General features: G+C 60.1%; 49 protein-coding genes and 1 pseudogene (2 of these 50 running past the window's edge). 32 read left to right on the top strand and 18 right to left on the bottom strand.

Annotated features, from left to right (window positions below):
• The 9 genes from QF010_RS01745 to QF010_RS01785 form a co-directional block, all read right to left on the bottom strand.
• Nucleotides 1–255, bottom strand: partial view of an SDR family oxidoreductase gene (locus QF010_RS01745; RefSeq protein WP_429509660.1) — the 5' portion only. The gene continues 534 nt to the left of window position 1, outside the view; the window shows 255 of its 789 coding nt (coding positions 1–255); the start codon lies at nt 253–255; the stop codon falls past the left edge of the window.
• A 60-nt stretch (nt 256–315) separates the two neighbouring features.
• Entirely contained in the window at nt 316–1,863 is a 1,548-nt protein-coding gene (locus tag QF010_RS01750) for an amino acid ABC transporter permease/ATP-binding protein (RefSeq protein WP_429532430.1), read from the bottom strand.
• A gap of 64 nt (nt 1,864–1,927) precedes the next feature.
• Complete coding sequence (locus QF010_RS01755; protein WP_429509662.1) at nt 1,928–2,722, bottom strand: ABC transporter substrate-binding protein; 795 nt, start codon at nt 2,720–2,722, stop codon at nt 1,928–1,930.
• A gap of 44 nt (nt 2,723–2,766) precedes the next feature.
• Nucleotides 2,767–3,837, bottom strand: coding sequence for an isopenicillin N synthase family dioxygenase (locus tag QF010_RS01760; RefSeq protein WP_429532431.1), 1,071 nt, complete (start codon nt 3,835–3,837; stop codon nt 2,767–2,769).
• A 14-nt stretch (nt 3,838–3,851) separates the two neighbouring features.
• Nucleotides 3,852–4,703, bottom strand: coding sequence for a sugar phosphate isomerase/epimerase family protein (locus QF010_RS01765; RefSeq protein WP_033062116.1), 852 nt, complete (start codon nt 4,701–4,703; stop codon nt 3,852–3,854).
• Nucleotides 4,704–5,185: 482 nt separating this feature from the next.
• On the bottom strand, nt 5,186–8,206 hold the full coding sequence (locus QF010_RS01770; protein ID WP_429532432.1) for an EAL domain-containing protein: 3,021 nt from the start codon (nt 8,204–8,206) through the stop codon (nt 5,186–5,188).
• Nucleotides 8,194–9,213 carry a substrate-binding domain-containing protein gene (locus QF010_RS01775; RefSeq protein WP_033062216.1) on the bottom strand — a complete coding sequence of 340 codons (1,020 nt, stop codon included), beginning with the start codon at nt 9,211–9,213 and terminating at the stop codon, nt 8,194–8,196. Before QF010_RS01775 ends, QF010_RS01770 begins: the two co-directional genes overlap by 13 nt.
• Nucleotides 9,214–9,841: 628 nt before the next feature.
• Nucleotides 9,842–10,645, bottom strand: coding sequence for a putative hydro-lyase (locus QF010_RS01780; RefSeq protein ID WP_429532433.1), 804 nt, complete (start codon nt 10,643–10,645; stop codon nt 9,842–9,844).
• A 91-nt stretch (nt 10,646–10,736) separates the two neighbouring features.
• A complete protein-coding gene (locus QF010_RS01785) occupies nt 10,737–11,684 on the bottom strand; it encodes a LysR family transcriptional regulator (protein WP_429532434.1) in 948 nt (315 codons plus the stop codon).
• A gap of 266 nt (nt 11,685–11,950) precedes the next feature.
• Between QF010_RS01785 and QF010_RS01790 the strand changes: the two genes are divergently transcribed.
• Nucleotides 11,951–13,213 (top strand): OprD family porin, encoded by a 1,263-nt coding sequence (locus QF010_RS01790; RefSeq protein ID WP_429532435.1) that lies wholly within the window; start codon nt 11,951–11,953, stop codon nt 13,211–13,213.
• A 136-nt stretch (nt 13,214–13,349) separates the two neighbouring features.
• On the top strand, nt 13,350–13,565 hold the full coding sequence (locus QF010_RS01795) for a TOBE domain-containing protein (RefSeq protein ID WP_008145745.1): 216 nt from the start codon (nt 13,350–13,352) through the stop codon (nt 13,563–13,565).
• 34 nt (nt 13,566–13,599) lie between these two features.
• On the opposite strand, the gene QF010_RS01800 is transcribed toward QF010_RS01795, so the two are convergent.
• The gene (locus tag QF010_RS01800; protein ID WP_033062119.1) at nt 13,600–14,469 is read right to left on the bottom strand and encodes a LysR substrate-binding domain-containing protein; all 870 of its coding nucleotides are present in this window, start codon (nt 14,467–14,469) and stop codon (nt 13,600–13,602) included.
• A 252-nt stretch (nt 14,470–14,721) separates the two neighbouring features.
• On the opposite strand from QF010_RS01800, the gene QF010_RS01805 reads away from it, so the two are divergent.
• The 10 genes and pseudogenes from QF010_RS01805 (at nt 14,722) to metC (ending at nt 25,166) form a co-directional block, all read left to right on the top strand.
• Complete coding sequence (locus tag QF010_RS01805) at nt 14,722–15,564, top strand: transporter substrate-binding domain-containing protein (RefSeq protein ID WP_033062120.1); 843 nt, start codon at nt 14,722–14,724, stop codon at nt 15,562–15,564.
• A gap of 71 nt (nt 15,565–15,635) precedes the next feature.
• Complete coding sequence (locus tag QF010_RS01810) at nt 15,636–16,478, top strand: transporter substrate-binding domain-containing protein (protein ID WP_429532436.1); 843 nt, start codon at nt 15,636–15,638, stop codon at nt 16,476–16,478.
• Nucleotides 16,475–17,899 (top strand): FAD-binding oxidoreductase, encoded by a 1,425-nt coding sequence (locus QF010_RS01815; protein WP_033062122.1) that lies wholly within the window; start codon nt 16,475–16,477, stop codon nt 17,897–17,899. Before QF010_RS01810 ends, QF010_RS01815 begins: the two co-directional genes overlap by 4 nt.
• Nucleotides 17,896–19,107: an aminotransferase class I/II-fold pyridoxal phosphate-dependent enzyme gene (locus QF010_RS01820; RefSeq protein ID WP_429532437.1), complete on the top strand. Its 1,212-nt coding sequence runs from the start codon at nt 17,896–17,898 to the stop codon at nt 19,105–19,107. The genes QF010_RS01815 and QF010_RS01820 overlap by 4 nt, the downstream gene beginning before the upstream one ends.
• Nucleotides 19,104–19,838 (top strand): amino acid ABC transporter permease, encoded by a 735-nt coding sequence (locus QF010_RS01825; protein WP_033062125.1) that lies wholly within the window; start codon nt 19,104–19,106, stop codon nt 19,836–19,838. The genes QF010_RS01820 and QF010_RS01825 overlap by 4 nt, the downstream gene beginning before the upstream one ends.
• Entirely contained in the window at nt 19,828–20,616 is a 789-nt protein-coding gene (locus QF010_RS01830) for an amino acid ABC transporter permease (RefSeq protein ID WP_033062126.1), read from the top strand. The genes QF010_RS01825 and QF010_RS01830 overlap by 11 nt, the downstream gene beginning before the upstream one ends.
• Nucleotides 20,603–21,439, top strand: a complete 837-nt coding sequence (locus QF010_RS01835; RefSeq protein WP_429509667.1) for an amino acid ABC transporter ATP-binding protein — start codon at nt 20,603–20,605, stop codon at nt 21,437–21,439. Before QF010_RS01830 ends, QF010_RS01835 begins: the two co-directional genes overlap by 14 nt.
• Before the next feature lie 17 nt (nt 21,440–21,456).
• On the top strand, nt 21,457–22,053 hold the full coding sequence (locus QF010_RS01840; protein WP_033062128.1) for a cysteine dioxygenase family protein: 597 nt from the start codon (nt 21,457–21,459) through the stop codon (nt 22,051–22,053).
• Nucleotides 22,050–22,322 (top strand): annotated as a pseudogene (locus QF010_RS01845) (glutathione S-transferase N-terminal domain-containing protein); the annotation flags it as partial. The gene QF010_RS01840 and the pseudogene QF010_RS01845, both read left to right, overlap by 4 nt.
• A 90-nt stretch (nt 22,323–22,412) precedes the next feature.
• On the top strand, nt 22,413–25,166 hold the full coding sequence (gene metC / locus QF010_RS01850; protein WP_429509668.1) for a cystathionine beta-lyase: 2,754 nt from the start codon (nt 22,413–22,415) through the stop codon (nt 25,164–25,166).
• A gap of 108 nt (nt 25,167–25,274) precedes the next feature.
• Here metC and cuyB read toward each other — a convergent pair whose 3' ends face one another.
• Together cuyB and QF010_RS01860 are read right to left on the bottom strand one after the other, a co-directional pair.
• On the bottom strand, nt 25,275–26,756 hold the full coding sequence (gene cuyB / locus QF010_RS01855) for a cysteate racemase (RefSeq protein ID WP_429532466.1): 1,482 nt from the start codon (nt 26,754–26,756) through the stop codon (nt 25,275–25,277).
• A 10-nt stretch (nt 26,757–26,766) separates the two neighbouring features.
• Complete coding sequence (locus QF010_RS01860) at nt 26,767–28,056, bottom strand: dicarboxylate/amino acid:cation symporter (protein WP_429532438.1); 1,290 nt, start codon at nt 28,054–28,056, stop codon at nt 26,767–26,769.
• Between the two features lie 229 nt (nt 28,057–28,285).
• Here QF010_RS01860 and QF010_RS01865 point away from each other — a divergent pair, with 229 nt between their 5' ends.
• On the top strand, nt 28,286–29,215 hold the full coding sequence (locus tag QF010_RS01865) for a LysR substrate-binding domain-containing protein (RefSeq protein WP_056743971.1): 930 nt from the start codon (nt 28,286–28,288) through the stop codon (nt 29,213–29,215).
• Between the two features lie 85 nt (nt 29,216–29,300).
• Here QF010_RS01865 and QF010_RS01870 read toward each other — a convergent pair whose 3' ends face one another.
• Nucleotides 29,301–29,633 (bottom strand): winged helix-turn-helix transcriptional regulator, encoded by a 333-nt coding sequence (locus QF010_RS01870; protein ID WP_269434514.1) that lies wholly within the window; start codon nt 29,631–29,633, stop codon nt 29,301–29,303.
• 180 nt (nt 29,634–29,813) lie between these two features.
• Between QF010_RS01870 and QF010_RS01875 the strand changes: the two genes are divergently transcribed.
• Entirely contained in the window at nt 29,814–30,557 is a 744-nt protein-coding gene (locus tag QF010_RS01875) for an SDR family NAD(P)-dependent oxidoreductase (RefSeq protein WP_033062135.1), read from the top strand.
• 73 nt (nt 30,558–30,630) lie between these two features.
• On the opposite strand, the gene QF010_RS01880 is transcribed toward QF010_RS01875, so the two are convergent.
• Together QF010_RS01880 and QF010_RS01885 are read right to left on the bottom strand one after the other, a co-directional pair.
• Complete coding sequence (locus tag QF010_RS01880; RefSeq protein WP_429532439.1) at nt 30,631–31,830, bottom strand: MFS transporter; 1,200 nt, start codon at nt 31,828–31,830, stop codon at nt 30,631–30,633.
• 85 nt (nt 31,831–31,915) lie between these two features.
• Nucleotides 31,916–32,938 carry an alpha/beta hydrolase gene (locus tag QF010_RS01885; RefSeq protein ID WP_429532440.1) on the bottom strand — a complete coding sequence of 341 codons (1,023 nt, stop codon included), beginning with the start codon at nt 32,936–32,938 and terminating at the stop codon, nt 31,916–31,918.
• Nucleotides 32,939–33,107: 169 nt separating this feature from the next.
• Between QF010_RS01885 and QF010_RS01890 the strand changes: the two genes are divergently transcribed.
• Together QF010_RS01890 and QF010_RS01895 are read left to right on the top strand one after the other, a co-directional pair.
• On the top strand, nt 33,108–34,043 hold the full coding sequence (locus QF010_RS01890) for an AraC family transcriptional regulator (protein WP_429532441.1): 936 nt from the start codon (nt 33,108–33,110) through the stop codon (nt 34,041–34,043).
• Between the two features lie 200 nt (nt 34,044–34,243).
• Entirely contained in the window at nt 34,244–35,470 is a 1,227-nt protein-coding gene (locus QF010_RS01895; protein ID WP_429532442.1) for an RtcB family protein, read from the top strand.
• 82 nt (nt 35,471–35,552) lie between these two features.
• Here QF010_RS01895 and QF010_RS01900 read toward each other — a convergent pair whose 3' ends face one another.
• Together QF010_RS01900 and QF010_RS01905 are read right to left on the bottom strand one after the other, a co-directional pair.
• Nucleotides 35,553–36,266 carry a cupin domain-containing protein gene (locus QF010_RS01900; protein WP_033062138.1) on the bottom strand — a complete coding sequence of 238 codons (714 nt, stop codon included), beginning with the start codon at nt 36,264–36,266 and terminating at the stop codon, nt 35,553–35,555.
• A gap of 39 nt (nt 36,267–36,305) precedes the next feature.
• Complete coding sequence (locus QF010_RS01905) at nt 36,306–37,163, bottom strand: GNAT family N-acetyltransferase (RefSeq protein ID WP_429509673.1); 858 nt, start codon at nt 37,161–37,163, stop codon at nt 36,306–36,308.
• 242 nt (nt 37,164–37,405) lie between these two features.
• Between QF010_RS01905 and QF010_RS01910 the strand changes: the two genes are divergently transcribed.
• From QF010_RS01910 to QF010_RS01970, 13 genes are all read left to right on the top strand, one after another.
• Complete coding sequence (locus QF010_RS01910; protein ID WP_429532443.1) at nt 37,406–38,878, top strand: aldehyde dehydrogenase family protein; 1,473 nt, start codon at nt 37,406–37,408, stop codon at nt 38,876–38,878.
• Between the two features lie 534 nt (nt 38,879–39,412).
• Nucleotides 39,413–40,081, top strand: coding sequence for a haloacid dehalogenase type II (locus QF010_RS01915; protein WP_033062141.1), 669 nt, complete (start codon nt 39,413–39,415; stop codon nt 40,079–40,081).
• A gap of 57 nt (nt 40,082–40,138) precedes the next feature.
• Nucleotides 40,139–41,413 (top strand): NAD(P)/FAD-dependent oxidoreductase, encoded by a 1,275-nt coding sequence (locus tag QF010_RS01920; RefSeq protein WP_429532444.1) that lies wholly within the window; start codon nt 40,139–40,141, stop codon nt 41,411–41,413.
• An 83-nt stretch (nt 41,414–41,496) separates the two neighbouring features.
• On the top strand, nt 41,497–43,134 hold the full coding sequence (locus QF010_RS01925; protein ID WP_429532445.1) for an ABC transporter substrate-binding protein: 1,638 nt from the start codon (nt 41,497–41,499) through the stop codon (nt 43,132–43,134).
• Between the two features lie 45 nt (nt 43,135–43,179).
• Nucleotides 43,180–44,136, top strand: a complete 957-nt coding sequence (locus tag QF010_RS01930) for an ABC transporter permease (RefSeq protein WP_033062145.1) — start codon at nt 43,180–43,182, stop codon at nt 44,134–44,136.
• A complete protein-coding gene (locus QF010_RS01935; RefSeq protein WP_033062146.1) occupies nt 44,133–45,008 on the top strand; it encodes an ABC transporter permease in 876 nt (291 codons plus the stop codon). Before QF010_RS01930 ends, QF010_RS01935 begins: the two co-directional genes overlap by 4 nt.
• Before the next feature lies 1 nt (nt 45,009).
• Nucleotides 45,010–46,851, top strand: coding sequence for an ABC transporter ATP-binding protein (locus QF010_RS01940; RefSeq protein WP_429532446.1), 1,842 nt, complete (start codon nt 45,010–45,012; stop codon nt 46,849–46,851).
• Complete coding sequence (locus tag QF010_RS01945; RefSeq protein WP_033062149.1) at nt 46,848–47,156, top strand: (2Fe-2S)-binding protein; 309 nt, start codon at nt 46,848–46,850, stop codon at nt 47,154–47,156. Before QF010_RS01940 ends, QF010_RS01945 begins: the two co-directional genes overlap by 4 nt.
• On the top strand, nt 47,138–48,529 hold the full coding sequence (locus QF010_RS01950) for an FAD/NAD(P)-dependent oxidoreductase (protein ID WP_429532447.1): 1,392 nt from the start codon (nt 47,138–47,140) through the stop codon (nt 48,527–48,529). The genes QF010_RS01945 and QF010_RS01950 overlap by 19 nt, the downstream gene beginning before the upstream one ends.
• On the top strand, nt 48,526–49,680 hold the full coding sequence (locus QF010_RS01955; protein WP_429509679.1) for an NAD(P)/FAD-dependent oxidoreductase: 1,155 nt from the start codon (nt 48,526–48,528) through the stop codon (nt 49,678–49,680). Before QF010_RS01950 ends, QF010_RS01955 begins: the two co-directional genes overlap by 4 nt.
• A complete protein-coding gene (gene argE / locus QF010_RS01960; protein ID WP_429532448.1) occupies nt 49,677–50,834 on the top strand; it encodes an acetylornithine deacetylase in 1,158 nt (385 codons plus the stop codon). Before QF010_RS01955 ends, argE begins: the two co-directional genes overlap by 4 nt.
• Before the next feature lie 324 nt (nt 50,835–51,158).
• Complete coding sequence (locus QF010_RS01965) at nt 51,159–52,616, top strand: NAD-dependent succinate-semialdehyde dehydrogenase (protein ID WP_429532449.1); 1,458 nt, start codon at nt 51,159–51,161, stop codon at nt 52,614–52,616.
• A gap of 25 nt (nt 52,617–52,641) precedes the next feature.
• Nucleotides 52,642–53,721, top strand: coding sequence for a tartrate dehydrogenase (locus tag QF010_RS01970; protein ID WP_429532450.1), 1,080 nt, complete (start codon nt 52,642–52,644; stop codon nt 53,719–53,721).
• Between the two features lie 226 nt (nt 53,722–53,947).
• On the opposite strand, the gene QF010_RS01975 is transcribed toward QF010_RS01970, so the two are convergent.
• On the bottom strand, nt 53,948–54,874 hold the full coding sequence (locus tag QF010_RS01975) for a 2-hydroxyacid dehydrogenase (protein ID WP_429532451.1): 927 nt from the start codon (nt 54,872–54,874) through the stop codon (nt 53,948–53,950).
• 272 nt (nt 54,875–55,146) lie between these two features.
• On the opposite strand from QF010_RS01975, the gene gabT reads away from it, so the two are divergent.
• From gabT to QF010_RS01990, 3 genes are all read left to right on the top strand, one after another.
• Nucleotides 55,147–56,439 carry a 4-aminobutyrate--2-oxoglutarate transaminase gene (gene gabT / locus QF010_RS01980; protein WP_429532452.1) on the top strand — a complete coding sequence of 431 codons (1,293 nt, stop codon included), beginning with the start codon at nt 55,147–55,149 and terminating at the stop codon, nt 56,437–56,439.
• A 95-nt stretch (nt 56,440–56,534) separates the two neighbouring features.
• Nucleotides 56,535–57,191, top strand: coding sequence for an HAD family hydrolase (locus tag QF010_RS01985; protein WP_033062157.1), 657 nt, complete (start codon nt 56,535–56,537; stop codon nt 57,189–57,191).
• A 45-nt stretch (nt 57,192–57,236) separates the two neighbouring features.
• Nucleotides 57,237–57,671: the 5' portion of an Lrp/AsnC family transcriptional regulator gene (locus tag QF010_RS01990; protein ID WP_008055821.1), read on the top strand. 54 nt of this gene lie beyond the right edge of the window; only the first 435 of its 489 coding nucleotides appear in the window; it begins with the start codon at nt 57,237–57,239; its stop codon lies off the right edge, out of view.

Here is a 57,671-nt window from a genome sequence, read left to right on the forward strand (position 1 = left end):
AATATCGAAATGCTCATGGGCCATGAGGGCTGCTGCGCGACCCTCAGGCGTTGAAATGTCTCCGGCTACGGCGATGACAGTCACTTCAGGATTGATCGCTCTGAGCTGACGGGCTGTTTCATTCAGCGTCTGTTCGCCTCGCGCGGTGATCACCACGTTCACGCCTTCGCTGACGAGTGCCTGTGCGCAGGCTTTACCCAGGCCTTTGCTGGCCGCGCATACCAGCGCCCAGCGTCCTGCTATTCCGAGATTCATGCGTGTTTTCCTGAAAGAAGGAAGCTCATAGAGAGTGCTTGCCTACTGCAGCACCCATGCTCACGCATGGTTCGCAGTGATAGGCAGGTTTGGCGATCGAGTACTGATGCCCATGAAGCGCCGCACTCTCTCTCCTTCGGCATCGCAGCGTATGGTTTCTGGTGCAGCATCCAGCTGGATATTACCGTTCTCCATGAAGACGACCCTGTCGGAAATCGACATGGCAAAGTCCATTTCGTGGGTGACGATAATCATGGTCATGCCTTCGCTGGCAAGGTCGCGTATGACGTTCAGTACATCGCCCACCAGCTCTGGATCGAGCGCTGACGTAGGCTCGTCGAACAGCATGATGTCCGGCTCCATGGCCAAGGCACGAGCGATCGCCACGCGCTGTTGCTGTCCGCCGGAGAGCTGGTGCGGGTACTTGTGGGCATGGGCGAGCAGGCCGACTTTGTCCAGCAGCGCATAAGCACGGTGTTCGCTCAGCTCGCCCGGGATGCCGTGGTAACGCGGCGCCAACGTGACGTTGTCGAGAATGGTGCGGTGCGGGAACAGATTGAAGCTCTGGAACACCATGCCAATGTGTCGCACACCTTTGCGCAGGCGGGCGCTGTTGGGCTTGTCCGACGCTTCGATGAATTTTTCGCCGAACAACAGAATGTCGCCTGTATCGATGCTTTCCAGGCCGTTGACCGTGCGGATCAGCGAAGTTTTGCCGGAGCCGGATGGGCCAATGATCGAGATCACCTGGCCGTATTCGACATTCAGATCGATACCCATCAGCACTTGGTGCGTGCCATAGCTCTTCTGGATGTTCTTCAGTTGCAGGATGGGCGTCGTGTTGCTGGCCGCGGCTTTACGCGCAATGTCGGGTAAGGCTTCGGCACAGGCCTTGAGCTTGGCCACGGCAGCGGCGTCGAGTGTATGCGGCTTGCGGAAATTCAGGTCCAGGTAGCGTTCCAGACGCTGCAGGAAAAAGCCGAACACGGTGACGATCAGCACGTAATACACGCCCACCGCCGCCAGGGTTTCCATGACCAGGAAGTTGGTGGCGTAGAGGCGTTGGCCAACCGTGAGGATTTCGGTCAGGGAGATGACCGAGACCAGCGACGTCAGCTTGACCACCGTGATGTATTCATTGATCAGCGTCGGCAGCGAGATACGGAAAGCCTGGGGGATCACGATCAAGCGCTGCATGCCGAACAGGCCGACACCCAGCGCGCGGCCGGCTTCCTTCTGGCCCTTGGCCACGGAGATCAGGCCACCACGGTGGATCTCCGCCATGTAAGCCGCTTCCGTGACCACCAGGGCCAGCAAGCCAGAGTAGAAGGGGTTGGACAGAATCGGTCCGCTACCGGGAAACAATTGCGGCAAGTTGTAGACAAAGACCACCAGCACCAGCAACGGGATGCTGCGGAAGAACCAGATGTAGACCGCCGCGGGAATGCGCATTAAAGGCGACTGGGACAGCTTGGCCGTGGCCAGGCCAAAGCCCAGCAGCATGCCGAGGAACCAGGCCAGGGCACTGAGTTGGACCACCGTGACGCAGGCCTTCCAGAAGTCCGGCAGGGAGAACAGGGAGATGAAATACGACCAATCGAATTGCATAGGGCACCTCGATCTGCCGCCCCGGTGCAGGGGCGGCAGATGACCAGACTACAAGGACACGTTCTTAGTGGGCAGTCGGTTCTTCCAAGCCATATTTCTTAAGAATAGCGGCGTACTCACCGCTCTTTTTGGTCTCCTCGAAGGCTTTTTGCACGGCCTGGTAGGTTTCGTCGTTACCTTTCTTGACGAAGATACCCAGGGTTTGCTGATAGATCGGGTGTTCGGTGGTGATCACGACCCGGCCATTGGTTTTTTCCGCGATCATTTTTGCAGCGCCAGCGATTTCAACCTGGGCCTGGATGTTTTTGGACAACAGGGCCTGGGTCACTTCGGGTGCGGAGGGGTACTCGCTGACGGTGATGGCGCCTTTGTTGTTCGGCACGCAGTAGTCATCGGAGAGTTTCTTGAACTCCTTGACCCAGGTGGTGCCCTGTTCCAGGCCCAGTTTCAAGCCGCACAGGTCTTCCGGTTTTTTCGCATTGATCTCGCTGCCCTTGGGCACCATGACCGCGGCACCGGTGTTGGCATAGGCGATGGTTTGGGCCTGAGTCTGGCGCTCCGGTGTGATGTACATGCCGGAAATGACCGCGTCGTATTTGGCGGAGTTCAGGCCCAGGATCAGGCTCGGGAACTTGGTGTCGACGAACTCCACCTTGGCGTTCATGTGCTTGGCCAGGGCCGCTGCCAGTTCGGGATCCGAACCCACCACGTTTTTGTCTTTGTCATAGGACTCGAAGGGTGGGTAGGTGATTTCCATGCCGACCTTGAACGTGTCTGATGCGGCCATGCTCAACGAGGCACCGAGCATACCGGCTGCCAATACAGCCAAGCTCAACAGGTTTTTTTTATTGTTTTTCATTTTTACTGACTCCGGCGTAGGTAAGGGGAAACTGAAAACTTCAATCAGGACGGTTGAGCCTGATTTTTCAAATGTCCGAAACTGGCGGGCTTGCGTGCCTTGCCTGGCAGTTGAACGTCCCCATTGGCCACCCTCTGCCGCAGATACTGATAGGTCTGCAGTGCCTGGCCATACATGTGTTCGCCGATCGTGATTTCTTCGTAGTCGTTACCTCCCTGGGCGAACCCGGGCAACGGTTTGATCTGGGTGTGATAGTCGCAGGCATAAAACAGCGGAAAGGAATAACGCTCCTCCTTCACGCTCCGCACCCGGTGCGCCGTGGCAACGAATGCGCCTGCCGTCATCACTTCCAGCATGTCGCCGATGTTGACCACAAAGGCATCGGCAAGCGGTGGTGCATCGATCCATTCTCCGAGGTTGTTCATCACCTCAAGGCCTGGTTTGTCGGCCAGGAGGATGGTGAAGCACTCATAATCAGTATGGGCGCCAAGACCCGGTGCGTCATGGGCGGCACCGTCGAAGGGATAGTGGATCAGGCGCAGCTTGGACGGCGGGCGGGTGACCAGGCTGTCGAAGTAGTTTTCTTCCAGGCCCAGGGTCAGGGCAAAGCCGCCGAACAAACGCCGGCCCAAGGCGAAGATCGCTTCATAGTAGGCCTGCACCGACGCCTTGAAATCCGGCAGCTGCGGCCAGTCGTTGGGCCCCAGCAACGGGGTGTTGGCCAGCACCAGCGGGTCATCGGCCGGGACTTCGAAGCCGACGTCGAAGGCTTCCTTGTGGTCCGGCTTGCCTTTGGAATAGACCTCTTCGCCTTCGGGTACAAAGCCCTTGTGAGTTTGCGAGGTGCCGATGTAATGCCGCATCTTGGTGTCGAAGGGTTGGTCGAAAAAGTCCTTGGCCGCCTTGCGCAGGTTGGCGATCAGTTGCGGGTCGATACCGTGATGGGTGATATAGAGGAACCCGACCTCGCTGGCGGCGCGCCCCAATTGTTCGGCCACGGCCAAGCGTTGTTCCAGTTCGACGCTGAACAGACCGGCGATGTCGACCACCGGGATGCTATTGAAGTTGGCTTTGTGTGTGTCAGTGCTGGCGCTGTTGTTTTTATTGTCAGGCATGACGCATCGGCTCCCTAAGGATGGCTTGAGTGGTGGAAACGCTCGAAGTGTTCGCGCTCGGTCTGGCCCATCCACACGTTCAATGACCACAGGTCGGCGACCGGGACATTGGTGAAGGGCAAATGATGCAGGTAGCCGTCGGCGCCGAATTCCGGGGTCAGGGTGCTGACCTGGTAACCGCGGGCTTGCTGCGAGCGCCAGATGCTTTCCCAGTGCTGCTGATGGAAAGCCAGTTCTTTTGCATATTCGGGAGCCGCCGGGTGCGGAACCTGCGGGCCCTGGTCGTAACCGACCCGTGCCTGGATGTGGTGAACCCGCTCGATGAAAGCGCTCAGATCATCGGCCGGGTCATTCAACAGACGCTCGCAGGTCACGACCCAATGGCTGATGTCACTGGTGAACAACAGATCGGGCAGTTGCCGGATCAACTCCAGGGTCACCCAAGGGTTGAACAGCGAACGCGAGCGGTGGGTTTCGAAACTGCAGACCTGACCGTGCTTGCGCGCCAGTTCCAGTGCCTGACCGAAGAACTCCACTTGTTGTGGCAAGGACCAGCGATCATTGCCCGCCAGCACGTTGACGAAACGTGGGCCGAGCTCGGCGGCCCAGGCGAGTTTCTGATCGAGGTCATTGAGGTGAACGGCAGGGGTCGCCGACTGCTCCGGCAGCACATCGTATGCCGTGAAGACGGTGCTGATATAACCCAGGCGATTGGCTTGGAGAAAGGCCGCGAACTCAGCCCGTTCACGGGCGTCCAGTGGCAGACGCGCTTCCATTCCATCAAAGCCCGCCTGCAGCAGCTCTTCAAGCGCCTGGGCCTTGCTGGCGGTGTAACCCCACAGCGTGCGGAAAATTTCCAGCTTCATCGGCAATCCTCAAAAATTCTCGGGCCTGTTGCAAAAGCACTTCGACAAAGCCAGTCGGCGATCAAGGGCCAGCAATGGCAGAGGATTTTTGAGCCGGGTCTCTGCCTGATGGGGCCCACTAAGCGCTGCCGAGGCTGGTTCGCTGTGGAGCCGATGTTAGGCGTAGGCGGCGGGGTGGAAGAATCTGAAAACTCAAATGAATACTTCAGACTTTCGTCAACAAATAGCTAGCTATTCATCGCGCTTTTCAAGAGGGATTTTATGGGCGAGTAGGTGTCTACGCTGGCTATTAGCGAGGAGTGCCACTGTTACGGCATCGTTTTGAAGAGTCCCAAGCGAGAGCGGGGCGCTGATGGTCTGCTTCTGGGTCGATTGCCGTCTGTGGCGAAGGGCAGCAATCGACCAAAAACGATCATTGGAAACCGACACCGGCAACGTCGCGATGTTGCTGTTGAAAGGTTAGGGATGGGCCCTGCGCAGTATTAATGCCCGGGCATCGGACTGCTCGGGCGTTTTACATCGCGTTTTCGCCTTGCCGGGTCAGGGCCCGCCATACGGCTCGGTTGAGGCAACCGGGGCGTACGCAGTAACAGGCTGATTTCATCGCAGCTGACCGCTTTGCTGAAAAGGTGGCCCTGAATTTCATCGCAGCCGTTTTCACGCAGGAAGGTTTGCTGCTCTTCGGTTTCGACACCTTCGGCAATGACCTTGAGGTTCAGTTTGTGCCCCAACGAAATCACCGCGGTGGCGATGGCTTTGTCGTTCTCGTTGTCGGGCAGATCGCGCACGAAAGACTGGTCGATCTTGAGTCTCGCGATCGGGAAGCTTTTCAATGCGGCGAGGCTGGAGTAGCCGGTGCCGAAGTCGTCGATCGAGAGACTGATCCCCATTGATTGCAGTTCCTTCATTTTGCTGATGGCTTGCTGAAGGTCTTGCATGATCAGGCTTTCGGTCAGTTCCAGCTCAAGGTACTTGGGGTCAAGTCCGGTTTCTTGCAAGGCATGCCTCACCCGGTCGATCAGGTCCCTTTCGATGAACTGGCGTGCTGAAATATTCACCGACATCGTGATCGGCGGCCAGCCTGCATCCTGCCAGTCCTTGTTCTGTCTGCACGCGGTATGAATCACCCAGTCGCCGATGGGCACGATCAGCCCGGTCTCTTCGGCCTGCGGAATGAATTTGATTGGAGACACCATGCCGAGCTCGGGGTGCTGCCAGCGAATCAGTGCCTCTACGCCGATAATCTGACCTGACTGCAAATCCACCTGTGGCTGGTACAGCAGCAGGAACTCGTCATGGTTGAGTGCGTTTCGAAGCCCGTCTTGCATGGCGAGCTTGCCCTGAACCTTGTTATTCATCTCGCTCTTATAGAACTGGTAGCTGTTGCGACCCAGCTCCTTGGCCCGGTACATGGCGGCGTCCGCGTTGCTGAGCAACGTGTCGGTATCGCTGCCGTCGGCAGGGTAGGTGGCCAATCCCATGCTGCAGGTGACGTGGAGTGTATGTCCGCTGAGCTGAATCGGCCGCAGGATGGCTTCCTGGATTTTGTGCAGGGCTGGAGTAACGCCGTCGACGTCTGAGGGCTGGTCGAACAGGATGATCACAAACTCGTCGCCACCCAGTCGCACGACGGTGTCGGTGCGGCGTACACACTCCAGCATGCGCTGGGCGACGGTTTTCAGCAGTTCGTCTCCAGCACTGTGCCCAAGGCTGTCATTCACCAGTTTGAATTTGTCCAGATCGAGAAACACCACCGTCACCAGGCGGTTGTAGCGCTGAGCATAAAGTATTGCCTGCTTGAGACGGTCTTCGAGCAGTGTGCGATTCGGCAGCCCGGTCAGTGCGTCATGATCGCCCATATAGCGAATGCGCTTTTCGGTAAGCTGGCGTTCTATCGCAATGCCGGCAAGCGGCGTCGCCATGTTGATCAGTCGCGTCTCGGTCACGCTTGGGCTGCGTACGGTGTTGGAATACAAGGCAAACGTACCCAATACCTTTCGCTCATGGGACAGAATCGGCGTCGACCAGCAGGCGCGAAATCCATAGGGCGCAGCGGCTGCACGGTACGCCTCCCACAGCGGATCCAGCTCGATATCCGTGACGATGACCGGTTCTCGTCGATACACCGCGGTGCCGCATGAACCGACGTTCGGACCGATCGCAATCCCGTCAATGAGCTGGTTATAGGCTTTCGGCAAACTGGGGGCCGCCCCGTGCAGCAGGTGCTTGCCATCCTCATCCAGCACCAGGATGGACACCATCATCCCCTCCAGCTGGGACTCCACCAGGTGAGCCAGGCTGTCCAGGACTTCTGCTAGCTCGGTGCTTCTGGCGATCAGCTCCAGGACATGACCTTGTCCGGCACGGATGACGGCTTCTTGCTCTAATCGGCTGTTTTGCAGGGCGAGCCGCTCTGTGGCGATACTCAATTGGACCGTTCTTTTTTCCAGTTGAAGTCGGTCCTTGAGGAATTGATTCACCGCGCGAGCCATGTTGCCGATCTCGTCCTTCCCATGCTCCGCCATCATCAAATGCGTTTTGTCAGTGTGTTCCTGGCGCAATTGCCGGCTTATTTCATTCAGGCGCACGAGCACATGACGGCCCATGAAGACCCGGGTCACGAACCAGGCGAACACCAGGCTGGCGCCCAACATGATCAGCACCCATTGCTGGCTACGATTTGAGGCCTCGACCAGGCGCTGCAAGGCTTCGCGATAGTCTTCGGTGTAAGCACTGGATTGCGCACGTGCCACCGCGACCAGAACCCCGGCCTCATTCTTCAGTTCCTCGTTGAAGCGCTGTATGACGTTGTGCTGATTGATGAGCCTCAGGCGCAGGGAGAAGAGATCGGGCGTCTGCACATCAGCGTCGGGTAACTGGCCTGCGGTGCGTGACAGGTGCTCATAGCGGATCTGCAGCCGTTGCACGGCAGCACTGTCAACTGCCTGCGGCAGATCGAAAAGCAACACCGCCAGTTCCAGGCTGGCCGGGGTCTGAGTCGCGGTTAACCGGGTGGTGTGATCCTCCATGGCTTGCTCGAAGGTGACCTCGGTTTGCAGCAGGCTTTCTCGCAGCTGCGCAACGATGGTGGCGGTATTGTGGAACATCTGACTCGACTGATGCATGTCGAGTATCGCCACGCCACTGTTCGAGGCAGTCAGCTGCTGCACCAGTTGATCAAGGGCTTCAAGCTGTTCGACGGTCGCCGCATAGCTTGACCGCAGGGTGTCGGGGGAGCGGGTTGTCAGAAGCTGATCGGTCTGGCGTTCGATCAGCAAGGTACGCTGCAGCATGTCTTGCCCGTCCTGCATGCGGACCAGTCGTTCATCCGTCAGCTGGCGGGTGGCGCTGTTTGACGTGCGTAAGGCGTAGACCGCCGTTGCACCACTCGCCAGGATCAGCAGCGCCAGCGTCAGGAACGCCAGTGTGAACTGTGCGCGTAGCGATTGCGGCAATAGCCGGCGTCCGAGCCGGGAAGTAACGTCCACTGTCAGGGATTCCATTGGTGGCGATAGATGTCTCGATAGCCATTGTCAGGGTCGTACTGGAATTTCTTCCCGCCGTCGAAGGCGATATTGTCGGCATTGACCAGGTGGATCGGCGCGACGAAGCCGCTCACCGGCTGACCTGCAAACAGTCGGTTCAATTCATCCATCACTTGCCAGCCATGCAGGTTGAGCGGCTCGGCGACGGTGACGGTCTGGTAGGTTTTTGCCTGGATGCGCAAGAAAGCCGAAGCGCTGCCATCACCGGCAGACAACAGGCTGATACCGTCGCTGGGTATTGCGGCGTTGGTCAATGAGGCAATCGAGTAGTCGAAATAGATATCGTTGATGGCCAGCGTGTGGGTCCAGCGCTTGCCATAGCGCTGAAGCAGCTCCTTGGTGATCGCCGGCATTTTCTCGCCACTTTCGGAGATTGCGACATCGCGCACTTCCAGCAACGTACATTCCTGACAGGCCCGAATGACGTCTTCCATGGCCTTGGCTTTCGCCATGGCGATGCTGTACTTGGAATCGGTCAGGATGACCACGCCGGCCTGTCCGTTTGACTGTGCCACTGCCGCCATGGCCGTGAGGCGAGCCACTTCGAGCGGGTCGGTCGTGACGTTCATGGCCACCGGTGTGCCATCAATCGGCCCGGGTCGTGCCCCGGCGTGCCAACCAACCACCGGCACATCTCTTTTGGCGAAGAGGATCAGCGCCGCATTGTTCTCAAGGGCATCGGAGCCGCACAGGATGAGGCCGTCGGGTTTCGCTGCCAGGGCATCGGAAAAGGCCTTCGCACGCCCGGCCGATGATCCCGCGCCATCGAATATCTTCAGCGTCCAGCCCATCGCCTTGGCAGCCTCGCGAGCGCCCTGGGCGACACCGACAATTCCTCCGTTACGCAAATCTTCTGCGACAAAGGCGATGCTCTTGCCCCGCAGGGCTTGCGGGCCGGATTCAGGGCCGCTCCAGCGAACGGCTTCGAGGGTGGCCCTGGATACGATTTCCTGCGCTTGAATCACCGTAACCGTGGCGTTTTCGACACCCGCTGCGGTTGGCAGGTTCTGGCTGAATCCGGGAGTTGCCGTGAGAAGACAGAAAACCGTAATTGAAGCCATCCAGGGCAGCCCGGGCCTGATCAGGCAGGTTCGCTCACCGCCTGTGATGCCGGGTCTGGAGCCGATAACGCGATCATAGTCTGGCATGGCGTCCCTTTTTGCCAAGAGTGCAGCGTTCACTGTCCGAAAGGATAGTCGGTTCTGCTGTCATCCGGTCTTTTGTGGGTAATGTGCGCGAACTTTAGTCCTGAGCATTCAGGAAATGGGGCAGGGTCCATGGCACAAAACAAGGGACGAAGGCCAATTGCATCGTTGACTACATTGGGTGGTTTTACAAGGCTTCGACTGCTGCATCAGTTGATAGGCGCCAGAGCTGCGGAGCCATCTCAGCCGCAACGCAAAACCTGTAGCAGCTGGCGAAGCCTGCGTTCGGCTGCGTAGCAGTCGTGAAATCAGGCAGTGCGGTGTTTCAGTTAAACCTCGTACACAGGTTTTACGGCTGCTGCGCAGCCGAACGCAGCCTCGCAAGCTCGACAGCTGCTACGGAGGGTGTCGTTCCTTGACTGATTGGCATTACGGCACACCCACGCCTTTACAAAGCGCTGTTGTACAAATCCGTCACCAGCATGCAACCGGGCGCATGGGTGATGCACAGTGGCGGGCGTGAGGCTTGCACCACCGATTGAGGCGTCACACCGCACGCCCAGAACACCGGTATTTCGTCAGCTTCAATGGGGACGGCGTCGCCATAGTCCGGGGTGTCGAGCGCGTGGATGCCGATCAGCGACGGATCACCGATGTGCACGGGCGCGCCGTGGACGTTAGGCATGCGTGCGGTGATTTGAATGGCCTGGATGGCGTCAGCCGCTTTCATCGGCCGCATGCTCACCACCAGCTTGCCACCGAGGCGAGCGGTGGGGCGCGTGTCGATGTCGGTCTGGTACATGGCGACATTGCGCCCCAGATCGATGTGCTTGAGGGGGATGCCGGCATCCAGCAGCGGTTGTTCGAAGGAGAACGAGCAGCCGATGGCGAACGCCACCAGGTCATCCTGCCAAAGGTGCTCGATATCCAGCGGTTCTTCGCTCAGTTCGCCATGGCGATAGACCCTGTATCGGGGCACGTCGTGGCGAACATCAATGGCTGTCCCGAGATTGCGGAAGTACGGATCGCCCGGTTCGGTAATGTCAAGCAACGGGCAGGCTTGACGGTTGAGGGTGCAATACCTGAGGAACTCATTGGCCCAGTCACTGTGCAGAATCACGATATTGGCTTGCACCCGGCCTTGGCCCAGGCCGCTGGTGTGACCCTGATAGTGCCCGGCGGCGATGCTTTGGCGCAGGGCGAGAGGGGTGCTGCGCTGCAGTTGTTCGAAGGACAGGGCGGGTTGATTCATCATGGCTTCTCGGCAGGTTCGTTGAGCCTTTTTAGAAAACCGCGGTGATGCCGTCCAACAAGGAATGTTGTTGCCCCCAGACAACTAAAAGTTATTCAAGGGGGGGACGGCTGTCGAGGCCCGGCGCCGCCACCATGAGTAACGGACCGACATCCGCAGCGTATTGGCAGACCACCTGGCGGCTCATCTCGACGATGTTCTCGATCAGTTCCAGCCCGACCCCGGCGCGCCACGAGGCCACGACATCCAGTTGCGGCAAGCGACTGCCGGGATCCAGCTGGATCAGCTCGCCGCTGGCCAGCGGTTTGGCCACCAGTGCCGCCGGTAAGGCGCCGATACCGAAGCCGTCACGAATCAGCCGGGTCATGGCCGACACCGAGTTGACGCAACTGACGCGCGGTGCGCCGATGCCATGGGCGTGCAACAGGTTGAGTACATCCTGATGCGGTCGTGAGTGTTTGACGAAGGTGATGATGCGCTCGCCGGCCATCTCGGTGAGCGAGGCGTAAGGACGGGCATAGATCGAGTTGCTGGCGGCGATCCAGTGCATGGGGTAGTGCGCCAGTTCGAGGTTGCGCACGCTTTCGTGGCGGATCAGGTCCGTCTGGAAAACGATGTCCAGATAGCCCTTTTGCAATTGCTCGCAGAGATTGCGCGCGGCGTCGGCAGTGATCTCGATTTCCACGGCAGGGAAGGTCTGCATCAAGGTCGACATCAGCGGGCTGAGCCAGGTGTGAATCACCGTATCCATCACACCGATGCGCACCAATCCCTGTTGCGGACTGGTGTTGTCCAACGAGTGTTTCAGCGCACGCTGAACCTCGAGCATCTGCTCGGCGTAGTCGAGCACCTTGAGGCCTTCGGGCGTCAGCGACACCCCGCGTGAATCGCGCACGAACAATCGCAGACCCAATTCGTCTTCCAGCGCGGCGATCCGGCTGGAGATCGCGGCCTGAGTGCTGAACATTTTCTCGGCGGTCAGGCTGAAGCTTTGCAGGCGGGCGACCCAGACGAAGGTTTCGAGGAATTTGAGGTTCATGGCGGTTCCCTTGGCGCTTGTGGCTCTTGTAATGAAGGGGCGGGTTGCAATTGTTACTCCAGAGTCCGCCATTGCGGGCATCAAATTTTCTTATGCATAACCTCGCCTTTTTCCCGTTTGACGCCGTTCTGCCCCGGCACGAAGAATCCGCCCCACGACGCAGGTCACTGCGTCCGCCCCCCACGACAACGCCTTCACAAAAAAACAATGAGGCGTGTCCGTCATCTTCGCTTGCTGCCGCAGGAACCTCTTCCATGGGAAAAATCATGTCTGTCCACGCGCCTTCAAAAGCGGCTCGCACCCGCCCATTCAACGGGTGCGCCCCGGTTGGCACATTGCTCGGCCTGAGTCTGCTCTGTGCACCGACCGCTCAGGCGGATTTCGTCGCGGACAGTAAAGGCAGCCTGGAAGCGCGCAACTTCTACTTCAATCGCGATTTTCGCCAGGACGGTTCGCGCGACAAGGCCGAGGAATGGACGCAGGGTTTTCTGTTGCGGATGGAGTCGGGTTACACCGCAGGCACATTGGGTTTCGGCCTGGATGTTTTGGGCATGGCCGGTTTCAAGCTGGACTCCGGTGGCGGGACGGCGGGGACTAATCTGTTGCCACCGGATTTGTCCGGCGGCTCACAGGATCGCTATGGCGAGTTAGGCCTGACAGCGAAAATGCGCGTGTCCAACAGCACCCTGAAATTCGGGACGTTGCAGATCAAGGACCCGGTGGTGAATTCCAACGACACCCGCCTGTTGCCGAGCACGTTCAAGGGCGGCCTGGTGAATGTGCAGGAAATCGATCGTTTGAAGCTCACGGCCGGTCAACTCACGCAGATCAACTTTGTCGACTCCACTGACTATCAGGACATGACCGCCAACCGCATCGGCGGCCAAAGCGACAAGTTTCAGTTTGCCGGGGCGGACTATCAGTTCCTGCCGAACCTGACCGCGCAATACCGTTATGGCCAGCTGGAAAACATCTACCAGCAAAATTACCTCGGGTTTGTGCACGCGCTGGACCTGGGCTCCGGCCAGTCACTCAAGAGCGACGTACGCTATGCGCGCAGTACCGAAGACGGCAATTTTCGTGATATCGACAACCAGGCCTTTGGTGCGCTGTTCACCTATAGCCTGGGGGGCCATGCGCTGGGTTTCGGCTATCAGCGCATGAGCGGCGACGATCCGTTTCCGTATATCGGGCGCAGCGATCCGTACCTGGTCAACTTCGTGCAGATCGGTGACTTCGCCAACATCGACGAACACTCCTGGCAGGCACGCTACGACTACAACTTTGCTGCACTCGGCGTGCCGGGATTGACCTTCATGACCCGCTACATCTCTGGCGACAATGTGCAACGCACTGCGCCGGGCGAAGGCAAGGAATGGGAGCGCAACACCGACATCGCTTACGTGGTGCAGGACGGTTCGTTGAAAGGGCTCGGCCTCAAATGGCGCAATGCATCAGTGCGCTCGAACTTCGGTAATGACCTGGATGAGAATCGCCTGATCGTCAGCTATACCCTGGCGCTGTGGTAGATGCATCGCGGACTTTATATTCGATCAAGGAATAAGCAAATCGATATTTATTCCTTTTAATATTATTCTGGGGCGTGCATTTTGAAGGCCTGCACATCCGTGCGGATGTATTCGACATCAGACAGGAAGCCTCATCATGACCATCAAAGCGATCAACGTCCGCAACCAGTTCAAGGGTGTCATCAAGGAAATTGTGACCGGCGAAGTGGTCTCCGAAATCGATGTGCAAACCGCCTCCGGCATCGTCACCTCGGTGATCACCACCCGTTCAGTGCGCGATCTTGAACTGAAAGTGGGGAGCGAGGTGATTGCCTTCGTCAAATCCACCGAAGTCTCGATCGCCAAGCTCTGAAATGGCCAGGATTTGAATCGCGGAGCCGCTCACATCAAGAAAAGGACAACCCCTGGCTGGCGCGAATCAAGTCATAGGCCTTGCGGGCAATCAAATTCGCGGTGTTGGGCCTGATCCACAGGTAGTAGGTCACGTCCGGCATTCGCGGCAATCCGTCATTTTCACCCAGCACGCGCATGTCTGGACCGAGCATTTCCATGCTTCGGGGGGTGACACCCAAACCAGCACGCGTCGCTGCCTTGATGCCAATCAGATTCGACGCCAGGTACGCCTGGCGCCAACTGATATTGGCGCGTTCCAGTGCCTCCAGGGCATAGCGCCGGTAGATGCTCGGTTCATCCACGAGGATCAGTGGCAACGGCTCGCCGGGGTTGTGAATGTACTGCGCCGAGCAGATCCACCACACCGGCGAAGTGCGTAAGGCGAAGCCTTCCAGGCTCGGGTCCTGGCGGGTGGAGATCACCATGTCGACCTTGCCCCGGTGCAGATCGTCCATCAGAAACGGGCTGCGCCCGACATCGATCTCCAGACGCAAGCGCGGTGCCGAGCGGGCGATGTGGCTGAGGATCGGCGGCAGGATGGTGTCCGCGATGTCATGGGGCGAACCGATGCGCAACACGCCGCTCAAGCTGCTTTCACGCAGGGAGTTCAACGCCTCGTCGTTGAGCGACAGCATCTGCCGGGCATGACGCAGCAACTGCAAGCCGGGTTCGGTGAGTTGCTTTTGTCGTCCGCGCTTTTCGAACAGGCTCACCCCCACTTGTTGTTCCAGGCGTTGCATGTGTTGGGTGACCGACGATTGCGTGCGGGCCAGTTGCGCGCCGGCCTCGGCAAAACTGTGGTGATCAACCACGGCAATGAAGGTGCGCAGCAATTCGAGATCGAGGGTAGGTGAGGTCGGCATGGCCATTTCCGGGGCTGCTTTTATATCAAGGCTGAAAACATAAACATTACGATTATTTATGTGTTTTTGCTGGTTTTTTCTTTGGCTGATCTTTGGTGCCAGTAAATACGGGCTTTATTGGGGTGCGCTCTCGGTGAGAACACGAGAAGTTATAACGATATTAGATATTTGAATTTCCGTTACTTCAACGCGGTACCTAGGATGCCTCCACATCAGGTCGGGGGACGCCGATCAATCATCAGGGGAAGAACCATGTCGCAAAAGTGCTCAGCCGTTAAAAAATTGTTGCCTGTAATGCTGGGCGCCTTGATCTCGCTGGGTGCCAGCACCGGCGTCCGGGCTGATGCAACCCTGGACAAGATCGAGCAAAGGCATGTGCTGGTGGTCGGCGTATTGCTGTCCGGCGGCCCGTTTGGCGGGATTGATCCAGCGAGCCAAAAGCCGCGCGGTTTGAATGTCGATCTCGCCCAGGAGCTGGGACGGCAACTGAACGCCGAAGTGCAGTTGGTGCCGGTACTGCCCGCCAACCGCGTGCAGTTCTTGCAGCAGGGCAAAGTCGATTTGCTGATTGCCAACATGGAGTGGACCGCCGAACGCGGCGAGATCCTCGGGTTTGTACCGACGCCGTTCTACCGCGTGGGCGGAACCGCAGCGGTGCTGAAGGACAGCAAGATCACTCGTTGGGAAGACCTGAAAAACCAACCGGTCTGCACCTCCCAGGGCAGCAGTTACATCAAGCCGCTGACCGAGTTGGGCGTCGAGATCAAAGCCTTCAAGAGCTCTTCGGAATCGTTGCTGGCGTTGCGCGGCAACAACTGCGTCGCGGCGGTGCATGACGCCACGCTGATCAATCCGCTGCTCGCCGGCACCGCCGAATGGCAGGGCTATCGCGCGCTTACGCCGGAACTCAACCCCGCGCCGTCGGTGATCTGGACCCGTCCCGGAGAAAGCGATACCCAGGCCAGGCTCGATCCGATCGTCAAGGAACTGCACCGCAGCGGCTGGTTGATTGAGGCCCAGACCCGCAACCACATCACGCCCGCGTCGCCCGCTCTGGTGGAACTGCAGAAACAGTTCCAGGCCAACGGCGCCTGACCCCCGGTTCTCCACCTCATCGTTTTCAACAGACCGTCCTTTTGCCGGGCGGTCGTTCAAGGTAGTCGTGCATGAACCGATATTTTTCCGCTAAAGCCCTGTGCTTCGCCTGGTGCGCTGCTTTGGGTGCGAACTTGGCCCAGGCCGATGCCACGCTGGACAAGATCGAGCAACGCCACGCCATCAGCGTCGGGGTGATTCTCAGTGGTCCGCCATTCGGCACCATCGACCCGAAGACCGGCGAACACCTGGGCTACAACGTCGAACTGGCCAAGGGCATCGCCAAGGCTTTGGGCGTCGAAGCGAAGACCGTTTCGGTGCTGGCGCCCAACCGCGTGCAGTTCCTGCAACAGGGCAAGGTCGACATTCTGATCGCCAATATGCAGTTCACCGAAGAGCGCGGCGAGATTCTCGACTACGTGCCCACGCCGTATGAAGAGGTTGGCGGCGCGGCGTTGATTCGCAAAGGCGCTGGCGTGACCCAGTGGGCCGATCTCAAGGGCAAGCCAGTGTGCGTGTCCCAGGGCAGCAACTTCATCAAGCCCTTGCAGGAAACCTACGGCGCCGAGATCAAGGCGTTCCGCAGCCAATCCGAATCGTTGTTGTCGCTGCGCGGCAATGGCTGCGTGGCGGCGGTGCATGTCAGTCCGACCATGCACGCGTTGTTGAGCGATGCCGAGTGGGCTGAGTATGAAATCCCGCTGCCGGGTGATTTGATCCCGTCGAACTCGGTGATCTGGCTGCGCAAAGGCGAGCACGATACCCAGGCAAAACTGGATGCGATCGTGTGTGACTGGCATCGCAGCGGCTGGCTGATCGAATTGGGCGAGCGCACCGGCATGACGCCGTCCAAGGCATTGCGTGATCTGCATGAGCAGTACCGCAACGCCGAGCCGCTGGCGGTGCAGCCATGAGTCAGACGTTGTTCGTGGCCTTGCAGCAATTGCTCGGCGCCAGCCATGTGCAGAGCAGCGAAGAGGCCGCGCCCTACCTGACTGACAAACAGGGCCGTTACGTCGGGCAGGTCATCGCCGCCGTGCATCCGGCGAACACCGAGGAAGTCGCGGCCGTGGTTCGCGCTTGCGTGGCCAGCGATACGCCGGTGGTGGTGCAGGGCGGCAACACCGGGCTGATGGGCGGCGCGACCCCGGATGACAGTGGTCGCGCGGTGTTGCTGTTGCTCGATCGGCTGAATCGTGTGCGGACGGTGGACACCGACAACGACACCCTGACCGTCGAAGCGGGCTGCATTCTGCAAACCGTCCAGGACGTTGCCCGTGATGCCGGCCGGTTGTTTCCCCTGAGTCTGGGCGCCGAAGGCAGTTGCACCATCGGTGGCAATCTGGGCACCAATGCTGGTGGCACCGCCGTGTTGCGCTATGGCAACACCCGCGAGCTGACCCTGGGTCTGGAAGTGGTCACCGCCGAGGGCGAAATCTGGAATGGCCTGCGCGGCTTGCGCAAGGACAACACCGGCTACGACTTGCGTGACCTGTATATCGGCAGCGAAGGCACGCTCGGCATCATCACCGCCGCGACCCTGAAACTCTTCCCGCTGCCCAAGGCGCAGGCGACGGCACTCCTGGCCTTCGACTCCCTGGCCCAGGCGGTGCAATTGCTGTCCCATGCCCGCGCCGGTTTCGGTGCCAGTCTCACGGCGTTCGAACTGCTCAGTGCCGACTGCCTCGCGCTGCTGCGTGAGCAGTTTGCGGACGGTCCGCGACCTTTTCTCGGCGCCAGGCAGCCTTGGTTTGCCCTGTTGGAACTGTCCGACAACCACAGCGAAGCCCATGCCCGCCAAGCCTTTGAAGAAGTGCTGGGGGAGGCCTTCGAGCGCGAGTTGCTGGCCGATGCGTTGATCGCCGAAAGCCTGGCACAGAGCGAAGCCCTGTGGCTGTTACGGGAGAACATGAGCGAGGCGCAGAAGCGCGCCGGTCGCAACATGAAGCACGACATTTCAGTGCCGATTTCCCAGGTCGTGGCGTTTGTCGCCCACACCGATGCGTTGTTGCAGGCGAGCTTTCCCGGTGTCCGTCACTTCACTTTCGGCCATTTGGGCGACGGTAACCTGCACTACAACGTTGCTCATCCGCTTGATTCGACGGTCGAGGCGCATATGGCTCACTACGCGGCGCTCAGCTTGCTGGTTCATGACAGCGCCCACGCCCACGGCGGTTCGATCAGCGCCGAGCACGGCATCGGCCAGCGCAAACGGGACATGCTCGGGCGTTACAAAAGTCCGGTGGAACTCGACCTGATGCGCCGCATCAAGCAGGCGCTGGACCCGAAAAACCTGCTCAATCCAGGTAAGGTCGTGGAGGTGGTTCCGTCATGACACTTCGCCTGTCCAAACGCGTTCAGCGCGTCTCGCTGTCGGCCAATGCCGCCGCGAAATCCCAAGCCACGGCGTTGCGTGATGCCGGTCGCGACATCCTCGACCTGACCACCGGCGAGCCGGATTTTGATACCCCCGAACACATCAAACAGGCGGCTTATGCCGCCATCGTCGCCGGTGCCACCAAGTACACCCCGACGCCGGGCGTAAAAGCTTTGCGCGTCGCGGTGCAACGCAAGCTCCAGCAGGAAAACCATCTGGACTATCCGTTGGAATCGATCGTGATTGCCAACGGGGCAAAGCAAATCATCTTCAATGCCTTCGCCGCGACCCTCGACGACGGCGATGAAGTGCTGGTGCCGACGCCGTACTGGCCGTCGTTCCCGGACAGCGTGCGCTTCAATGGTGGCGAGCCGGTGTTCATCGAGTGCGCGCTGGCGCAGGGCTGCAAGCTCACCGCAGAACAGCTGGAGCAACACATCGGCGAGCGGACTCGCTGGCTGATTCTCAACGGTCCCGGTAACCCCAGCGGCGCGGTGTACAGCGCGGCCGAATTGCAAGCCTTGGCCGAGGTGCTGCGTCGCCACTCGCAGGTGCTGATTCTGCTGGATGAACTCTACGAACATATTCGCTTTGACGGTCTGCCAGCGCAGAGCCTGCTCAACGTCGCGCCGGACTTGCAGTCGCGCTGCCTGCTGGTGGGCGGTGTGTCGAAGACGTATGCCATGACTGGCTGGCGCATCGGTTTCGGTGCCGGGCCGCAAGTGCTGACCAATGCCATGGCGGTCGTGCAATCGCAATCAACATCCGGCGCTTCTTCGGTGGGGCAAGCCGCCGCGTTGGCGGCCTTCGAGGGTGGCCTGGATTTCTTGCCGGAACAGGTGGCGGCCTATCAGCAACGCCGGGATTTACTGGTGAGCGCCTTTCGCACAGTGGACGGCCTTGAAGTGCTCGAACCTCAAGGCGGTTTTTTCGTGTTTATTCGCTGTGCCGGATTGCTGGGGCGTTATCGTCCTGACGGCGTATGCCTGAACAGCGACGCCGATGTCGTGGCGTATTTGCTGGAGCAGGGCGTGGCGGGTGTGGCGGGCAGCGCTTATGGCTTGTCGCCGTGGTTTCGCCTGTCCATCGCCACGGCGACCGAGAGCGTTGCTGAAGCCGGACGTCGCATCGCTCACGCCTTCGGGCAATTGCGGGGCGAACCATGAGTCATTGGCTGGAGTTTTTCGTCCACTGGACCGCCGGGTTGGGTCTGAACTACGGTTTTCTGCTGGACGCCTACCAGCGCGGAACCCTGGAGCAGGGCGCGCTGACCACGGTGCTGCTTTGCCTGTTCACCATTGTCGGCAGCCTGCTGGCGGGTGTCGCGTTGGCGGCCATGCTGACCTCTGGAAAATCCTGGCTGGCGAAACCGGCACGCGTATTTGTCGAGGTCACCCGCAACACGCCGACACTAGTGCAGCTGTATTGCGCCTTCCTGGTGCTGAACATGCTGCTGACTCAAGCCGTCGGCGCGGCCAACCCGCTGACGCCGTTCGCCTGGGTGGTGATCGTGATCTCGTTGCACAAGGGCGCGTTCCATGCCGAAGCCTTGCGCGCCGGCATCGAGGCGGTGCCGACCGTGACGCTGGAGGCGGCCAGTTCGCTGGCGTTCAGCAGCCGTCAGTTGCTGTGGAATGTACAACTGCCATTGGCCCTGCGCTTTGCCCTTCCGTCGCTGATCAACAACCTGATCGACCTGGTGAAAATGACGGCCGTGGCCTCGGCCATTGCCGTGGGGGACATCACCTACGCGGCGATCATGATCTGGACCCAAAGCGACAACGTGCTGGAGCTGATGATTCTGATCCTGAGCTTTTTCGGCCTGCTGAGTTTTATCGTCAATTGCGTGGGGCGCTACCTTGAAGCGCACCTGAGGATGCCCGGCTATGGCCATTGAAACGACCGTCAGCGCACCGCTGGCCTGGCCTCGGCGGCATGTCGGCAAGTTGATTTTGTTGGTTTGCGCCGTACTGTGGCTGGTGTATGTCGCCCCGGAAAGTCCGGTGTTCAAGGCCTTGCTGCAATGGTCGCCGGCACTGGCCGTGGGCTTTGGCCAGAACATTCTGATCAGCCTCGTCGCCATCGGCCTGGGGTCGTTGCTGGGGCTGTTGGTCGGCGCGTTGGCGCTGTCACCCCTGCGACTGCTGCGTTTGCCGGCACGGATCTGGGTGCAGATTTTTCGCAATGCGCCCTGGCTGGTGCTGATCTATTTCACTACCTACGTGTTCCCGTTCGAGATACGAATCGGCAGTGCTTATGTCTCGTTTCCGGACTGGGTCAAGGTCACCCTAGGCCTGGCGCTGCCGGCGAGTGCCAACGTCGCGGAAATCTTCCGTGGCGCCATTGCCTCGATCCCCAGCACCCAATGGGAAGCCGCACGTTCCCTGGCATTCACTCGTGGGCAGATTTTCCGTTCGATCATCCTGCCGCAGTGCTTCAAACGCATGTTGCCGCCGTGGATGAACCTGTATGCGGTGATCACCATGGGCACTGCGCTGGCGTCCCTGGTGGGTGTGCATGACGTGATCGACACCGCGCAAATCGCCAGCAACACCGTGAACATGACCGGTTTCACCGTGGTGATTTACCTGAGCCTGTTGGTGCTGTTCTTCGCCTATTGCTACCCGATTTCTCGACTCACCCAACGCCTGGAGCGACGTTATGCCTTTTACTGAAACCGTCGCCGAGCCCTTGGTCAGCCTGCGCGACCTGCACCTGTCGTTTGGCAATAACCCGGTGCTCAAAGGCATCGACCTCGACGTGCACCGTGGTCAGGCCGTGTCGATCATCGGCCCGTCCGGCTCCGGCAAATCAACCATCCTGCGTTGCATCACCGGCCTGTTGCAGCCCCAGCGCGGCAGCATCCGTGTCGGCGCGACCGAGGTTCACACCCTGGCCCAGGAAGCGCAGCGCATCGAGTTGCGCAAGCGTGTGGGTTTTGTGTTCCAGCAATACAACCTGTTCCCGCATTTGTCGGTGTTGGAGAACCTGGTGATTGCCCCGCGCAAGGTGCTGGGGCGTAACCGGATCGACGCCGAGAAAGACGCCCGCGCCTTGTTGGCCAAGGTGCGTATGGAACACAAGGCCGATGCCTATCCGGGCCAGCTCTCGGGCGGTCAGCAGCAACGGGTGGCGATTGCCCGCGCCCTGGCGATGCGTCCCGAACTGATTCTGTTTGATGAGGTGACCTCCGCCCTCGATCCGGAAACCGTCGGCGAGGTGCTGACGGTGATTCGCGAGCTGACCGAAGAGGGCATGACCTGCGTGCTGGTCACCCACGAAATGCGTTTCGCCGAAGAAATCAGCGACATCGTCTACTTCACCGAGAACGGCGTGATCGTCGAGCACGGCAGCGCCGCCCAGATCTTTCAGCACCCCACCAGCGAGCGCACCCAGGAGTTTTTGCGTCACGCCCTGGGTGATCCGGGACGCCGGCCGCCCATCGCCAATGATCCGTACCTGTTGACCAACCTGAGCCGCTACAGCCTGTCCGTCTAATACTGAGGAGCCTGTTCATGAGTACTGTTAACCGTGCCGCCGTCATCGAGGATTTCCTGAAGAAAATCCGCGTCATCCATCAACGGGGCGTCGACCGCGCCGCACTGGTGGAAATCGTGTCCTTGCTTGAAGTCCTGGCCGAGCGCCGTGATCTGTTCAATTTCGACGAGTTCCCCGCGCCGGTACCGGGGCAGGGCAGTACCGCGTTCCGCTACCGTCTCAATGACGACGGCGACACGCCGACGCTGTACCTGAACTCGTTGTTGCCGGGCAAAAGCACGATCCCGCATAACCATGAAACCTGGGCGATCATCAGTGCCATCGAAGGCCAGGAAATCAACTACGTCTACCGTCGTGATGACGAAGGTCGCGAGCCTGGTTTCACCACCTTGCACCTGGAAAAGGAAGTGATCGTGCAACCCGGCACCTCCATCTCGTTTCTCGGCGAAGACCTGCACGGCATTCGTGTCGAAGGCGAGCAGGCAACCCTGCATTTCCACCTGTACGGTTTGCCGCTGGAGTCCCTCAACGGCCGCTACGGCGTGGAAGCCGACGGGCGCATCCTCAATTACAACGCCTCGCAAATGGCGCCGTCGATCAAGGCCTACGCATGATCGTTCTGTATTACTGGCCGACTGGCAATGGCTTGAAGATTGGCATCCTGCTTGAAGAGCTGGAGCTTGAGTACCGTCTGCTGCCAGTCAACATCCGTGCAGGTGAGCAGAAGCAGGTAGCGTTCCAGCGCATCAGCGCCAATGGGCGGATTCCGGCGATTGTCGACCATGCGCCGCAAGGCTTAAGCGAGCCGCTGAACCTGTTCGAGTCCGGCGCCATCCTCAATTACCTGGCCGACAAGGCCGGGCGTTTCCTGCCGGCGACCGGCCATTCAGCGTGCGTATGCGAAGGGCCGTGAAATCGCCGCCAACGAGCGCTCTCTGGTACTTCAATAACTCTTTTTCCAAACGGGACTCTTATGAGCCAGACCGTAACTCCAGGGCAACTCCAGCAGTGGCTGCTCGACGGGCAGGAAATCGCCCTGTTTGACGTGCGCGAGCACGGCCAGTATGGCGAAGCGCACCTGTTTTTCGGGGTGAATTTGCCCTATAGCCGTCTGGAGCTGGAGGTCCGGCGTCTTGCGCCGAATCCTCTGGTTCGGCTGGTGATCTATGACCAGGACGGCGGGGATGTCTCGGCGCGTTCCGCTCGGCGTTTGCAGGCGCTCGGGTATGGCCAGGTGCATGTGCTCGATGGCGGTGCCGATGGTTGGCAGGCTGCCGGTTTCCAGCTGTTTGCCGGGGTGCACGTGCCTTCCAAGGCCTTCGGTGAATTGGTCGAAGAGGCCAGCCATACCCCGCATGTCACCGCGCAGCAACTGGCCGAATGGCAAGCCCGGGGCGAGCCGCTGGTGGTGCTCGACGGTCGGCCGTTCGATGAGTACCGCAAGATGACCATACCCGGTTCGGTGTGCTGCCCGAATGGCGAGCTGGGGTATCGCGTCCACGATCTGGTGCCGGACGACAGCACGCCGATCGTGGTCAATTGTGCCGGCAGGACCCGCAGCATTATCGGTGCCCAGACGTTGATCAATCTGGGGTTGAAGAATCCGGTCTACGCATTGGAAAACGGAACCCAGGGTTGGTATCTGGAGGATTTTCAGCTGGAGCATGGCAGCACCCGACGTTACGCCGAGGAGGTGTCCCCTGACACCTTGCCGGGGCAGCGACTCGCTGCTGCGCAACTGGCGGAGCGGGCCGGTGTGAAGACCGTTGAGGCTGCGCAGGTTGAACAATGGGCCGAGGAGGCCGGTCGCAGCCTGTTTTTGTGCGATGTGCGCACCGCCGAGGAGTTTGCCGCGGGCAGCCTGTCGGGTGCGCAACACACACCGGGCGGGCAGTTGATTCAATCCACCGATCTGTATGTCGGTGTGCGTCAGGCGCGGTTGGTGCTGTTCGACAGTGATGGTGTGCGGGCACCGATTGTTGCCAGTTGGTTGCGGCAATTGGGGCATGAGGCCTATGTGCTGGCAGGCGGGGTGAGCAGTGATCTGGTGCTGCCCGCGCTTGAGGTGATCGCTCACGAGGCTGTGCCATTGATCACGGCGCGAGCCTTGGCCGATTCGCTGCAGGATGACGCGGTCGCACTGATTGACCTGCGGCCGAGCATGACTTATCGCAAGGGCCATATCGCCGGCTCACGCTGGTCGATTCGCTCGTTGCTGGCGTCTGAAGTGGCCGGTGAGCAACGGCCACTGGTGTTGGTCGCCGATGATCCTTTGCTGGCTGCTTTCGCGGCGCAGGAGCTACCGGAAAATCAGCGCCTACAAGTCCGGCTGCTGGACGGCGCGATCGATGCCTGGCGTGCAGAGGGGTTCGCGGTGCAGGAAAATCCGACCGTGCCTTCCGATCAGCAGTGCATCGATTTTCTGTTTTTCACCCATGACCGTCACGCCGGCAATAAGGACGCGGCGCGTCAGTACCTGGCCTGGGAAATCGGTTTGCTGGCGCAGATGAGTGACGACGAAATCGCCAGTCTCAAGCCGCTGCGCGACACAGGGTCCCGTGATGCCCGGGTGCGTACGCGTCTGGTCCATTCGGCGCGCACCGAACAGGGGAATGGCGGTAGGGCAGTCAACGTGCCGGTCACGCGGTTGAGCACAGTGCTGTTCGATAACCTGGCGCAAATGCGCGACGCCCGCGCTCGCCGTGATAGCGAGCGGGTCCTGAGTTATGGCGCCCGAGGCAATCCGACGGCCTTCGCCCTGGAAGATCTGGTGACGGAGCTGGAGGGCGGTTATCGCACGCGCTTGTTCGGCACCGGGCTGGCGGCGATCGCGCAGACCTTCCTGGCCTACCTGCGGCCCGGCGATCACGTCGTGATCAGCGACGCGGTCTACGCCCCCGTGCGACGGCTGGCCCATGAGTTTCTTGAACCGTTCGGCATTCAGGTCAGCTACTTCGCCCCTGATGGCCGCGGCCTGCAAGCGCAACTGCAAGCCAACACCAAAATGGTCTACACCGAAGTGCCGGGTTCCTTACTGTATGAACTCTGCGATTTGCCGGCGATCGCCGCCCTGTGCAAACCGCGAGGCATTCTCCTGGCCGTCGACAACACCTGGGGCTCGGGTTACCTGTACCGACCGCTGACCTTGGGCGCGGACATCTCGATCATGGCGTTGACCAAGTACCTGTGCGGCCACAGCGATGTGGTCATGGGCAGCGTCTGCACCCGACAAGACGTGTGGCAGCCGCTGGCGTCCATGGGCGACACCTTTGGCGCCACCGTCAGCCCCGACGATGCCTACCTGGTGCTGCGCGGTGCACGAACCCTGGCACCGCGACTGGAAGTGCACGAACGTCAGGCGCTGGAAATCGCCCATTGGCTGCAAGCGCAACCGCAAGTGAAACGGGTGTTCCATCCAGCGTTGCCCGAGCATCCTGGTCATGCCCTGTGGCAGCGCGACTTCAATGGCAGCAACGGTTTGCTGTCCTTCGAGCTGCGCGATGCAGATCCGACCTACGTCGAACGCTTTATTGATTCGCTGCAGTTGTTTGGGCTCGGCGCTTCCTGGGGCGGCTACGAAAGCCTGATCACCGTCGCCGATACCACGGATCGCGACAGTGCTGCGGATCGTTCATTGAATCCGGTGTTGCGGTTGCATATCGGGCTTGAGGATGTCGAGGCGTTGATTGAGGATTTGCAGCGCGGGTTTGCGGCTATGGAAAACTAGGGGCCACCGCCAACAGTTGAAAGGGTGCCTGTTCCACAAAAAACGCCGCTCACTGAGCGGCGTTTCTGTTATCGGTGCTGACAGGAGAAAAGTGTCGCGGCTGTTTTTCTACGGTGTACTGAGCGCTACTCGGGCAAGCTCAATGCACTTCAATGCCAAAATGGTTGTCGGGTCGACCAATGCGACCTCATGATTTTTAATCATGAAGGATTCGCTATGCGCAAGCACCAGAGGTAGCTCCGTACATCCCAGGATGAGCACATCAGCGCCCAATTCACATAAGTGTTCTGCCGCAGTCAGGAGCTGGTCTTTGCAGATGCCCCCTGTGAAACCCGCCTTGATGCCGTGCGCTCCGTAAATGGCCTCCATAACCAGCGCTTGGTAATCCACACCGGGGGTAATTATTTGAAGCCCTGCTTGCCGAGCTGCCTGGTGATAAACCTGACTTTTGAGGGTGCCTGAGGTCGCTAGCAGCCCGACGGTTTTGCCGGCGCCGTACCGCTGCACGATAGCCTCCACCGTTTCAGTCAGCATATTCACGATAGGCACACGCAGGTGCGCCTGGATGCGCTCAACAAAGGCGTGAGCTGTGTTGCACGGAATCGCAATGGCATTGGCGCCGGCGCTTTCCAGTCGCTTGCACGTTGCGTACATCGCCATCGTCGGATCAGTTTCGTTGTACAGCAGGTTGGCTGTGCGATCAGGGATCTGGGGGTTCTGTTCCACCACCATTTTGATGTGTTCCTGATCGCGACCTGCCGGTGTGTGCGCCACAACCTTACCCATGAAGTCGACCGTTGCCGCTGGCCCAACTCCACCGACAATCCCAAGCTTGAAAGGCGGACGAGTCGACTGGCCTTTCTCCAAGGTGGCGAAAGCGGCATAAATCTCGTTGATATCCAGGACAGTCAAGCCACGCCGTTGAAGATCACCGCAGACCAACGAAAGCTCCGTCATGCCAGGCAGGATGATTGTGGCCCCCTGATCCTGAAGCGACAGACAGGCCTGATAAACACATTCGAGTGGTACCCCGTCAAGGAATCCATCTTTGATGCCGTTAACCCCGTACATGGCGTCCATCAAGCCAGATTGCTCGCTTTCGTCAGGATAAACGAGCTTGAAATCTGTGCCGAAATAGCGCTCAAACAACCCGGAATACCTGACATAGTCGGACGCGATGATGCCCAGTGTCGTACCAGGGGCAGCGACATGATCCACGTGCTTGCGTAACGCCGCCATCATATCCAGAACGGGTATCCCGATTTCCTCCTGGATCTCCTCCCGAAAGGTGTGGCTGGCAAAACAAGGCAACAAGACTGCATTGACTTCGCTCGCCTCGAACGTCTGGCAAACCTGAAATACGTAAAACTTTCTGGAGGTCATGTTGGCACCCTGATCAAGCGGCATCAGCACGTCCTTGAACGGGTGTTGTTCAAACAGAAAGTGATAGCGACCTTGATCCTCCAAAACAGCTCTGGACTTCACCAGTTTGTAGAAAAGATCGCCGCCGGCCAGTGAGCCAAGCCCGCCGACGATACCCAGTTTGCGAGCAAACGATGACCCGCTGGACGGCTTCGATTTACCTTTCATTTTCAGTTTCTCAGGCGGTGGCTGCAGTATGAATTGGGAGGGGAGATTCAGTGCCGGGCGCGTCTTCAGCTTCTTCATGCGGTTCTGATTTGGCAACCACAGCCGTCGCTATGCTGTTGCCAACCACGTTGGTGGCAGTCCTGGCCATATCAAGGAATTGGTCAATGCCAAGGATCAGCAAAATGCCGGCTTCGGGAAGATTGAACATGGGTAACGTAGCCGCCACCACGACCACCGATGCTCGGGCTACACCCGCCATTCCCTTGCTGGTGATCATCAGCGTCAGCAAGATCAGCAGTTGCTGTGTGAAGCTCAAGTCGACGTTGTAGGCCTGAGCAATGAACATGATGGCGAACGCTTGATACATCATCGAACCATCAAGATTGAATGAGTACCCCAACGGAAGGACGAAGCTGGATACGCGCTTGGGCGCACCAAATTTCTCCAGTGCCTCCATGGTTTTCGGGTAAGCGGATTCGCTGCTGGCAGTGGAAAATGCGAGGAGGATGGGTTCGCGAATGAGCTTGCCCAAAGTAAACACTGAGCGACCCAGGAACAGGTAGCCGGCAGCGAACAACACGCACCACAGAATCACAATGCCCAAGTAGAACTCGGCAATCAGTTTTCCGTAATCGACTATCAAGCCGAGACCTTGCGTGGTGATAGCCGATGCGATGGCTGCGAACACTCCAATGGGCGCGAAGGCCATGACGTAGTCAGTGACCTTGAACATCACCTTGGCCAGCTCTTCGATGCCATCGACAATCGTTGTGTAACCCGCTCGCTTCACACCCGCCAAGGCAAACCCGAAGAACAACGAGAACACCACGATTTGCAGGATTTCGTTGTTGGCCATTGCTTCAGCAATGCTGCGAGGGAACACGTGACTGATGAAAACCTTGAGGCTGAAATCCCCGGTGTTGACCACCACGGGACTTGCCGCATGCTGGACAACCTCCATGTTCAGTCCCGCACCCGGTTGGAACAGGTTGACCAGGCCCATGCCGATGGCCAGCGAGATCACCGAAGCGGTGACGAACCAGGTCATGGCTCTCAGGCCAATCAGGCCAACGGAGCGGGAGTTACCCATACTCGCGATGCCGCCGACCAAGGTCGCGAATACCAGCGGCGCGATGATCATCTTGATCATGCGTAAAAAGATGTCGGTGACCATCGAGAAGTAAGAGGCGATCTCTTTGGCGCTTTGTTCGCTCCCTGCGAAATGGTGACACGCCCAACCGACAAGCACGCCTAAGGCGATGCTGATTGCGATCCGACGCGGAAGTTTATTTTTCTTCACGGAGCTTTCCTCAAGTGGTTTTTTTGCTTTTGTTACTTGGCAGGAGACAAGTGTCATTGGGTCGAAGCTTTCTGGCGTCGCTTCAACGTTTACGATTCTAGGGGCGGGTTTGACACGTCGTGATGAGTAATCCCGATAGCCTCATGCGCTTTTGGAATAGTTTTGGAAACTGCTGCTTTGTCCTGACTGAGGCGCAGTACACTGCGCATTCGGGGCATGAGGTGCCGTTATGCAAATCAAATGGTTAGATGATCTTTTAGCGATTTCCGAGTGGAAAAACTTTTCTCGTGCTGCGGAAGTACGGTGCGTGACCCAGTCAGCACTGTCGCGTCGCATACGATCACTTGAGGAATGGGTCGGAGCAGAGTTGGTGGATCGCGGAACGTATCCCGTTCAGCTCACGCCGGCGGGGCGAAGTTTTTGTGAAGAGGGCCGCGAGGCATTGGCGGGGTTATTGAGACTGCGTTCAGCCCTGCGAGAGGTTGAGCGAATGCCCGGGCGATCCATCCAGGTCACTGCTGGTCACAGTCTTTCAATGACGTTTCTACCGAAATGGCTAACCCAATTTCAGCAGCACAATGAGCAGTTCAACGCCCGAGTCGTTGCAGCGAACATTCATGACGCCGTTATAGCCTTGGAGGAGGGGAGTTGCGATCTGATGATCGTCTACCACCATCCCTTGGCACCCATTCTTTTAGACCCGGAAAAATTCGGTTGCCTGACGTTGGGACATGACGCCTTTATTCCGTTATGTGCCCCTGACAACAACGGGCAACCGCTGTATCGCTTGCCCGGTACCTCAGCCAAAGCTGTGCCTCACCTCGCCTATACGGCCACCACTTTTTTAGGCCGCGTAGCAGACATAGTCATCAAAAATGGCCCAAGTGTGAGTGTGCTGGAGCGGTGCTATGAGGCCGACATGGCGATGCTTTTGATGCGCATGGCAATAGAGGGGTATGGCGTGGCGTGGTTGCCACAAAGCGCCGTCATTGACGAGCTTCAGCGAGGTCAGTTGGTAAAAGCGGGTGGTGATGAATGGAGTACGCGACTGGAGATACGTTCCTACTGCTCCATCACCAATGAGAACCCTACGATGCGCAGCTTATGGAAAACCCTCGAAGGAGCTTCCCGCGATCTCCATGGAAAAATAGCCAACTGATCGAAGCTTCGAGGCTCGAGAACTATCCCTCGATTGAAGAAAAGCGGTCGCACTCAAGGCGCAACTGGCGTGCATCGAGCCATACTTAAGTGCTTTTGGGCTTGCGTCCGCGCGAGCCTGGCTTCACCGGCACGCTCTTCCCATACTCGCTCCACCATAACGCGAGTGCTTCCATCGTCGGCCCGAGCGCACGGGCCTTTGCCGTCATCTCATACTCGACGCGCGGGGGCACTTCGGCGAAGACTGTTCGCACTACCAGGCCATCGTTTTCGAGCTCACGAAGTTGCGCTGTCAGCATGTGCTGGGTGATGCCGTTGATCGCCTTGCGCAGTTCTCCGAAACGATAGATTCGCTGGTTCAATAACCACATGATTTCCAGTTTCCACTTGCCTGAAAGCAGCGCAAATGCACGGCGCATTTCCTCGTGCATGTTGATCTGATCGTCACCAATAGTCTGGTTTTCCATACTAAGCACCACTTTTTCATCCTACTTGTGGCTTTTCATATTAGGCGACATCTTTGACCTGAGTCGACTCATTCACCTTACGGCCAAGTAACCACGGCATATCAAGTAACCCCTGACTGATTGGAGATCAACATGTCCCGACTCAATGGAAAAGTTGCCATTGTCACTGGCGCCGGCCGCGGCATCGGCCGAGCCACAGCGAAGCTTTTCGCGGAGGAAGGCGCGAAGGTAGCGGTCGTTTCACGCACGGCTGAAAATGTCGCTGCAGTTGTCGCTGAGATCCAGGCTACGGGCGGGATCGCCCTCGGAGTAGTCTGTGATATCGCCGACCCGGATCAAATCAAAGCTGCCGTAGAAGCGGTGGTGGCTGCGTATGGCCGGATCGATATTCTTGTGAACAATGCCTTCGACCCCTCGGTTGTTCTTTCATCGGTTCTCGATCTGTCGGCCGAGCAATTGCAACGCAATCTGGAAATGGGGCCTATTGCCTATCTGCGCACGATGCAAGCCTGTTACCCCCACCTCAAAGCCAGCGGGGAGGGCAGGGTCATTAACTTCGCCTCGCTGGCCGGTGTCATTGGCCTGCAAGGATACGCCCCCTACAACATGGCAAAGGAGGCGGTGCGTGCCTTGACTCGCTCGGCGGCAAGGGAGTGGGGGGCTGACAAGATTACTGTCAACAATGTCATGCCGGTCGCAGACACTTGGGGTACCGCGGCAGAGGTGCCAGCGCCCACTAACGTACTTGGCCGTTATGGATCACCCGAAGAGGACATTGCGCCGGTCGTGCTATTCCTCGCCAGCAAGGATGCACAATTCCTGACGGGATACAGCCTGACGCCGGACGGTGGTCAAATCATCGACAGCGCACGCTGACCTTAACGTCTAACGTTCGAACGTGTGCTCAATCTAAACCACAAGGCATGCCTTGGCGTGTCTTGTGGTTATTTCAAGCGATGTTCGCCGATGCAAGAGGCTCCTGTGATGCTGCGCGTGCAGCCAGGAAGGCAAGAACGGCCGCCACGCCCAGCAAAGTCGCGCTCAACTCGAACGTCGCTCGATAACCGCTTAGGTCAAAGACCAGTCCGCCAATGGTTGCGCCAGACGCAATGGCCAGTTGGATGATCGCCACCATTAAGCCGCCTCCCGCTTCAGCAGCGTCTGGTAACGTTCTTGCCAACCATGTCCACCATCCCACGGGCGCAGCAGTCGCAACCAGGCCCCAGAGGCCAAGCAAGACAGTCGTGGTGGCCACCGAGCTACCGAATGAAACAAGCGCCAGTGCAATCACCGCCATCAAGATCGGGATGACGACGAGGGTTCGATGCAGGCCATTTTTCAAGAACGCTTCAATCAAAAAGGTTCCCGCGAGGCCCGCCAGACCCAGGACAAGCAACATCAGCGACAGCATGGAAACACTGACGTGCGTGACCGTTTCAAGGAACGGGCGCAAATAGGTAAACAGCATGAACTGGCCCATGAAGAAGACACTGACCGCCACCATGCCTAACGCGACCGGTAGGCTCTTCATCAACCTGAAGACGTTTCCAGTGCCTGAACCGCTTTGCGACTTCATCGCCGGAAGGCTGAACAAAAGCCAGACAGAGGCGACTACCGCGACCGGAATGACGCACAAGAATGCACCGCGCCAGCCGATCAAGGCGCCGAGAAAACTGCCCAAAGGCGCTGCAATCACTGTCGCCAAAGCGTTGCCGCCGTTGACGATTGCCATTGCGCGAGTGATTTGGTCATCAGGCACCAAGCGCATGGCGGTTGCCGCCGACAATGACCAGAACCCACCTATCGCAACACCGATCAGCGCGCGGCCGATCATGAATACCCAGTAGTTCGGCGCGAACGCGACCACTGTTCCGGAAAGGATCATCAACAGTGTCAGTGAAAGGAGCAGCGGCTTACGCGCAACCCGCGTCGCCACCGATGCGATCAGAAGACTGGTGAACAAGGCAAACAGCCCCGAGACGGAGATTCCCTGGCCGGCTTGCCCCTCGGTGATATGCAGATCTGCGGCTATAGGTGTCAGCAGGCTGACGGGCATGAACTCCGACGCCACGAGCACGAAGGCGGCGAGCGACATGGCGAATACGGCGCCCCACGATTTATGAGGCACTGGGAGGAGGTGATCAGTCATTTTTGAATCCTGTATTGCGCGAAGCGTCGCAGCCCCGGCAACGAGGCTACGAGAGAACCGGTGCCCGGCGAGGGCACCGATCAGGCTACTTCAGGTTGCTTTTGAAGAACGTGGTCAACCTGGCGAATGGAATGAGGTTGACCCGGTCGTAAAGATCCACGTGTCCGGCATCTGGAATGATGAGCAGCTCTTTAGGCTCGGCGGCTCGCTTGTAGGCATCCTCGCTGAACTCGCGTGAATGTGCCTGGGCACCGGAAATAAACAGCAGTGGGCGCGGGGAAATGCTCTCGATGTCATTGAACGGATAGAAGTTCATGAACTTCACGTTACTGGTCAGCGTCGGCATGGTGGTTGTCTGCGCCGATGCGCCGGCCGGAGTGACTTCCCCTCGCGGCGTGCGGTAGAAGTCGTAGAACTCGTCACCCACGGCGTTGCCGGTCAGCTTGAGTGGTGAGCCGCTGGTATAGCGGGTCTGCCCACCCTGGAACTCCACATCGCGCTGTTGCGCCGCTTCGCGAATGATCTGCTGGCGTTGTTCAGCCGTTACGCCGTGCTTGAGACCATTACGATTGGCCGCCCCCATGTCGTACATGCTGACGGTGGCGATGGCCTTGAGACGCGGATCAATCTTGGCCGCACTGATAGCGAAGCTGCCACTGCCGCAGATGCCGAGGACGCCGATTCGCTCACGGTCGACAATCGGTCGAGTGCCGAGAAAATCGACAGCAGCACTGAAGTCTTCCGCGTAGATATCTGGCGAGACTGCATGGCGAGGCGTGCCCTCGCTTTCGCCCCAGAAGGACAAGTCCAGCGACAATGTGACAAATCCTTGTTCGGCCATTTTGGTGGCATACAAGTTTGCGCTCTGCTCCTTCACCGCCCCCATGGGATGGCCGACGATGATGGCAGCGTTCCTGGATTCGGGATCGAGGTCTTTCGGGGTGAACAGGTTACCCGCCACCTTCATACCGTATTGATTCTTGAAAGTGACCTTTTCTACGGTCACCTTGTCGCTTTTGTAGAAGTTGTCCGCACCGTTTGACATATCGGCTCCCATTGAAGAAAACGAGGTAACGAGAAGCCCCAGGGCAAGCAAAATTCCTTTCACTGGATATTCCTTCCGATTGAATAGTTGTCGGATGAACATTCTCCGGTGCTGCCCAAACTCCCTGTAGTGCATTGCGCTGGATTACTTGCCTGATTCTATGAGTCTCTGTTTTTTTGCAGGACGGTCGTGTGCTGGCGAGATACAGTTCAGCGAGAGGTACGAGATGAACATGACGACCCAATACGCAACCGCCACATCGCCCCAGGAAGCGCTCGCCCAAGTCATTGGCACGCAGGTTTCCAGACCAGGGGATTTCGGAACGCCCATTGCGGGCCTCGGCTTCTTCAGGCGCGAACATCCATCGCCGCCCGTCGTCTGCATGGTCGAGCCAAGCATCATCATTGTCGCCCGGGGGGAGAAGCAGCTCTGGGTGGGGGGCGAGGGTTACCCGTATGACACGTCGCGTTTTCTGATCACCTCATTGGACTTGCCGGCCAATTCAGAAGTGCTGGCAGCAAGCCCGGAACAGCCATGCCTGGGGCTGACGTTGAAACTCGATCTGCGCATGCTGGCAGAGCTGATAGCGCAAAGCGGTCTGCCGCCAACCCGTGATCGTTCAGTTGCGAAGGGGGTAGGAATTGGTTCAGTGACCCCTGCAATGCTGGGGTCATTCGGGCGCTTATTGGCACTGCTCGATGAGCCGGAGTCCATCCCCATTCTCGCCCCCTTGATCCAGCGCGAGATTCACTACCGTCTCTTGCAGAGTGATCAGGCGAGCCGGCTTCGACAAATAACGTCTGTCGATGGCCAAGGTTATCGGATCGCCAAAGCCATCGATTGGTTGAAGTTGAATTACACCTCGGCGCTTCGCGTCGAGGAGCTTGCGGCCCGAGTGCAGATGAGCACCCCGACCTTTCACCACCACTTCCGCCAACTCACCACAATGAGCCCGTTGCAATACCAGAAATGGCTGCGACTGAACGAGGCAAGGCGTTTGATGCTCAATGAACATCAGGACGTATCCAGTGCGGCTTACAAGGTCGGATATGAAAGTCCGTCCCAGTTCAGCCGCGAATACAGCCGTCTGTATGGCGTACCCCCCAAGCGGGATATTGCGGTGTTGCGTGGCAACGCCAATGGCACTGCAACGCGAAAGCCGTCGTGAGAAATCAATGGGGGCGCAGTGACAGATTCAAATTCATGAAATGCACTATCGCGGTGATTGAGCGCTTCCTGCCGATGACAATCGACTGCCAGGAGGCGGGAACACGGTGAGTCAATAAATTTGTCCCCTTTTCTCCGCGAAGTAGGAAAATCAAAGCGACGCCACGTCGAACAGTCGACCAACCGAAAAGAATCGAAGTCATGCAAGCACCTACCTACCAACTGCTGGAAGTCGCCAACGGTAAACCGATCAAGCTCTGGACCGAAGGCGTCCCGGTAGAAAACGAAGCCAGGCAGCAATTGATGAACACCGCCAAGATGCCGTTCATCTTCAAGCATCTGGCCGTGATGCCCGACGTACACCTGGGCAAGGGTTCGACCATCGGCAGCGTGATTCCCACGGTTGGCGCGATCATTCCGGCCGCAGTCGGGGTGGATATTGGTTGCGGGATGATCGCCGCGTGCACGTCGCTGACCGCCAGCGATTTGCCGGACAACCTGCATGGCTTGCGTTGCGCAATCGAGAAAGCGGTGCCCCATGGCCGCACCGGGGGGCGCGGCGCTCGGGACAAGGGCGCCTGGGACAGCGTTCCGCATCAGGCGGACCGAGCCTGGGCGGCACTGGACTCGCGGTTCAAGGCGATCACCGGCAAGTACCCGAAACTCGCCAACACCAATAACCGTGGGCACTTGGGCACGTTGGGCAGCGGGAACCACTTCATCGAGGTGTGCCTGGATGAAACCAACCGGGTCTGGTTCATGCTGCACAGCGGTTCCCGTGGCGTCGGCAACGCTATCGGCAACCTGTTCATTCAAATGGCTCAGGCGGACATGCGTCAGCACCTCGCCAATCTGCCGGACCGTGACCTGGCTTACTTTAAAGAGGGCAGCCGGCATTTCGATGACTACGTCGAAGCGGTCGGCTGGGCTCAGGACTTCGCCAGGCAGAACCGTGCATTGATGATGCAAGCGGTGATTCAGGCGACCCGAAAAGTGATCAACAAGCCTTTTGAGGTGGCGCTGGAAGCGGTGAACTGCCACCACAACTACGTGCAGAAAGAACAGCATTTTGGTCAGGAAATTCTGGTCACCCGCAAAGGCGCGGTGTCGGCGAAGAAGGGCGAGTTGGGGATTATTCCGGGATCGATGGGCGCAAAAAGCTTCATCGTCCGCGGGCTGGGTAACGAGGATTCCTTCTGCTCCTGCAGCCATGGCGCAGGCCGCACCATGAGTCGCACCAAAGCGAAAAGCCTGTTCACCGTCGAAGACCAGATCCGTGCCACCGCCCACGTGGAGTGCCGCAAGGACGCTGCCGTCATCGATGAAATTCCGATGGCCTACAAGGACATCGACCACATCATGCACGCCCAACGCGAGTTAGTGGAAGTGTTGCACACCTTGCGTCAGGTGGTGTGCGTAAAAGGATAGGGAAAATGGGCACGCGTTCATCGCCGCAGCAGTGGAGCGTACCCTGCCCGAACTGCCGCGCACTCAGGAAGACACTACGCCACTACTTCACCGCGTAGAACTTGCGCACATACCGCGTACTTTTCCACGCGCACGGTGCACCGAGCGGCACAAACACGCTGTCGCCGGTGTTGACCTCCACGCTGGTTCCATCAGGCGTCAGCAGGGTGACGCTGCCTTCGATCAGGTTCATCAGCTCATGAAGTTTGTGGGGCCGGCCGTGACGCTCATACGGTGTCGAATCCCAAACGCCGACGCGCAGGTGGGTGGCGTCGTCTTCGAAGGCATTGTGTGAGCGGCATTGCGGCGTCGGCCCGATCAAAATCTGCGGTTCCGGTGCGAGCGAAGGCGAGAGCATGTCCAGAGGATCGAGCGCGGTCAGGCCGGGTGTCGGGTTTGCGGTGGGGCTGGTGACGGCACAAAAGGCCCAGCACGTATCAGCATGAGCCTGAAGTCGCAGCGCTGTACCGCGACCGATCACGGCGCTGGCGCCGACACCCAGTTCCAGGGTCTGCATCTCGGATTGCAGCACGACATGGCCGGCGTGGACCACGATCACTTCGGTGTGCGGAAAGTCATCGCTATCAAGCGTTCCGCTGATGTGCACGATGCCCGCTGACACGCCATCCGGGCCGTTGTAGGCCACCTGGCGCCCGTCCTTGAACGGATCGAAACCACCCAAAGACGCTGCTGTAAAAGACGTGGTAACGCGGCTGCCGTCGGCGCGAGCCAACAGCAGAACGGTAGGTTCAGACATACGGGTGACGCTCCATAAAACGATGATGAGAGATAGCGATCAGCCAATGGCTTGAGTCACCACAGCGAACTGCTGAACGCCATTGGCTGTTTGCGGTGGCGTGCCCTTGGCCATTTGCGCCACGGTATCGACCTGCTTCAAACCCGCCGACGCCAGCCATTCGCCCAGGCCGCTGTCTGCCGGAATGTCGATGCGCACGAAGGCATCCGGTACTTGCGCCAGTAAAACGGCGATCAGGTGTTTGGCCTGCTCGAGGTTTTCGGCGACCACCGGGCCGATACAACGACCACGGCCGAAAGGACGCAACAAAGCGAAGGCACATAACTGGCCGTCGCGTTCGATCCCCACCGAATGCTCGACCACCTCAAACAGATCAGCGAGTACCGCTTTGCGATCCAACCCGCTGCCGGCGTTGGCCAAAGCCAGCACGCGAGCCTGATCCGCCGCGTTCAGCACACGGCAGTGTTCGCCGTCGGCCAGTGCGGCGGGTGTAGGCGCATTGGCGTTGCCCTGATGCTGCTGAATCCGGCCGAATTCGACAAAGCCCTGGCTGGCATACAACGGCGCGCCGGCCAGTGTGGCGTTGAGCATCGGGGTGCGTGACTGGCAGGCATCCAGGGCCTGTTCCATGAGCTTGCGGCCGATGCCCTTGCCTTGATAGTCATCGCTGACGATCACCAGGCCGATGGTGGTGAAGCCACCCTGGGGGCAGGCGAATGCGGTGCCGATCAGACGCTCGCCATCGAGCACCACAAAACCGTCGCTGACCCGTTGCAACATGGCCCAGTCGTCCTGGCGATGGGGCCACTTCAACTGCACGGACAAGGCGTGGGCCGAGGGCAGGTCGGCGGCCGTCATTGGCCGATAGACATAAGCAGGTTGTTGCAAGGCGGACATGGCGAGTCTCCGTTGGACAGTTTGCGCGAGCGACCGGATTTCCAGCGCGATGGTGCCTGTATCCCATCTGTGTGAAGGCCTGACAAGGGGGGCTTGAGCATTCGGCAGATTCCGCAAGCCCGAGGCCGGCAGACCACACTTACTACTTAAATGCACCGCAAGGTCGGCAGCAAATGCCAGGGCTTTTTTTCTACGATGGAGACCTGAGTTCACGACGCGTCGTCCCCTATTTGGAGTGCTCCATGGATAGCTTCGATCCCCGCCTTATCGCTGTGCGCAGCGCTCACTTCATTGCCGGAAAGTACCGAGATGCACAACCCGGGCTTGAGGTGGTACGGCCCTCTGACGGCCGGGTCTATGCTCAGTTGCCAATCGCCGATGCCGACCTGGTGGATGAAGCGGTCACTGATGCCTGGCAGGCGTTCAACCGCAGTGACTGGGCCAGCCGTCCACCGCGGGAGCGGGCGCGGGTGATGCGCCGCTGGGCCGATCTGATCGAGGCGGACGCTGCCATCCTGGCACCGCTGGAAGCCGTGGGCTCGACGCGTCCTCATAAAGATGTGATCGCCTGGGATATTCCTTATGTCGCCGAAGGCATTCGCTTTTTCGCCGAACTGGCGGACAAGCATGGCGGCCATGTAGCGGCGACCCAGACCGATCGACTGGGCATGCAGATCGCCGAGCCCTACGGCGTCATTGCCGCCATCGCACCGTGGAATTTCCCCTTGAGCATGGCCTCCTGGAAAGTCGCCCCGGCGTTGGCCGCCGGTAATGCCGTGGTGCTCAAACCTTCGGAGCTGACGCCGTTCTCCAGCCTGCGCTTTGCCGAACTGGCATTGCAGGCGGGCATTCCGGCAGGGATTTTCAACGTGATTCAGGGCGATGGCCGCATCACGGGCGATGCCTTGTGTCGCCATCCGCGAGTGGCCAAGGTGACGTTCACCGGGTCCACGGCGACCGGGTCGAGCATCATGTCGACCTGCGCGCTGGTGGGGCCGAAACCGGTGACACTGGAACTCGGCGGCAAGAGCCCGCAGCTGGTATTCGCCGACGTGCCGGACATCGCGAAAACCGCGCGCACTGTGGCGCTGGCCATCACCGGCAACGCCGGGCAGGTGTGCGTGTCCGGTTCGCGGTTGTTGATCCAGCGCTCGATCATGGAACCGTTTATCGCGCATTTGCAGGCGTATTTCGAGGAACTGCGCCCGGGGCCGACCTGGTCCTCCGAGAGCACGTTGTCACCGATCATTTCCCGACTGCAAGCCAGCCGCATCGACGGCATCGTCCAACGCTCGCGTCAGGCCGGCGCTGAAGTGCTGACCGGCGGCGGAGTGTTTGAAGGGCTGGGCGGGGCTTACTACCAACCGACCTTGCTGACGGGGCTGGACAATGAGAATCCGGCCATCTGCGAAGAAATCTTCGGCCCGGTGCTGACGGTGCAGGCATTCGATGATGAAGAGCAGGCGCTGAGTCTGGCCGCGCATGCCACCTACGGCTTGGCGGCGGGCGTACACACCGCCGATATCAATCGCGCCCTGCGTCTGGTCCGGCGGCTGGAGGCGGGGACGGTGTGGGTCAACCGTTACGGGCGCAGTAACGATTACATCCTGCCGACTGGCGGCTACAAACGCTCCGGCATCGGCAAGGACCTGGGGCGCGAAGCGTTCGAAGCCAACTTACGTTTCAAGAGTGTGCTGATCGATATCGTCCAGTAAACGCAATCTGTAGCAGCTGCCGAGCCTGCGAGGCTGCGTTCGGCGGCGAAGCAGTCGTAAAACCTGTGCATACGATTTATCTGAAAGACCGCGGTGCTTGAATTCACGACGGCTTCGCCGCCGAACGCAGCCTCGCAGGCTCGGCAGCTGCTACCTCGGGTAGGGGCAAGCATCCGTAGAGCGTCGATGAGTTTCAAACCGCACCCAAACGGGCGCTTCCGCAAGGAAGCGCCCGTTTTCGTTCAGCCCGGCGCAGGTTCTGCGGCAGATCGGTGCGTGATCGGCCCTTGCAGGGCTATAAAGGCCCATAAGAGCGCACAAATACGGGGTTTGCCCAAGGCTTGTGCGCGCCGCAAAGTCTGCTGAGGGTGGGCGCTAAAACGGTGGTTTGTATCGAGCGAAGGTCGCTTTTAACGCCATCTGCTGATTTCACAGTGTTGTAATGACGGTGTGCTGCAGCGTTGCATCACAGCTTCGGTAACGGAGCAAATGCTTGTCACGCCATGACCTCAACGAACTTCAGGACCGCACTCAATGAGCTTTCTTCGCCCCAAATTCATTACGTTCGACTGCTACGGTACGCTGACCAATTTCCACATGGGCACGATGACTCGCGAACTGTTCGCCGATCGCGTGAAGCCCGAGCAGATGGATCAGTTCGTCAAGGACTTCTCGGCCTACCGCCTGGACCAGGTCATGGGTGACTGGATGCCCTATGACGAGATTCTCAAAACCGCACTGGCGCGGACCTGCAAGCGCTGGGGCGTCGAGTACCGTGACGAAGGTCAGCTGTATTACGACGCCGTCCCGACCTGGGGCCCGCACCCCGATGTGCCGGCCGGCCTGTCGAAAATCGCCGACAAGATCCCGCTGGTGATTTTCTCCAACGCCAGCGACAGCCAGATCATGTCCAACGTCGACAAACTCGGCGCGCCGTTCCACAAGGTCTTTACCGCCGAACAGGCCCAAGCCTACAAGCCGCGTCTGGCGGCGTTCGAGTACATGCTCGACAACCTCAACTGCGGCCCGGAAGACATCTTGCATGTGTCTTCCAGCTTCCGTTACGACCTGATGCCGGCCCACGACATGAAGATCAAGAACAAGGCCTTCGTCGCCCGTGGCCATGAAGTCCCGGGCAATGCCTTCTACGGCTACCAGCAGATCACCGACATCGGCGGGCTGGCCGCACTGGTGGGTCTCTGAGTCGAACGGTAACGGCACTCTTCAACGCATTCTTTTTTTGGCATAGGCGGGTTAGACATGGGCAGTGAATCCTACTGGCTCGACACCGCACCGGCGTTCAGCGGTGCTCAGCTTGGCGCATTGCCCGGGCAGGTCGACGTGGCCATCGTCGGTGGTGGTTTCACCGGCCTGGCGGCGGCCCGGGCGTTGGCCTTGAAGGGCGCCAGTGTGGTGGTGCTCGAGGCCGGAAGGGTCATCGGTGAAGCGTCGGGGCGCAATGGCGGCCAGTGCAACACCGGCGTTGCCCAGGACTACGCCGGGCTCAGCGCCAGCCTCGGTGCCGACAAGGCGCGGGCTTATTACCAGGCCTACGAAAGCGCAGTGCAGAGTGTCGTTTCATTAGTGGACCAGGAGCAAATCGCCTGCGACCTGATTCGCAATGGCAAGCTCAAACTGGCGGCCAAGCCCTTGCACTACGAGGGCCTGGCACGGACGTGCGAACTGATTCGCAAGGAAGTCGATGCCGACGTCGAATTGCTGACCGCCGAGCAGACCCGCGCGGAAGTCAATTCGGCCCAGTTCCACGGTGGCTTGCTGCAGCGTAATGGCGTGCAGATGCATGTCGGGCGCTTCGGTGTCGGTTTGGCCGAAGCCGCCGCCCGTCATGGCGCGTTGATCCATCAAGGCACCTCGGTGACGGACTGGAAAGCCCGGGCCGGCGGTTATCAGGTCAACACCAGCAAAGGATCGCTGCACGCCGGTCAGGTGTTGCTGGCCACGGGCGCCTGTCAGCACGGTGGTTTGGGCTGGTATCGGCGGCGGATCGTGCCGGTGGGCAGTTTCGTGATTGCCACCGAAGTCCTTCCACAATCGCTGATCGAGCAGTTGTTGCCGGGCCGCCGCGCCTATGTCACCAGCCGCATGATCGGTAACTACTTCCGCTTGACCCCGGACAATCGCCTGCTGTTTGGCGGCCGTGCGCGGTTCGCCATGTCGGACAGCGTCAACGACGCCAAAAGCGGCAAAGTGCTGCAAGCGGCGATGGTGCAGATGTTCCCGCAGTTGGCCAACGTGAAGATCGACTACTGCTGGGGCGGGCTGGTGGACATGACGTCCGATCGGCTACCCCGGGCCGGTCAACACGGCGGGATTTACCACTCCATGGGCTACAGCGGCCATGGCGTGCAGATGTCGGTGCACATGGGCCAGGTCATGGCCGATGTCATGGCCGGCAACGTCGAAGCCAACCCTTGGCGTGAACTCGAATGGCCGGCGATTCCCGGGCATTTCGGCAAACCGTGGTTCCTGCCGTTTGTGGGCGCCTATTACCGTTTCCAGGATTATTTGCATTGAGTTGATGTTGTGGCGTCACCGTCGTTTGCGTTTCAACGCTCCGGACAACCTGAGCCTTCTCATTATCGACAGGTACAACTGATATGACTGACAAAAAGATCGACTCTCAACTGATCTCCGGCCAAGAAAGCCTGCGAGTCTTTGAAGGCCTCAATCGCGGCATGTCGCGCCGCAATGCCTTGCAGATGCTTGGTGTGGCAGGTGTTGCAGCTGCCGGTGCAGGCAGTCTGTTCGGCGCCGCCGGCAAACTGTTCGCCGAAGAAGCTGCCTCCCCCGGCAAAGGCAAACCGGGCGGGCGGATTCGCGTCGCCGGCATGTCCAGTTCCACCGCCGACACCCTCGACCCGGCCAAAGGCGCGTTGTCGACCGACTACGTGCGCCACTTCATGTTCTACAACGGCCTGACCCGTTTCGACGCCCACTTGGTGCCACAACTGGAACTGGCCGAGCGCATCGACAACACCGACGCCACGCTGTGGACCATCACCCTGCGCAAGGACGTGACCTTCCACAACGGCAAGACCCTGAGCGCCGCCGACGTGGTGTACTCGCTGTCGCGCCACAAGGATCCGCTGACCGGTTCCAAGGTCATGCCGCTGATGGCGCAGTTCGAAGAAATCAAAGCCACCGGCCCCAACGAAGTTCAAATCCGCCTGAGCGCGCCGAACGCCGAGCTGCCTTCGATCCTCGCCGTGTCGCACCTTCTGATCGTTCCTGAAGGCACCACTGACTTCAACCAGGGCATCGGCACCGGGCCATTCAAGGTCAAGGAATTCAAACCGGGCGTGCGCTCGATTGCCGCGCGCAATACCGGCTACTGGAAGCCGGGCCTGCCGTACCTCGACGAGATCGAGTTCATCGCCATTGCCGACGAACCGTCGCGGGTCAACGCGCTGTTGTCGGGCGACGTACACATGATCAACGAGGTCAACCCGCGTTCAACCACGCGCATCAAGGCCAGCGCCAAACACCGGGTCGTCGATGCGCCATCGGGTAACTACACCGACCTGATCATCCGCCAGGACCAGATGCCGGGCAAAAGCGCCGAATTCACTCAGGCCATGAAGCACCTGCTGGACCGTGAACAGGTCAAATCCGCGGTGTTCCGTGGCTTTGCCGTGGTTGGTAACGACCATCCGATTTCTCCGGGTTCGCGCTACTACAACGCCGACCTGCCGCAACGGGTCTACGACCCGGAAAAAGCCAAGTTCCTGCTGAAGAAGGCCGGCATGGAAAGCATCACCATGCCACTGGTCGCGTCGCCGGCCGCCACCGGCTCGGTGGACATCGCGGTGCTGTTGCAACAGTCGGCGAAACAGGCCGGGCTCAAGCTCGACGTCAACCGCCTGCCGAGCGATGGCTATTGGTCCAACCACTGGATGAAGCACCCGTTGAGCTTCGGCAATATCAACCCACGGCCGAACGCCGACGTGATGTTCTCGCAGTTCTTCCAGTCGAAAGCGCCGTGGAACGAATCTGGCTGGCAGAACGATCAGTTCGATCAGTTGCTGATGCTCGCCCGGGGTGAAACCGACGACGCCAAGCGCAGCAAAATGTACGCCGACATGCAGACCCTGGTGCATGACCACAGCGGCATCGGCGTGCCGGTGTTCATCAGCAACATCGACGGTGTCGACCAGCGCATCAAAGGCTACGGCAGCAACCCGCTGGGCGGTTTCATGGGCTACATGTTCGCCGAGCAGGTCTGGCTGGACGCTTGACGTGCAGTGATTGAAGCGACGGGGACATTGCATGAGGGTAGGGCGATGAATAGCAACACACTGTGGTTGATCGGACGGCGCCTGGGCGCCGCGATCGTGACTTTGTTGATCGTGTCCATGGTCGTGTTTGCGATCACGGCGGTACTGCCGGGGGACGCGGCGCAACAATCGCTCGGGCAGTTCGCCACGCCGGAACAGGTGGCGGCGTTGCGCCTGAAACTGGGGCTGGATCAGCCCGGTGTGTTGCGTTACCTGCATTGGCTGATGAACCTGCTGAGCGGCGACATGGGCCAGTCGGTCTCCAACGCCATGCCGGTCAGCGAGTTGATGGCCGGGCGGGTGCCCAACACCTTGATGCTGGCGGCCGCCACGGCGCTGGTGTCAGTGCCGGTGGCGTTGATTCTGGGCATCGGCTCGGCGATGGGCCGCGGTGGGCGCATCGACAGCTTCCTGAGCTTTTTCACCCTGGCCATGGTCGCCGTTCCGGAGTTTCTGGTGGCGACCCTGGCAGTGCTGATTTTTGCAGTGAACCTGGGTTGGTTGTCGGCGCTGTCGTACGCCAGTGACATCACCTCACCTTGGCAATTCATGCGCACTTACGCCTTGCCGGTGATGACGCTGTGCTGCGTGATTGTCGCGCAAATGGCCCGCATGACCCGGGCGGCGGTGATCGATCAACTGGACAGTCCCTACGTAGAAATGGCCCGGCTCAAAGGCGTGAGCCCGATGCGCATCGTGCTGCGCCATGCCTTGCCCAATGCCATCGGGCCGATCGCCAATGCCATCGCCCTGAGTCTTTCCTACCTGTTGGGCGGGGTGGTGATCGTCGAAACGATCTTCAACTACCCCGGCATCGCCAGCCTGATGGTCGATGCGGTGACCAACCGCGACATGGCGCTGGTCCAGGCCTGCACCATGCTGTTTTGCACGGCGTACCTGGGGTTGGTGCTGATTGCCGACCTGTGCGCGATTCTGTCCAATCCGAGGCTGAGAAACCAATGAACAATCTCATTGTGAAATCGACGCCAGCGACCCCCGACCTGTCGGTTGGCAAGGTGTCTCATGGTCCGGCCTGGCTGGGTCTGATCGGGGCTGCGATGTGTGTTATCTGGTTGCTGGTGGCGATCTTCGGCCCCTGGCTGGCGCCGCACCCGGTGGGCGAAGTGGTCTCTGACAATGTCTTCGACAGCATCAGCGCCGTTTACCCGTTTGGTACCGATTACCTGGGCCGCGACATGCTCAGCCGCATCCTCGTCGGCGCACGCTTCACTGTCGGCCTGGCGTTGGTGGCGGCTGTGTTGGCCAGCGGTCTGGGTACCAGTTGCGCGCTGCTGTCGGTGGTATCGCCGAAGTGGCTGGATGAGGTGATCAGTCGCTTGATGGATGCCTTCATCTCGATCCCGAGCAAGATGCTGGCGCTGATCATGGTCTCGGCGTTCGGCTCGTCGGTGACCTTACTGATCTGCACCGCGGTGCTGAGTTTCACCCCCGGCGCGTTCCGCATCGCTCGCAGCATGGCGGTGAACATCGAAGCCCTGGAATACGTGCAAGTGGCCCGTACTCGCGGCGAACGTCGGCTGTACATCGCGTGTGTGGAGATCCTGCCAAACATGCTCAACCCGGTACTGACCGACCTGGGCCTGCGTTTCGGCTTCATCGTGTTGCTGCTCAGCGGCATGAGCTTCCTCGGTCTGGGCGTGCAACCGCCGGATGCCGACCTCGGCTCGCTGGTGCGCGAAAACATTGGCGGCCTCAACCAGGGCGCGCCGGCCATCGTGATTCCGGCCCTGGCCATCGGCACCCTGACCATCGGTGTGAATCTGTTTATCGACCGCCTGTCTTCGCGACGTAGTCGACGTTCGGGAGGCCATTGAAATGAGTGAATTGATTCGAGTCGAAAAGCTGCGCGTGGTCGCCTGTGGCGAGCGTGGCGAAGTCGAAATCGTCAAGGGCGTGAGTTTCTCCCTGGCCAAAGGTGAAGTGTTGGCGTTGATCGGCGAGTCCGGTTCCGGCAAGACCACCATCGCGCTGGCGCTGCTCGGTTACGCCCGGCGCGGTTGTCGCCTGGCGTCCGGTGTGGTGCAGATCGGCGAGCACGACATGCTCGCGTTGAGCGAAAGCGAGCTGCAAGGCCTGCGGGGCAATCGGGTGTCGTACATCGCCCAAAGCGCTGCTGCGGCGTTCAATCCTGCGAAAAAACTGATCGACCAAGTGGTGGAGGGCGCATTGATTCATGGCCTGGGCAGCCGGGCTGTGCTCGAAGCCAAGGCCATTGAACTGTTCCGCGACCTCGCGCTGCCGGACCCCGATCACATCGGCCAGCGCTACCCTCATCAAGTCTCCGGCGGGCAACTGCAGCGGGTGATGGCGGCCATGGCGCTGATCAGCGATCCGCTGCTGGTGGTGCTCGACGAACCGACTACGGCACTCGACGTGACGACCCAGATCGACGTGCTGCGCGCCTTCAAACGGGTGGTGCGCGAACGGGGGGCGACGGCGGTTTACGTGTCCCACGACCTCGCGGTGGTCGCGCAGATGGCCGATCAGATTGTGGTGCTCAACGGCGGCGAGATTTTCGAACAGAGCGCCACCGCGCCTTTACTCAAAGGCCCGGCCCACGAATACACCCGCAGCCTGCTGGCGGCGGCACGGCCGGACACGACGATTCGTCCGCCCTGCGATGTGGCGCAAGACACGCCATTGCTGACCATCCAGGGCCTGACCGCCGGTTACGGCAACAAGAACATGCACGGCATGCCGTCGATTCGGGTGCTGGAAGACATCGACCTGACCGTGCGCCGGGGCCAGGCCATCGGCGTGATCGGTGAGTCGGGCTCGGGTAAATCGACCCTGGCGCGGGTGGTGGCGGGGTTGCTGACCCCGGCGCTGGGCGCGCTGACTTTCGATGGTCAACCGCTGGGCGGCAGCCTGTCCGAGCGCACCGCCGAACAGTTCCGGCGCATTCAAATGGTGTTCCAGAACGCCGACACCGCACTCAACCCGATGCACAGCGTCAGCACCATTCTGAGCCGGCCGCTGAAGATGTATTTCGGTCTAAAGGGCGCCGCATTGCGCGAGCGCATCGGTGAATTGCTGGACCTGGTGCGCCTGCCTCGGACCATGGCCGAACGGCGTCCGAATGAACTGTCCGGCGGGCAAAAGCAGCGGGTCAACCTGGCCCGGGCGCTGGCGGCCAAACCGGATCTGATTCTGTGCGATGAGGTGACCTCGGCGCTCGATACCGTGGTCGGCGCGGCGATCCTCGAACTGCTGCGCGACCTGCGTCAGGAACTGGGGGTTTCGTACCTGTTCATCAGTCACGACATCTCCACCGTCCGCGCGCTGTGCGATGACATTGTGGTGATGTACAGCGGCCACAAAATCCAGGCCGGCACTCGGCAAGCGTTCGCCCAGGCACCGTTCCATCCTTACACCGACCTGTTGATCCATTCGGTGCCGGAACTGCGCCAGGGCTGGCTGGAAAACTGTGGCACCACCTGCGGCGAGCTGCCGCCAATCGGTGCCCGGGCCAACGTGCCGGAGCTGTGCACCTTTCTCAATCGGTGCCCGGTGCGGGTCGACGGCCTGTGCAATCGCACCGCGCCGAACCGCCGAGTCATCGCCAGTGGCAGCGAAATCCTTTGCCACCACGACACCACCGAGCTGCTGAAAACCCAGCAGGATTTAAACATCATGACCCAGGGAGCCTGCGCATGAACGGGCGTTTTGTGAGGCTGGCCGAGCAGGGCCGGCCGACCGTCAATCTGAAGGTGGACGGCTCATCCATCGAGGCGCTGCAGGGCGATACCCTGATGGTCGCGTTGCTGACCCAGGGCTCGTCGTTGCGCCAGTCGGAATTCGATTCGGGCCGCCGCGCCGGTTTTTGTTTGATGGGCGCGTGCCAGGATTGCTGGGTCTGGACCCGCAGCGGCGAACGCCTGCGTGCCTGTTCCAACGAAGTCCGTGAAGGGCTGGACATCGTCACCACACAACCGGAGGCGACATGGCCACTGCACGGCTGAGCGCTAATAAAGTCGTTATCGTCGGCGCCGGACCGGCCGGGATTCGCTGTGCCGAAACCCTGCTGGCGGCGGGTTTCAAACCGATCCTGATCGATGAAAATCGCCGGGATGGCGGGCAGATCTACCGTCGTCAGCCGGAAGGCTTTACCCGTGATTACGCCACGCTGTACGGCACCGAAGCCGCCAAGGCCCGGGACCTGCACCAAAGCTTCGATCGCTTGCGCGGGTCGATCGACTACCGCCCGGACACGCTGGTGTGGAACCTCACGCCGGGGCAATTGTGCTGCCTCAGTCAGGGCAAGCATACGACGGTGGATTACGACGCGTTGATCCTCTGCACCGGCGCCACCGATCGCTTGATGCCGATCGAAGGCTGGCAACTGGCAGGCACCTACAGCCTTGGCGGGGCGCAAATCGCTCTCAAGTCCCAGGCAGTCTCCATCGGTCGCAGCGTGGTGTTCATGGGCAGTGGGCCGTTGCTGTATCTGGTGGCCAGCCAATATGTCAAAGCCGGCGCCAACGTGGCGGCCGTGCTCGATACCTCGCCACTGAGCAAACGCATCCTTGCCATGCCCAAACTGCTGGCGCGTCCCGGATTGCTGTTCACCGGAATGAAACTGTTGGCGCAGCTGTATCAGGCGAAAATCCCGGTACATCTTGGGATCAAGCCTCAGCAAGTGCTGGGTGACGAGTCGACCGGAGTCAGTGGCGTGCGGGTCAGTACGGCGCGCGGGGAAACCCTGACGGTCAATTGCGATGCCGTGGCCCTGGGGTATCACCTGCGCCCGGAAACGCAATTGGCGGATCTGGCCGGTTGCCGCCTGCGGTTCGATGAGGCGTCCAGCCAATGGTTGCTGGCGGTGGATGAGGACGGCCGGACCTCGGTCAATGGTGTTTACGCGGCCGGGGACGGTTCGAAGATTCGCGGCGCGGACGCGGCTGAACATGCCGGAAGGCTGGTCGCCATGGCGCTGCTGGAGGATCTGCAGCAACCACTGAACGCCGGGTTGCGCGACGAACAACGCCACGCGCTGGCGGTGATGGATCAGTTTCGCCTGGGGCTGGCCCAGGCATTTCCCTGGCCGGCGGACCAAGCCAAAGCCTTGCCGGATACAGCCATCGTCTGTCGTTGCGAAATGATCAGCGCCGGCGAGTTGCGCCGCACCGTCAGCGAAAAGGGCGCCTGCGAAGTCAATCGGGCCAAGGCGTTCAGCCGGGTCGGCATGGGCCGTTGCCAGGGCCGTTATTGTTCCCAGGCCGGGGCCGAGGTGATTGCTGCCGCTGCCGGTGTCAGCGTGCAACAGGTCGGCCGGCAGCGCGGTCAGGCGCCGGTCAAACCCCTTTCGATGCTCACCGAGGAGGTGTCGCCATGACGGTTCACAAAGCCGATGTCGTGATTGTCGGCGGCGGCCTGATGGGCTCAGCGGCGGCGTTTTTTCTGCGTCAGCGCGGTCAGTCGGTAATCCTGCTGGAGCGCGACCAGATTGGTCAGTACGCCAGCGGCGTGAACTTCGGCAACGTGCGCCGCCAGGGCCGATTCCTTGGGCAACTGGCGTTGGCCAACCGTTCGTGGGCACTGTGGAAGCGCTTGCCGGAGTTGATCGACGACGACCTCGAATTCATCGCCAGCGGGCACATGCGTGTGTGCTACCGCGAAGACGAAATCCCTGAGCTGGAAGCCTATGCGGCCGCGCCCGAAGCGGCGCAACTGGATCTGAAGATCTTTCGCGGTGCCGAGCTGCACGCGCGGTTTCCGTTCCTTGGGCCAGACGTGAAGGGCGGCTCCTACGCGCCCCACGACGGCCACGCCAACCCACGTCTGGCCGCCCCGGCGTTTGCCCGTGCCGCACGGCGACTTGGCGCGCGGATCGAAGAACAAACCGAAGTCGCCGAAGTACAGAAGGTCGGTGGCGAGTTTAACGTCACCACCACCGATGGCCGCCAATTCAACGCCGCTCAGCTGTTGATCACCGCGGGCGCCTGGGGCCAGAAGTTGTCGGCGCAGTTCGGCGAGCCGGTGCCGCTGGACACCCACGGCCCGCAAATGGCCGTGACCGAACCGGTGCCTTACGCTTTGCCGACGGTGATCGGCGTGTACACCAAAATTCCCGAGGAAGTGATCTACTTCCGCCAGATCCCGCGCGGCAACATCGTTATTGGCGGCGGTTATCGCAGCAAACCGGACATGCTCAATCGCCGGGCCTACGTCGAGCCGCGCAGCATCCTCAATCAGATGGAGCAGATGCGCCGCCTGCTGCCGGGTGTCGGCAACCTCAACATTATTCGGGTCTGGAGCGGCATCGAAGGCTACCTGCCTGATTCCCTGCCGGTGATGGGCCCCAGCGGTACCGTCGATGGCTTGTTCTATGCGTTCGGCTTCTGCGGCCACGGTTTCCAGCTAGGTCCCGGCGTCGGCGACGTGATGGCCGAACTGATCAGCACCGGCAGCACCAGCACGTCGATTGAGCCGTTCTCCATCAACCGGTTCGCCCTCTCAGCCGAGCAACGGAGCAAGGCCTCATGAAACCCCGTGTACTGGATATTCTCAAACGCCTGATGGCCTTCGACACCGTGTCTTCGGAGTCGAACATGGCCCTCATCGAGTACGTGCGTGACTTGCTGCTGACCAAGGGCATCGAGTCGCTGATCGTCAAGGATGAAACCGGCAAAAAGGCCAACCTGTTCGCCAGCACCGGCCCTCGCGAGTTGCCGGGGATTCTGCTGTCGGGGCATACCGACGTGGTGCCGGCGGCGGGGCAGGCCTGGACCTTCCCGGCGTTTCAGGCGACGGTGCAGGACGGGCGGATCTACGGCCGTGGCAGCTGCGACATGAAGGGCTTCATCGCATTGGCCATCGACGCCATGCTCGACGCGGCGGACAGCCCCTTGAGCCGGCCGCTGCAACTGGCGCTGTCCCATGACGAAGAAACCGGTTGCGTCGGCGTGCGCCGTTTGCTGGACGTATTGCACCTGGCGCCGGTGCGGCCGTTTTTGTGCCTGATCGGTGAACCGACCAACATGCAGTTTGTGTTGGGGCACAAGGGCAAGGGGTCCTACCGCACGTATTGTCGGGGCCTGGAAGCGCATTCCTCGCTGGCACCACGCTCGGTCAATGCAATTCACGTGGCTTGCGATTTCATCGCTGCGCTGCGTCAAAGCCAGCAGCAGTTGCAAGAGCTGGGCGCCCAGGATGCTGACTACGACGTGCCCTACAGCACCGTGCACGTCGGGCAGATTGTTGGCGGCAAGGCGCTGAACATTGTGCCGAACCTGTGCACCCTGGACTTCGAAGTGCGCAACTTGCCGGCGGACGATCTGGATCAGTTCCTGGAACAGATGCGCGAGCGTGCCGAAGTCATCGTGCGTGAGGCGAAAAAACTGTCCAGTGTCGCCGCGATCGAAATCGAAACCGTCAACGTCTATCCCGGCCTCGATACGCACCCTAGTGTCGAAGCGGTGCGCTTCCTGAAGAACTTCGCCGCGCCGGATACCGGCACCGCCAAAGTCTCGTTCGGCACCGAAGGCGGGCTGTTTAAGCAACGCCTCGACGTGCCGGTGGTGGTCTGCGGACCGGGTTCGATTGAACAGGCGCACAAGCCGGACGAGTTCATCGAGATCAGCCAGATGGAGGCCGCGGAGCGGTTTCTGGATGGCCTGCTCGGTTCCCTGAAACTGTAAGGCCGAGCCCGTCGTTCCCGGACGACTCCATTCCCCTGTGGCGAGGGAGCCTGCTCCCGCTGGGGCGCGAAGCGGCCCTGAAAACAGCTACCGTGGTCAGTCAGGTAACACGCATCAACCGGTTTACGACTGCTTCGCAGCCGAACGGGAGCAAGCTCCCTCGCCACAGGTTCTGCGTTCGCCACGGTACACATCAAATTCCACCGGTAGAGCCTGCCGTCCCACCCCGAATTTCAGCATCCAACACCGCGCAAACGGCACTTTCAGCATCCTCATCCGCAGCACCTCCCTAGACTGGAGCGTGTCTCGGATCAGGACTCGACCATGCTCAAGAATCGTTTGAAAGACCCCAGCCTTTTAGCAGAACTCGCCTATGTCGACGGGCAGTGGATCGGCGCCGACAACGCCGCGACCCTGGACGTTATCGACCCGGCCAGCGGCCAGTTGCTTGCCCGCGTACCGGCGATGCAAGGCGCGGAAACCCGTCGCGCCATCGAAGCGGCGGAAAAAGCCTGGCCGGCCTGGCGCGCTCGCCCGGCGGCGGAACGTGCGGCGCTGCTCGAGCGCTGGTATCAGGCCATGATCGACAACCTCGACGACCTGGCGCTGATTATGACCTGCGAGCAGGGCAAACCGTTGAACGAAGCCAAGGGCGAAATTCGCTACGGCGCCGGTTTCGTCAAATGGTTCGCCGAGGAGGCCCGACGGGTCTACGGCGAAACCATGCCGGCCCCCAGCGGTGACCGCCGACTGATGACCCTCAAGCAGCCAGTAGGTGTGTGTGCCGCGATCACCCCGTGGAATTTCCCCAACGCGATGATCACCCGCAAATGCGCGCCAGCCCTGGCGGCCGGGTGCCCGATCATCGTCAAGCCCTCGGACCTGACGCCGTTGTCTGCGTTGGCATTGGCGGTACTGGCCGAGCGCGTGGGGATCCCGGCCGGGGTGTTCAACGTGTTGACCGGCATGCCTGCGGGTATCGGCGAAGAGCTGACCGGCAACCCGAGCGTGCGCAAGATTTCCTTCACCGGTTCGACCGCCGTCGGCCGCTTGCTGATGCGCCAAAGCGCCGAACACATCAAGCGTTTAAGCCTGGAACTGGGTGGCAACGCGCCGTTCATTGTGTTCGACGACGCTGACCTTGAGCAGGCGGTGGCCGGCCTCATGCTCAGCAAGTTTCGCAACGCCGGGCAAACCTGCGTTTGCGCCAATCGCATTCTGGTGCAGGACGGCATCTACGAACGCTTCGCCCGGCGCCTGGTGGAGGAGGTAGGCAAGCTCAAGGTCGGTAACGGCCTGGACGCCGACGTCACCATCGGCCCGCTGATCAATTCGGCGGCGGTGAGCAAAGTCGCCCGGCACATCGACGATGCCCTGAGCCAGGGCGCACGTTTGCTCTGCGGCGGCATGCCCGAGGGCGACAGCCAATTCGTGCAGCCCACGGTACTCGGCGAGGCCCACGCGGGCATGCTGCTGGCCAACGAAGAAACCTTCGGCCCGGTGGCGCCGCTGATGCGCTTCACCGATGAAGCCGAAGCCCTCGCGCTGGCCAATGCCACGCCTTACGGTCTGGGTGCCTACTATTTCACCCAGGATTTGCGTCGTTCATGGCGTTTCGGCGAGGCGCTGGAGTTCGGCATGGTCGGCCTCAACACCGGGATCATTTCCATGGAAGTCGCCCCGTTCGGCGGCATCAAACAATCAGGCCTGGGCCGCGAAGGCAGCAAGTACGGTCTTGACGAATACCTTGAAGTCAAAGCCTTCCACATCGGCGGGCTGTAATTCACAGGCACGGGGAGGCAGATTGATGAGCAAGACATTCAAAATCGCCGCGATTGCCGGCGATGGCATCGGCAAGGAAGTTCTGCCGGAAGGGCTACGAGTACTGGAGCAAGCCGCGAAGAAATGGCAGCTGGACCTGAGCATCGAAGTGCTCGACTGGGCGCATTGCGATTACTACCTGGAACACGGGCAAATGATGCCCGGCGACTGGTTCGAACAGCTCAAGGGTTTCGACGCGATCTACTTCGGCGCCGTAGGCTGGCCGGACAAGGTGCCGGACCACATTTCCCTGTGGGGCTCGTTGCTCAAGTTCCGCCGCGACTTCGACCAGTACGTGAACATTCGCCCGGTGCGCCTGTTCCCCGGCGTGCCATGTCCCTTGGCCGGGCGCAAGCCGGGGGACATCGATTTCGTGGTGATCCGCGAGAACACCGAGGGCGAGTATTCGTCGGTGGGCGGCAAGATGTTCGAAGGCACCGAGCATGAATTCGTGCTGCAAGAGTCGGTATTTACCCGACGTGGCGTGGACCGGATTCTTAAGTTCGCCTTCGACCTGGCCCAGACCCGACCGCGCAAGCGCCTGACGGCGGCGACCAAGTCCAACGGGATTTCCATCAGCATGCCGTACTGGGACGAGCGCACCGCATTGATGGCGGCGCAGTACCCGGACATCACCTGGGACAAGCAGCACATCGACATTCTGTGCGCGCGTTTCGTGCTGCAACCGGACCGTTTTGATGTGGTGGTGGCGTCAAACCTGTTCGGCGACATCCTGTCCGACCTGGGCCCGGCGTGCGCCGGCACCATTGGTATTGCGCCGTCGGCCAACCTTGATCCCGAGCGGCGGTTTCCGTCGCTGTTCGAACCGGTGCATGGTTCGGCGCCGGACATCTACGGGCAGAACATCGCCAACCCGATTGCGATGATCTGGTCCGGGGCGTTGATGCTGGATTTCCTGGGGAATGGCGATGAGCGCTATCGCGCGGCGCATGACGGGATTTTGCAGGCGATCGAGCGGGTGATTGCGCAGGGGCCGATTACACCGGATCTGGGGGGGAAGGGGTCGACTCAGGAGGTTGGGAGGGCGATTGCTGATCGACTTTGAGTGTGTGGTGGATCTGAAATCGACCCCTCACCCTAACCCTCTCCCCGGAGGGTAGAGGGGACTGACCGTGGTGCTTGTACTGGATTTGGCGACCTGAAAATTTCGAGTCGAACTCAGGTTTCGAAAACAGTGAAGATCTGCTCCCTTTCCCCCTCTCCCCACTGGGGAGAGGGCTGGGGTGAGGGGTAGGCTTTTGCAGACCCCCAAAGTACCAAGCCTTACGCGCTCAATAACCCTCCTTCCGATCCACTTCCCCCACCATCAACTCCTCTCGCTCATACCGCCGGATATTCTCCAACAACACCCCAAACGCACTCTCCGGCTGCGTCATCGCGGCAATATGCGGTGTCAGCAGAATCTTCGGATGATCCCAGAACGGATGATCCGCCGGTGCCGGTTCTTCCTGCAGCACATCGAGTACCGCGCCACTGAGCTGCCCATTGTCCAGCGCCTCAAGCAGATCACTCTCCACCAGGTGCCCGCCACGGCCCATGTTGATCAACGCCGCGCCATGGGGCAATTGTCGGAACAACTCACGATCAAGAATGCCCTGAGTCTGCTCAGTCAGCGGCAGCACGCACAGCAGAATGTCGCACTGACTCAGGAACGCCGGCAGTTGCCCGCGTCCGGCATAGCACTCCACGCCGGCAACCTGATGCGCACTGCGCGCCCACCCCGACAAGGCAAAACCCAACGGCTGCAACGTCGCCAGAATCTGCTGAGCCTGGGTGCCAAGACCCATGACCCCGATCCGCCGCGTGGCTGCCGGTTGCAGCAAGTGCGCCTGCCAGCACCGCGCCATTTGCTGCTGGCGATAGCGAAGCATGTCCCGGTGCAGGCTCAGCACCGCAAAGCTGGCGTACTCGCACATGCCACGGGTGATGCCCGGGTCCAGCAGGCGCACCACCGGCAAGCTCGCGGGCAAGCGACTGAGGTCCAGTTGATCGACTCCGGCGGACAGCGCGAACAGCACTTTCAGATTCGGCAGCAAAACCTCGAGATCGTCGGGTGCCTGCCACGCGGCGAGGTACTCGATGTCCGCGGGATCACCGATGTCCGGCCAGGCGCGCCATTCGATATCCGGGGCGTGTTCGGCAAACAGCGCTTTCCACTGTTCGCCGCGCACAGGGTCAGCTTTATAAAGCAGGGCCATGGGCATGTCCTGAAGGATGAAGGTGCTGAACATCATCGCGCAACGTCGGCGCAGGATCTGTCGAAAGGGCCGGGTTAAACGGGTTTCGCGATGTTCGATCGGCGATGGCCCGGCAGATTCGGCGGGTGAAAGGAATCTGCCGTTTGGCAGGGTGAAAACAGTCGATCCGAATTTCTCAGGGGCCAAGTTCGGCGTAGATCGTTTCGCGCAAGGCTTAACCTGAACACCATCGCAACCACCTCCCGGTTGCCGGACTCACGATGGGAAATGCCATGAATAGCAAAGTCGACGAAACCCCTCATTTGCTCCGTCAGCGCGATCAATTCGTGCCGCGTGGCCTGGTTACCGCTCACCCGTTGGTGATCGATCGCGCCCAAGGTGCCGAGTTGTGGGACGTGGACGGCAAACGCTACCTGGATTTTGTCGGCGGCATCGGTGTGCTGAACATCGGTCACAACCACCCGAAGGTGGTCGCTGCGGTGCAGGCGCAATTGCAAAAAGTCTCTCACGCCTGTTTCCAGGTGGTGGCCTATAAGCCTTATCTGGACCTGGCCCAGCGCCTGTGCGAAATGATCGGTGGCAAGGAAGCGTATAAAGCGGCGTTCTTTACCTCTGGTGCCGAGGCGGTGGAAAACGCGGTGAAGATCGCCCGCGCCCACACCAATCGCTCGGCAGTGATCGCCTTTCGCGGCGGCTTCCACGGCCGTACCTTGCTCGGCACCACACTGACCGGCATGAGCCAGCCGTACAAGCAGAACTTCGGGCCGTTCGCGCCGGAGGTCTTCCACACCCCGTATCCCAATGCCTATCGCGGCGTCACCTGTGAGATGGCGCTCAAAGCCCTCGACGAGTTGCTGGCCACCCAGGTTGCCCCTGAGCGTGTCGCCGCGATCATCATCGAACCGGTGCAGGGCGACGGTGGTTTCCTGTCAGCGCCGGCGGAGTTTCTCCAGGCCCTGCGCGTGCTGACTGAAAAGCACGGCATCGTGCTGATTCTCGATGAAATCCAGACCGGTTTCGGCCGTACCGGCAAGTGGTTCGGTTTCCAGCACGCGGGCATTCAGCCGGACCTGGTGACCGTCGCCAAGAGCCTGGCCGGTGGCTTGCCGTTGTCCGGTGTGGTCGGCAAGGCCGAGATCATGGACGCGCCGCTGCCCGGTGGCCTGGGCGGCACGTACGGTGGCAACGCCTTGTCCTGCGCCGCCGCGCTGGCGGTGATCGAGGCCTTCGAGGAAGAACAGCTGCTGACCCGCGGCGAAGCACTGGGCGAGCGTTTGCGTCAGGGGCTGCTACGTTTGCAGGCACGCCATGCACAAATCGGCGACGTGCGCGGCACCGGGTTCATGCTGGCGATCGAACTGATCAAGAATGACCCGGCCCGCACGCCGGACGCCGACCTGAATCAGCGATTGATCGATGAAGCCCGGGCCGGCGGTTTGCTGGTGATCAAATGCGGTGTGTACCGCAACGTGTTGCGCTTCCTCGCACCGCTGGTGACCACCGAAGAACAAGTCGATGAAGCGCTGAAGATTCTTGAAGCGGCATTGGCACGCGTCTTGAACTGAGCTCATGGCCGCTCGGGGCGGTGCCACACGGCATCGTCCGTGAGCATTTATGGAGCATGGATTGATCGAATGCATCATCGGAGGCTTTGCGCACCATGGGGCTGACTGAATATCGAGCACTGCTCATCGATTGCGATGAGGTCCTGGTCGATCGGGACTCGGGTGTCTGGACGGCACTGCAACCGCTGCTGGACAGCCGAGGCGGTCACCCGGACAAGGAACAGGTGCTGGCCGAATACAGCGAGGTGGTACGTGCGCTGTATCCGCGTTTCGCTGAGCTGGGTTTTAGTGGCCTGCTGTGTTTCGCCCATCGCCAGCTGGCCGAGCGTTGGGGCCTGAAAGCCAGCTGGGAGGAGGGCATGAGCTTTGCGCGTTCGGTGGCCGGCTGGTCGCTGTTCGAGGACGCGCCCGGGGCGATGTTGTACCTGCGCAAGTTCTACCGCTTGCTGGTGCACGGCGACCGGGATGCCGAGGATCGAGGGTTGCTGTGTGAGCGACTGGGGATCATGCCCGACGATTTCATTTCACTGGCCAGCGACCCGTTGCTCGATTCAGAGTGGTTAAAAGCCAACGACCTTGAACCCGGCAGCATCCTGCAAGTGACCCGTCCTTCGGCCGGTCGACAGGCGGCCAAAGACGTGTGCCTGATCTGTCGCGGCCGGTCAAAACACCCTACGCCGTGCGCTGCGGATTACTGTATTAACAGCATGGCGGATCTGGTAGCTCAGCATCAGCTGTCTTTACGGCGCTGATTTTGCTAGAAGATTGTCTTACAAACGGCAGTCAAGAGGTACGCAATGGAAGGGTTAGTCAAACTGGACCGAATCGACATCAGCATCCTGGTGGAGCTGCAAAAGGACGGGCGCATGACCAACGTCAGCCTGGCCGATGCCGTGGGCTTGTCGGCCAGTCCCTGCCTGCAAAGGGTCAAACGGCTTGAGTCGGCCGGGTATATTTCCAGCTACAAGGCGCACCTGAATCTGGCCAAGATCACCGATTCGGTGACGGTGTTTACCGAAATCACCTTGAGCGACCACAAGCGCGAAGACTTCGCCAAGTTCGAGTCCAATATCCGTCTGGTGGACGAAGTGCTCGAATGCCATTTGATCAGCGGTGGCTACGATTACCTGGTGCGCTTCATGACCCGCAGCATCCAGCATTATCAGGAAGTGATCGAAAGCCTGCTGGACAAGAACATCGGCATCTCCAAGTACTTCAGTTACATCGTGATC

The sequence above is a fragment of the Pseudomonas silensiensis genome, assembly GCF_050434865.1.
In the GTDB taxonomy this organism is placed as follows: Bacteria; Pseudomonadota; Gammaproteobacteria; order Pseudomonadales; family Pseudomonadaceae; genus Aquipseudomonas; species Aquipseudomonas fluorescens_W.

Excerpts from the sequence above, each read along its gene's own strand:
- QF010_RS01940 (WP_429532446.1), top strand. The coding sequence starts at position 45,010 with ATGAGTGAATTGATTCGAGTCGAAAAGCTGCGCGTGGTCGCCTGTGGC.
- QF010_RS01975 (WP_429532451.1), bottom strand. The coding sequence starts at position 54,874 with ATGGCCCTGCTTTATAAAGCTGACCCTGTGCGCGGCGAACAGTGGAAA.
- QF010_RS01765 (WP_033062116.1), bottom strand. The coding sequence starts at position 4,703 with ATGAAGCTGGAAATTTTCCGCACGCTGTGGGGTTACACCGCCAGCAAG.
- QF010_RS01820 (WP_429532437.1), top strand. The coding sequence starts at position 17,896 with ATGACACTTCGCCTGTCCAAACGCGTTCAGCGCGTCTCGCTGTCGGCC.
- cuyB (WP_429532466.1), bottom strand. The coding sequence starts at position 26,756 with ATGAAAGGTAAATCGAAGCCGTCCAGCGGGTCATCGTTTGCTCGCAAA.
- QF010_RS01900 (WP_033062138.1), bottom strand. The coding sequence starts at position 36,266 with ATGTCTGAACCTACCGTTCTGCTGTTGGCTCGCGCCGACGGCAGCCGC.
- QF010_RS01770 (WP_429532432.1), bottom strand. The coding sequence starts at position 8,206 with ATGGAATCCCTGACAGTGGACGTTACTTCCCGGCTCGGACGCCGGCTA.
- QF010_RS01965 (WP_429532449.1), top strand. The coding sequence starts at position 51,159 with ATGCTCAAGAATCGTTTGAAAGACCCCAGCCTTTTAGCAGAACTCGCC.
- QF010_RS01790 (WP_429532435.1), top strand. The coding sequence starts at position 11,951 with ATGTCTGTCCACGCGCCTTCAAAAGCGGCTCGCACCCGCCCATTCAAC.
- QF010_RS01755 (WP_429509662.1), bottom strand. The coding sequence starts at position 2,722 with ATGAAAAACAATAAAAAAAACCTGTTGAGCTTGGCTGTATTGGCAGCC.
- QF010_RS01865 (WP_056743971.1), top strand. The coding sequence starts at position 28,286 with ATGCAAATCAAATGGTTAGATGATCTTTTAGCGATTTCCGAGTGGAAA.
- QF010_RS01825 (WP_033062125.1), top strand. The coding sequence starts at position 19,104 with ATGAGTCATTGGCTGGAGTTTTTCGTCCACTGGACCGCCGGGTTGGGT.
- QF010_RS01935 (WP_033062146.1), top strand. The coding sequence starts at position 44,133 with ATGAACAATCTCATTGTGAAATCGACGCCAGCGACCCCCGACCTGTCG.
- QF010_RS01910 (WP_429532443.1), top strand. The coding sequence starts at position 37,406 with ATGGATAGCTTCGATCCCCGCCTTATCGCTGTGCGCAGCGCTCACTTC.
- QF010_RS01875 (WP_033062135.1), top strand. The coding sequence starts at position 29,814 with ATGTCCCGACTCAATGGAAAAGTTGCCATTGTCACTGGCGCCGGCCGC.
- QF010_RS01785 (WP_429532434.1), bottom strand. The coding sequence starts at position 11,684 with ATGAACCTCAAATTCCTCGAAACCTTCGTCTGGGTCGCCCGCCTGCAA.
- QF010_RS01955 (WP_429509679.1), top strand. The coding sequence starts at position 48,526 with ATGACGGTTCACAAAGCCGATGTCGTGATTGTCGGCGGCGGCCTGATG.
- QF010_RS01870 (WP_269434514.1), bottom strand. The coding sequence starts at position 29,633 with ATGCGCCGTGCATTTGCGCTGCTTTCAGGCAAGTGGAAACTGGAAATC.
- QF010_RS01945 (WP_033062149.1), top strand. The coding sequence starts at position 46,848 with ATGAACGGGCGTTTTGTGAGGCTGGCCGAGCAGGGCCGGCCGACCGTC.
- QF010_RS01780 (WP_429532433.1), bottom strand. The coding sequence starts at position 10,645 with ATGAATCAACCCGCCCTGTCCTTCGAACAACTGCAGCGCAGCACCCCT.
- QF010_RS01895 (WP_429532442.1), top strand. The coding sequence starts at position 34,244 with ATGCAAGCACCTACCTACCAACTGCTGGAAGTCGCCAACGGTAAACCG.
- argE (WP_429532448.1), top strand. The coding sequence starts at position 49,677 with ATGAAACCCCGTGTACTGGATATTCTCAAACGCCTGATGGCCTTCGAC.
- QF010_RS01970 (WP_429532450.1), top strand. The coding sequence starts at position 52,642 with ATGAGCAAGACATTCAAAATCGCCGCGATTGCCGGCGATGGCATCGGC.
- QF010_RS01985 (WP_033062157.1), top strand. The coding sequence starts at position 56,535 with ATGGGGCTGACTGAATATCGAGCACTGCTCATCGATTGCGATGAGGTC.
- QF010_RS01915 (WP_033062141.1), top strand. The coding sequence starts at position 39,413 with ATGAGCTTTCTTCGCCCCAAATTCATTACGTTCGACTGCTACGGTACG.
- QF010_RS01950 (WP_429532447.1), top strand. The coding sequence starts at position 47,138 with ATGGCCACTGCACGGCTGAGCGCTAATAAAGTCGTTATCGTCGGCGCC.
- QF010_RS01795 (WP_008145745.1), top strand. The coding sequence starts at position 13,350 with ATGACCATCAAAGCGATCAACGTCCGCAACCAGTTCAAGGGTGTCATC.
- QF010_RS01840 (WP_033062128.1), top strand. The coding sequence starts at position 21,457 with ATGAGTACTGTTAACCGTGCCGCCGTCATCGAGGATTTCCTGAAGAAA.
- QF010_RS01830 (WP_033062126.1), top strand. The coding sequence starts at position 19,828 with ATGGCCATTGAAACGACCGTCAGCGCACCGCTGGCCTGGCCTCGGCGG.
- QF010_RS01890 (WP_429532441.1), top strand. The coding sequence starts at position 33,108 with ATGACGACCCAATACGCAACCGCCACATCGCCCCAGGAAGCGCTCGCC.
- QF010_RS01815 (WP_033062122.1), top strand. The coding sequence starts at position 16,475 with ATGAGTCAGACGTTGTTCGTGGCCTTGCAGCAATTGCTCGGCGCCAGC.
- QF010_RS01800 (WP_033062119.1), bottom strand. The coding sequence starts at position 14,469 with ATGCCGACCTCACCTACCCTCGATCTCGAATTGCTGCGCACCTTCATT.
- QF010_RS01810 (WP_429532436.1), top strand. The coding sequence starts at position 15,636 with ATGAACCGATATTTTTCCGCTAAAGCCCTGTGCTTCGCCTGGTGCGCT.
- QF010_RS01750 (WP_429532430.1), bottom strand. The coding sequence starts at position 1,863 with ATGCAATTCGATTGGTCGTATTTCATCTCCCTGTTCTCCCTGCCGGAC.
- metC (WP_429509668.1), top strand. The coding sequence starts at position 22,413 with ATGAGCCAGACCGTAACTCCAGGGCAACTCCAGCAGTGGCTGCTCGAC.
- QF010_RS01905 (WP_429509673.1), bottom strand. The coding sequence starts at position 37,163 with ATGTCCGCCTTGCAACAACCTGCTTATGTCTATCGGCCAATGACGGCC.
- QF010_RS01760 (WP_429532431.1), bottom strand. The coding sequence starts at position 3,837 with ATGCCTGACAATAAAAACAACAGCGCCAGCACTGACACACACAAAGCC.
- QF010_RS01805 (WP_033062120.1), top strand. The coding sequence starts at position 14,722 with ATGTCGCAAAAGTGCTCAGCCGTTAAAAAATTGTTGCCTGTAATGCTG.
- QF010_RS01930 (WP_033062145.1), top strand. The coding sequence starts at position 43,180 with ATGAATAGCAACACACTGTGGTTGATCGGACGGCGCCTGGGCGCCGCG.
- QF010_RS01880 (WP_429532439.1), bottom strand. The coding sequence starts at position 31,830 with ATGACTGATCACCTCCTCCCAGTGCCTCATAAATCGTGGGGCGCCGTA.
- QF010_RS01920 (WP_429532444.1), top strand. The coding sequence starts at position 40,139 with ATGGGCAGTGAATCCTACTGGCTCGACACCGCACCGGCGTTCAGCGGT.
- QF010_RS01925 (WP_429532445.1), top strand. The coding sequence starts at position 41,497 with ATGACTGACAAAAAGATCGACTCTCAACTGATCTCCGGCCAAGAAAGC.
- gabT (WP_429532452.1), top strand. The coding sequence starts at position 55,147 with ATGAATAGCAAAGTCGACGAAACCCCTCATTTGCTCCGTCAGCGCGAT.
- QF010_RS01835 (WP_429509667.1), top strand. The coding sequence starts at position 20,603 with ATGCCTTTTACTGAAACCGTCGCCGAGCCCTTGGTCAGCCTGCGCGAC.